We start from the raw sequence: 57,671 nt of genomic DNA, 5'->3' as shown, positions 1-57,671 counted from the left end.
ATACGCTTAGAAAGGCCGTCAGCTTCACCATGATGGCGGGCTACAACATTTTGTTAGCCCTTTCCGAGGCCCAGGAGCAGAATAAGACCAAGTCCAATATTTTCGGTTTAGGATTTCGGGCGGGGAAGGCAACCAGCATTGGGTGCTCGGCCAAAGGCCGCTTCTGGCTTTCTCGCAATGCACAGGATATTCCTGAATGGGTGGATTGGTGCAAGCACATCGGCAGCAAAATTCAGGATTCCAGCATTACGCTGACCGATATCCTGCGCAAAGTGGTACGGTACCAAGAACTCACCCAGCGCCCACCAGCTGTTCCCATTGCCGTGGACTGGTCTGCCAATGTTATTGCCCGGCCGGAACACATTATTGAGTTTTCCATCAATGGGCAGGATTGGGAAAATTTGTATCAGGTAGAGCTGGAGATCGTAACGCTGGATAGCACCAGTCCGATTCAGTTTAACCTTGCCAGCGGCAGTCGACATGCTACCTATGAGATGCGGTTTACGGGTTCCGGCGTTGAGTATGTGCCCGTTCAAGGCGCAGCAAGGGTCCGAATCAAGACCGAGGAAAAAACCCTTACGGAGTGGTTTGAAGACGAACCGCCGACTATTCTCTTTCATGACCGCTCTCTCATTCGGGATGGGATGTTTGCCCAGCTTTCGGATGTGCAGGATGCGTTCAGCGCTTCGCGGATCGTGTCGTGGCCTTGGCCGGGGGTCGACCTTACAAAAGAGTCCCAAGGCAGGCAGCGTACTCCCCATACGGTTCAACATCATACCATTCAGCGCCTGAAGCAAGCAAACTATGACATCATCTTTGACGACGATGACAAGGGGGAAGCAGCGGACATTGTGACTATCAAAAGCGATCATGGTCAAATCAACATTGAGCTGTATCACTGCAAATTTTCAGGGGGTGCCCGACCCGGTAGCCGGATCAAAGACCTCTATGAGGTTTGCGGGCAAGCCCAAAAAAGTGCTCGCTGGGCGGCTGGTAAAGGCAAAATTTTTGAACACCTGCGACTACGCGAGCAGGGCCGCAAATCCCATGGCGCCTCAGAGACAAGGTTCGAGCGGGGGGACTTAGCCATTCTTAAACAGCTTGAAAATCGAATGCGAAGTGAAGCCGTGAGCTATTCAGTTTTCATCGTTCACCCCGGAGTATGGACGCCGGGGGCTACGCCTCAACAGCTGGATATATTAGCCGTAACCGAAATGTATTTGAAGGAGACGCACAATATCCCGCTTACCGTAATTGGTAGCTGATGGAGCTGCTTATACTTTTTAGTACTGTTGCCACTGCACCGTTCTGACGTTAACTAGATGACTTCTCCTTTGTGATAAAATTTTTCCGTCCTGATTGCCCCTTAAGCCAGCCAAGCCAAACCTTTCCGGTTGGACTTTTTGCTTCTAGGAGAAGGCATAGCCGGCCCGTGGTAGCCGCACAAGGGAGCTGGCCAGCAACCACCCTCGCAGAGAGTTGAACCTGCCTGGTCCCCAGTGCTGGCGGCTATGCGACCTTGTCTGCCGAGTATTAGTGGGACCCGTTTCATTCCGCTCCCGAATCATTTCGTTGCTTTCCCCGCAGGCCACTAACCACCTGCTTTGGAACCTTGGTGGGCGGAACCTGCCTTTCTTACCAAAGAGCAAATAACACCCGTTGAACGTCCATTTATTAAACGTTATAAAGCGATGAACTGAGGGGTGGTACTGGTGAGACGTTCGGCCTTAACTTTACCAGTACGCCACCCTTAGTGGAGTCAGCCAGCCGGACTATTTCTGGCTGGATTCGGATGACCTATCGTCAAAAGCCAGGACTAGGCACCCCGAACGCATCGGATACCTGCCCGCCTTTTCACTGCCCACTAAGTCCTCCGGGGCTGGGCGTGGCCCCGCGTGCAGACGACCCCTGGCAGTACCAAGCCCACGAGGCCCTAACGAGCAGGAGCGAGCGGGGTAACGGCTACGACCAGGCTCTGGCCGAATCCTTCCGGCGGTGGTAGAGCGAGGATGGGAGAAGGTGGCGCCCCCCTATGCCGAAGAACGATATCTTTGGGCAGAACGTAACTTCTTTTTGTATGACAACCAAGACCACTAAGTCCGAAACCACCCCGGCTGCTGCTCAGCAGACGGACATCACCCGGGAGACCCTCCACCGCCGCGTCAAGAAGGCCCAAGAGCGTCGCCGCAATAAGCGCAAGCACGTGAACCCCTAGTTCCGGCCCGCTTTCGCCGCCAAAAAAGCCCCTTCTACTCGCTTAGAAGGGGCTTTTCTAGTACCTCCTCTGGCCCATGCCCTCTCTGCCGACGCACCCCTTGAAGAAGGTCCCATCCGAGGGGATAGAAGGGGCCTTGGTTAAAAGGCTACTCCAAAAGTCCTCTTTGGCCCATCCACCGACCAGGAGGCGCCCGTCGTTCGCAGGGAGTCCCCGGAAAAAGTGGGGCTGTCTTCTACCAACCCGGAATGGACCAGCCGAATCGAGTCCTCGCGCCAGGACCGGGTGCGGTACGATGGTCATCCCATCACAGCCGAGGAGTATTCCATCATCCGTCCACGGGATGCCCATCACCTTCCGCTGGTTTCTGGACAGATCAGACCCCGCCATAGCGACGAGACGTGGCGGAATACCTTCGGATTCTCCCGCTAACCCGTAAAGAGTCTGGGTGAACGACGGGAACCTGGATGGCCCTTTGTAACGGTGGTCTCGGTTAACCCGAAAAGCCTCGGTACCGGTGGACAGCCTGCCGGGCGGGGGCGCCACGTGATGCCTTCTCTTGGGAGCGGCCTATGTGACCAACCTAGGACGGAAGTATCTGGCTAACTTATCATAAGCGAAGGGTAACGGACCTTATTGCTCCTGTACCTATCTTCTTTTACGCAAGCCTGGAAGTCGGCTTCTTACTCTATCGCCAGGCGCTTCGTCGCCACGTACCCCTTTGGTCCCTCTACACGCACTAGATACAAGCCGGCCGGCTGCTGACCCAGCTCTACCATTCGCTTCCCATGGGTGCTGATGACGGGTAGGGGTTTCGTCCTACGACCAGTCGCGTCGATCAGCACCAGTTGCAGGCCTTGGTGTGGGGCCGTCTCATCCAGTCGCACCGTCACAGTGAAGCGGGCTGGGTTAGGGAAAAGTACCAACTCAACCGGGCGGCGACTTGATAGGGTAGGAAGGATGGTGCCGGTGTTGCGCAACACAGCCACGGTGGAGCTGACGTAATTGACGGTGGCAATATCCAGCCCTCCGTCCCCGTCCACGTCATTTAGGGATACATCGTGGGCACTAAGACCCCCACTGGCAAAATGCGTGAATCCGGCTGAGAAGGAACCCGGGGTAGCGGCTGAGTTCAGTAAGACCCCAACAGTAGAACTAATCGAATCAGCTACATAGCTGCCGGTAACAATATCAACTTGCCGGTCCCCATTCATATCACCCAGCTCGACGCTATAGGCTGTTTGTGAACCGGTGCTGTAGGTCGTTGCCATGGCGGGAAACACACCAGGAGCCGTAGCCGAGTTCAGCAATATCCCAACTTGTGCGTTGTTGCCCCCAGCTACTACAATGTCAGGCCTTCCATCTGCGTTTAAATCACCGACGGCTAGGTCCTGGGGGTAAGTTCCTCCGCTACCATAGTGCACTACTGGGGCAAATGCTCCAGCAGAAGCAGCCCGGTTGAGTAGTACACCCACTTGACCGATACCGCCCCCACAGACGACCAGGTCCAACCACCCGTCGCCATTGACGTCACCCAGAGCAACGCCTACTGCATTGTTGCCTCCAGTGGCATAGGTCGTGGCTGTCGCTGGGAATGTACCCGGAGCGACAGCAGAATTCAGGAGCACCCCCACGGTACCCCCACTGAGGTTAAGCCCAACAATGTCCAGGTGCCCGTCCCTATTAACGTCACCCACCGCCAGGCTGCGGGGATATCCCTGGGTATAAAGAAGGGTCGGTGGCAGGAAGGTACCCGGGGCAGTTCGGGAGTTTAGCATTACGCCAATACCCGCATTCCATTGCAGGGCCGCTAAAATGTCGGGAAGCCCGTCTTCGTTCACGTCGGCCACGGTGACGCGGATTGGGAACGAACCTATGGCATATGATTGCGCCGGAGCAAAGGTGCCGCCCGGCTGTGATAGCAGCACATTTATTGCGTTAGCGTAGGAGCAGGTCACCACCAAATCCGGGCGAGCGTCCCCGTTCACATCAGCTAGGGCAACCCCCTGCGGATTAGCGCCGACAGCATAGAGCATCGGCGCACCAAAACTTTGCGCATGAACGGCCGAGATCTGCCCGCCTAATACGAGCACGACCAGCGCCAGCAGCCTGTATGGGCTGTATGGGCTGTATGGGCTGTTAGCCAAAAGATGATGGAATAAACTCAAGGCTGAAACAGATAACGAGGCAACAGAAAACAGGAAATCACCAGAAGGTACGCAAGCTACAAAAAGCGGGTCGCCGAAAAGCATTTGCAAGGCACATCTGGGTGCATGGGTAGAGGTAGCAGTGTAATGCAAGCATCTGAAGTCCGATAGGGTATATCAGGAATAAAGGCGCGAAAAAACGGCATTTTCCCACCTCTTCTGGAAGGACTGACAAGTGAGCTTTATCCGTCTTTATCGCTGCCTTTAGTTAGGGTCTGCTCCGTAAACTTTATCGGAACGTATTCACTCGGTTGTCACCGCTCTTTAAGGAGCGATTGATAAACGTTATATGCCGGCCGGAACGCGTCTGATTTATCGGGATTGGATCCACCACTAAATTTTGTATTGTTGGGCCATGAAAACTTGCTGCGCGCTCGCTATCCTCCTCTTCCTGAGCTTTTCTAGCGTTGGACAAACGAAGTCTGGTCTGGTGCTGGCCACGCCTTTTAAAGGGGCAAATACCGTTTTGGTACAAACGCCCGATAGTGCGGCCACGGCCCTGCACAAACTAGGGCAGGTATTAGCGCAGGAAGGGTACACGGTTGAGAAGCTAGATAGAGAGGTTCTGACCCTGGTCTGCTCGCCGAAAACTTTAGTGAGTCTCGGCCATCCGGTTTTAGTGATCAAAGCGACGGCCGTAGCCGGGGCCAATAGCCAGTTGGCCTTGACCGGGGATTATACCATTACCGCAGGGAAGACGGTGTTTGATTTGCATGCGCAGTATAACGGAACAACCACCCCGGATAAGAAGACCTCTTTTGGCGAGCTGGACAGCATCGCCAATGCTTACCCCAACGGCCAGGTAGCATACACGAAACGTTAGGGTAAGCGATGCTGCTCTGTAGTAGGAGGTGGTCGAGTACACGGTTAGGAAGTAGGCCATTTCAAAAACATTCAGATCATTAGAATACATGCCTACTTAGAATTTGCAGGACGCCATACGAGCGGTTTACCTGCCCGTCGGGGCAGTCATTTGACTGCCTTTCAGCGTTAAGCGGCGCCCTTGGTGCGCTCATCTAGCCACTGCCAGGCTAAGGTGGGCGAGTAAAAGACGTGAAGCTCAAATTGCTCGCGCAGATGCCCCATCAGTTGCTGGTTGGCATACGGCATGGGCATCCCCTGCTCGAGCAAGAAGGCGATGCCGCGTAGGTGCGGGCATTGGGCTTGGATGCTGGGAATCCATTCATGCACCACCCAGGAGCAGGCTTCTCCCCACTCCCCGCTGGTCCCCCGTGTGTCATGAAACAGGCCTCGGGGTTGCCACTGTAAATTTAGCTGTAGGCCCACCTGGGCAGCGCGCACCAGCTCATCGCTCGTCACATGGCCCTGCCAGCGCACATACAGCACCTGGGGGCCAGTAAAAAAGGTGTATTCCGCCGCCACGGCCCCAAAGCAATCATAAGTCGTATGCACGTGCTGGGCCCGCTGGTAGCGCGAGGCTAAGCGGGCAGGCAGGGGCGCAAAGAGTTCCACGGGAGTCATGCTGATGGCTTTACAACAAGATACAGGATAAATCGAGCTCCCTAAGAGGAAACGCCTGCCGCGTCCGGAACGGGCACCGGGCGGCTCAACACCCTGCGCGCGGGCGCTCCTAACACCTGTTGAACGTGCGTTTCATAAACCTTATAAGACCCTATCGGCTAGAAACGCAAGCGTGCTATTGAGTAGCAACGGAGGTACGATAGCAAGCGGATCACACCTCCGTTGCTAGTAGATAGATGGTAATAAATCTTTCTAATTATTATCTATATCTATTGAGTGGAAAAGTGAGTGAAATAATGGCGTAACCAAGTAATGACCGCGCCTCTGCCTGGCCCAGTGTTGTTTCATGTCGGTACTACCCATATCCCAAGTGCCTGGCAGGTTCATTTAGAGGCAGGTTATCCCATTTCATTGAACTCATAGCCCCTTTCATCACATTCCGATTTCAGGTCGGATAGGCGTCCGAGACCTTTGTGCCACCCAGCCACTGGAGCTGGCTTTTGGCTCACTTCGCTCGCCCCGACTATGAAAATCATCTTTGCCTGCTTACTTTTCCTGGTGTTCTCCGGCTCAACCCACTGGGGTTTGGCGCAAGGCGTCGCCACGCTCACGGGCACGGTGTTCGACGCCCAGCGGGCGGCCGTGCCGTTTGTCAATGTGGTGGTCGTGCAGCCCAAGGATTCTGCTTTTGTCGGCGGCACCGTCAGCGACCTGCAGGGGGCCTTCCGGCTGGATGCTCCGCCGGCGGGTCAGTATCAACTGCACATCAGCGGCTTGGGCTACAACAAGTGGGTGTCGCCCGTTTTCGAGCTAAGCACTGCGGCTCCTTCCCGGGATTTTGGTTCCGTCGTGCTGGCTGCCAGAGCTCAGTTACTGAGCGAAGTGACGGTACAGGCGCAGAAGCCGCTGGTGACCCAACTGGCCGACCGCACGGTGGTGAACGTGGAGGGCACCGCCCTGGCAGCCGGCAACACCGTCTTCGACGTGCTCTCCCGGGCGCCGGGCGTGTTCGTGGACCAGGACGGCAACGTGCAGCTCAACGGCAAGGCCGGGGTGCAGGTGCTGCTCGACGGCAAGCGGGTGTACCTCACGGGCAAGGAGCTGCAAAGCCTGCTGCAGAGCATGCCGGCCGATAACCTGCGCACCCTCGAGCTTATGGCCAACCCCTCGGCCCGCTTCGACGCCGAAGGCACGGCCGGCGTCATCAACCTGACCTTCAAGAAAAAACTGCAGGCGGGCCTGAACGGCAGCGTGTACGCCGGTACGCAGTACAACGGCCAGGCCGGCTACACTACCGGGGCCACGCTCAACGGGAAGCGCGGTGCCTGGAGCTCGGTGGGCAGCCTGGACCTGGCCCGGCGGCCCAACCTGCGCACCAGCACCCTGAGCCGCACTTTCGCCGGGGCCGGCCCCGGCGTGCGCTTCGAGCAGGAGGGCGAGCAGACCGGCACGCGCACCACCCCCGCCCTGCGGCTGGGCACCGACTACGAATTCAATTCCCAGCATAGCATGGGGGTGACGGCCAACCTGGTGTCGGCTACCGAGGACAATACCTTCACCTCGGTTACACAGCTGGGGAACGGCGCGGGCAGCAGTGCCCAGCGGGTGGAAGGCTACAATGTTATCGCCAACCGCCTGGCCAGCGGCAATTTCAACCTGCACTACCTGGGCAAGCTGGACACGCTGGGCACCACGCTCACGGCCGACGCCGACTACGTTACCCTGCGCGAGAGCACCCGCAGCGACTTTGAGAACCGCTACCTGCCGGGCAATGGCGCCGGGCAAGCCACGCGCTCGAGCCTGCGCACCAACAACCCCGTGCGCTACGACATCTACGCGGCCCAGGCCGACTACACCAAGCCCCTGACTGCAAAGACCAAACTGGAGCTGGGCGCCAAGCTCAGCCAGGTGCGCTCCGACAACGAGCTGGCGGTGGTGAACAGCGTCGGCGAGCAGCGCCTGCCCGATGCCACGCGCAGCAACCATTTCGTGTACCGCGAAGCCATTCGGGCCGGCTACGCCACCCTGAGCACGGGCTTCGGGCCCAAGTGGCAGGTGCAGGCCGGCCTGCGGGCCGAGTACACCCGCAGTACCGGCAGCTCGCTGACGCTGGACTCCACCACAGCCCGGCGCTACCTCGACTTTTTCCCCAGCGTGTTTGTGCAGCAGAACGTGAGCCAGGATTATCAGGTCAGCTACCAGCACAGCCGGCGCATCAGCCGCCCACGCTACGAGGACCTGAACCCCTTCGTGTTTTTCCTGGACCCCTACACCCTGGCCGTGGGCAACTCCCAGCTGCGCCCCCAGTACACCAACACCTGGCAGGTCTCGCAGACCTACAAATCCACTTATACCCTCGCCCTGGGCGTGGCCCGCACGCGCGACTACATCGCCGAAATCCCTACCCAGCGCCCGCAGGACATGCTGACCATTATGCAGCAGCGCAACGTGCAGCGGTTCGACCAGCTGAATGCTACGCTCTCGGCGCCCGTACGCCTGGGCAGCAAGTGGCAGATGAACAATACGCTCAGCATGGCCTACCAGCACTTCCAAACCGAGTTGCTGGGCCAGGCCGTGAGCAACCGCCGGCTGCACTACTTCCTGCAGTCCAGCCAGCAGGTGCAGCTGCCGGGCCAGCTCAAGCTTGAGGTCAGCGGCATTTACCTGGGTCCGCAGGCCTACGGCATCTACCAGGTGCGGCCGCTGTGGTGGGTTGATGCCGGGGTGAAACGCTCCTTTCTCCTCGAGCAGCTGGACGTGAGTTTAAACGTGACGGACCTATTCCGATCCCGCCAGTTGCGCGGGGCTTTTCAGGCCGAGGGCAGCCGCACGGCGTTTGACTTGTACCGGGGCAACCAGAGCGTGGCCCTGCAGCTGCGCTATTCCTTCCGGCGGGGCTCGGCTTTCAAGGCTAAAAACCGTACGACTACGCTAGACGAATTCAACCGGGCCAGCGACTAAACACTTCTCCTTCCACCTTATTAGAACCTGGCTTATGCTACGACGAGTGATAAATGCAGCCCTAGCGGCGGTAGCGTGGTTTTACACCGTCGTGTTCATCAAGCTGGGCACCATCTGGTTTTTTAACATCAGGGGTATGGTGGAGCTACCCTTCCTCTTCCTGCAGCTGCTCACGCTTTTCTGGGTAAACGAGGAAATTGCGGCCTGGACAGCGGCCCCGCGCCTAATGCCCCTACCCAACTGGGCCAAGGCGCTGCTGGAAGGTGCCGCGGTGGCCCTGACGGGTGTGGTGCTGTGCGTGCTCTTCATCTTCATTCCCCAGTACCTGCTCATTCCTACCGTCCTGTTTCGGGGGCCCGACATGCGGCTGGCCATGGTGTTCAGCGCAGTTGCGGCGCTTTTCATTTACTACTTTGTGGAGCGCGAACGGGTGCGCCAGCGGCTGCAGCAGGAGTTTTTGCGTGCCGAGCAGCTGCAGAAAGAAAGCTTTCGCGCCCAGCTCGAAGCCCTGAAAAGCCAGGTCAACCCTCACTTTCTATTCAACAGCCTGAACGTGCTCGGCTCGCTGATTTACAAAAACCAGGACCAGGCGGTCGAGTTTCTGCACAGGCTGTCGGGCGTGTACCGGGCCGTGCTAGCCCACAGCGTCCGGCCTACCGTGGCCTTGCACGACGAGCTGGAACTGGCCGACACCTACCTCTATCTGATGAAAACCCGCTTCGGCGACACCCTGGAGTATACCGTGGATGTGCCCGCCGCGCAGCAGGCCTGCCAGGTGCCCTCGGCCGTGCTGCAGCTGCTGCTCGAAAACGCCATCAAACATAATGGCGCCACCAACCGCCGCCCCCTGCGCGTGCGCATCTTCGTGACCGGCGACTACCTGGTGGTGGAAAACAACCGCCAGCCCCGCCTGGAGCAGGAGCCCAGCACCCGACTGGGCCTGCAAAACATCGTCAACCGCTACCAGCACCTGACTTCTACGCCCGTTGAGGTTGTGCCCACGCCCGATACCTTTACCGTGCGGCTCCCCTTGCTGCCCGTCGCCCCTGCCGTATGAACGTTCTGATTATCGAAGACGAGCAGCTGGCGGCCGAGGCGCTGGCCAGCCTGATCACCCGCCTGCGCCCGCAGGCTACCATCGTGGCGGCCATTGGCTCAGTGGAAGAAGCCGTGCAGTGGCTGACGCTGCATCAAATCCCGGACCTGATTTTCTGCGACATCCACCTGTCCGACGGCAACAGCTTCGGCATTTTCCAGCAGGTGGAGGTTAAGTGCCCGGTTATCTTCACCACCGCCTACAACGAGTATGCTATCGAGGCATTCAAGGTCAACAGCGTTGATTACCTGCTCAAGCCCATCCGGCCCGAAGACGTGGCCAAAGCCCTCAAAAAGCACGAAGAGCTGCAGCGCCACCACCTGCCCCAAGGCCTTTTGGGCAATCTGCAGCACCTGGTACAGGCCACGGCCACGGTGCGCACCCGGTTTATGGTGAAGCAGGGCCAGGGATTGAAATCGGTGTCGGCCGACGAAGTGGCCTACTTTTTCGCCGAAGAAGGCGTGGTGTTTCTAGTCACCAAATCCGGCGCCCGGTTCATTGTCAACTTCACCCTCGATCAGCTGGAAGAACAGCTTGATGGCCGCCAGTTCTTTCGCACCAGCCGCCACTTCATGGTGCACATCGCCGCCGTGCAGGAAGTGCGCCCCTACTTCAAGGGCCGCTTGTCGTTGGTGCTCACCCCGCCCAGCGCCCAGGAGCAGCTGGTGAGCAGCAGCCGGGCCGCTGCCTTTAAAGCATGGTTGGGTCTGTAGCAACCAGGTGAACGAAGGGGGAGTGCCACGCCTTGCCTACGGAACCTGTAACTTACTCCCATGATGAAGAAAATGCTGTTACTCGTGCTGTTGACAGGCTCCTTTTGGGGATGCCGGGAAAGGCCTTTAGCGGTGGTAGATCAGGAGTTTGATGCCACAGTGCTGCAGCCCACGTATTCGAGCAACAGGCCTAGGCTCTTGTTTGATGAGGGCCACAACAACCTGCACACCACGCGGGGCACCTACCAGCCCTTCGTTACCCTGCTGACCAACGATGGGGCTGTCGTCACGGCAACGGCTCAACCCATTACCGAGTCCTCAGTAGCGGTACGGCTTACCGACCGACTTGCTACTCCCGTACGGGCTGACATGGAAAGATTCGCGGAATCTCACTACTCGGTTGTCACCACTCTTTAAGAAGCGTTTAAGAAATGTGACAGGGAGCTGATTCTGATGTGAAGCACCTATGGCAAGCAGGGGCATCGGGCCGCGCCGGTGTCGAGCGGCCTGCCTATCATTTCGCATCAGGGGGCGGACCACCCAGCCCCGCTACCCCTGTACCCAAAGAGCTTCCTCTTGCGCCCGCCCCACCTAAAAGTAGTGGCCGGGCTGGGTTCGCGGTTTATTCTCGTCCTTTGCGCTTGGCTTCCCGTTATAGCTCCGGTTGAACCCTCCTTGCTGGGGGCTGCTGTTAGCTGGGTAGCGGCTGATTCCGTTGTTGGACGGCCTAGGATAATTGGTATTGATGCTCGGAGACTCAAAACATTACTTTTCCAACGCCATCGGGTCGGTGCTGTACGTCCCCGGTTCTTTTGTCTACCTGCACTGGTCGGGGGCGCCCTTGCGTAGTGAGGAGTTGCGTGCGCTTTACGTGCACGCCCGTAACCTGATGCTGCGCTATAAGCTGCGCCGGATCCTGGCTGATAACAGGGCGATGCCCGGCGCGTTCGACCCCGTGGACCGCGACTGGCTGCTGTCCCACTGGTTTCCCCACTCGACGGAGGGAGTACCACGGGTGCGCTACGCCGCCCTGCCCAGCCCGGACCCACAGCGCCGCCTGCATACCGACGAGGTAGTGCTGGTCCTGCGTCGCTACGCGGACGTGGCTCTGTTTGACGACATCACCCAGGCGACTGCCTGGCTGGAAGCCGAGTAGGCGGCGCACCGCGTTCTTTCCCCGGGCCACCGCTTGCCTCCTTAACTTGTTTGCATGGATTTCCCTTTCCTCCGCTGGCTGCACTCCCGCTTCGACCTAGCCCACGACATGGCCGATCCAGCCGAGATGGTGGCCGACGTGGAGGCGGGCATTGCATTTAAAGGCACGAATCTATGGGTGCTGTTTTTCGCCATTCTGGTGGCTTCCGTGGGGCTGAACGTCAACTCTTCGGCGGTGATTATCGGCGCCATGCTCATCTCCCCGCTGATGGGGCCGATTGTGGGCGTGGGCTTCGGGGCGGCGACGATCAACGTGGACCTGGTCCGCCGGGGGCTGAAGAACCTGGGCATCGCCGCCGGGCTCAGCGTACTGGTGTCGGCCCTATATTTCTACCTCACGCCCCTGACCGGGGCCGGGTCCGAGCTGCTGGCCCGCACTACGCCCACCACCTGGGACGTGGCCATCGCCTTGTTTGGCGGAGCAGCTGGGGCCATCGGCTTCACCCGGCGTGAGGTGAGCAACGTGGTGCCGGGCGTGTCCATCGCCACGGCCCTAATGCCGCCCCTGTGCACGGCCGGCTACGGGCTGGCCACGGCCCACTGGTCGTTTCTGGCGGGGGCCCTGTACCTGTTTTGTATTAATGCGGCCTTCATCAGCCTGGCCATGTTCCTGGTGGCGCGCATCCTGCCGCTTCCGCACCACGCGTTTGTAAACCGCCGGCAGGCCCGGCGCACCAAGCTGCTGTTCTGGGCGGTGGCCCTGCTCACGGCCGTGCCCAGCGTGTATCTGGCCGCCGGCATCGTGCAGCGCACCACCTTCGAGCACAACGCCCAGCGCTTTGTGGACGAGGAGCTGAACCTGCCGGGCACTTATGTCATCACGCGGCGCATTGAGGCCGAAAAGCGCAGCATCAACGTGCTGCTCACGGGCCGGATTCTCACGGCTGCCCAGCTGCGGGCCGTGCGGGCCCGGCTGGCGGAGTACCAGCTGCGCCGCGCCCGGCTCACCGTGCGCCAGGGGCTGGCCCAGCTGGACTCGGCCGATGCCCGCGCCCTGCGCACCAGCCTGCTGGAGGACATGCGCAGTCATAATGAGCAGACCCTGGCCGGCTATGATGCCCGCCTAGCGCAGCTGCAACAGGTACTTAGTCAGCAGTCCGCCAGCATCGCCCGCCTGCCGGCGCCCGAAGTGCTGCTGCGCGAGGTGCAGGCCGAGCACCCCGCCGTGCGGCAGTTAGCCCTCAGTCAGCTGGTGCATGCCGCAGCGGACTCCCTGCGGGCGGATACCACCTTGGTCGTTTCGGTGCGAGCCACTCCGGCCCTGCCTGCCGCCGAAGTGCAGCGCCTGACCCGGTGGTTAACGGTACGGGCCGGCAATCGCCAGCCCGTGCGCCTGCTCCTGACAGAAACCAACTAAACTAATCAGCCCCAGGACTGATGGCTAGCCTTCGAAGTGGACTAGGTAGTTTTCCGCTCAGCCATACCCCGCTTCTGCGCCGGCCGCATGGCGACGTACCAACTATCCGCCCGGAATCCGCGTCTAGCGAAACGTAACTCAACCGTACTCTTGGATGGAATTATACAATACCCTGGCCCTGCTGCTCGTGGTCGCCGCCGTTTTTGGCTATCTCAACCACCGTCTGCTGAAGCTGCCGGGCACCATCGGGTTGATGATTCTAGGCCTGGCCTCCTCACTGCTGGCCATTGGGCTGGGCAAGCTGGGCGTCGGCTGGGTGCTGACGGCCACGAACCTGGTGCGCAGCCTGGACTTCCACTCCGTGCTCATGCAGGTGATGCTGAGCTTCCTGCTGTTTGCCGGCTCCCTGCACGTGGATGTGCGCGCCCTGGGCCGGGAAGGGCTGGCCGTGGGGGTCATGGCCACGGCCGGCACCCTGCTCTCCACCGCCCTGGTCGGCACGGCAGTGTATTATCTGCTGCCCCTGTTCGGGCTGCCCACCGACTTGATCTATTGCCTGCTGTTCGGGGCCCTTATCTCACCCACCGACCCGATTGCCGTGCTGGGCATTCTCAAGGCCGCCCGCATCGACAAGCGCCTGGAAATGCGCATCGTGGGCGAGTCCCTGTTCAATGACGGTATTGCCGTAGTGGTGTTCGTGAGCTTGTTCCAGATTGCCCGCTTTGGCGCCGCGCAGGCCACGCCCGCCGTCATCGGGCACCTGTTCCTGCAGGAAGCTGTAGGGGGCATAATCCTGGGAGCCGTGCTGGGCTACGTCACCTTCTGGGCCCTGCGCAGCATCGACAACTACCAGGTGGAAGTGCTCATTACCCTGGCCCTGGTGATGGGCGGCACGGCCCTAGCGGCAGCCCTGCACACCTCGGGGCCGCTGGCCATCGTGGTGGCCGGCCTGATCGTGGGGGACAAGGGCCGGGCGCTGGGCATGTCGGACCTGACCCGGGAATACCTGGACAAGTTCTGGGAAATCCTGGATGAGATCCTCAATGCGGTGCTGTTCCTGCTCATTGGTCTGGAGATGCTCATCCTGGACATCAGCCGCACCACCCTGCTAGTGGGTGGCGTCACTATTCTGGTGGTGCTCCTGGCCCGGTGGGCCTCAGTAGGCCTGCCCCTGGTGCTACTGCGGCGCTACTATCCCTTTGACCGGCAGACCCTGCGGGTATTGACCTGGGGTGGGCTGCGGGGCGGCATATCTGTGGCCCTGGCCCTGTCGCTGCCCGATTCCATGCCCCGCGACCTGCTGGTGGGCATTACCTACGTGGTGGTGGTCTTCAGCATCATCGTGCAGGGTCTCAGCATCGGGCCCCTGGTCAAAAGGCTGGGCCTGAGCACCGCGGCGACCGAAGCTAGCGCCGACCATTAGCTTTGTGCTCCCATCCCCCTCATTGCATGTCAAATTCTCCTACCCGCTACGCCCGCGTCCTGGCTTGGCTTGACCAGCGCATCATCCGTCCTTTCTACACCGACCGGGTGCGGCGGCTCATCCTGCAGAGCTTCCCTTTCTGGATTGCCTCCATCCTGACGGGGATGGTGGCCGTGGGCTACGAGAAAGTGTTTGTCTGGGCCGAGCAGGTCAGCTTTTCGTGGCTGGCGCGCACGCCGGGGCTGGCCTTTGGGCTCACGCCGCTGGCCTTTGGCGCCTCGTGGCTGCTGGTGCAGCAGTGGGCGCCGGCGGCGCGCGGCAGCGGCATTCCCCAAGTGATGGCGGGCATCGAACTGTCAAACCCCGGGCAGCACCACCGCACGGCGTATCTGCTGAGCTTGCGCGTGGCCATCGTGAAAGTGCTGAGCAGCGTGGTGCTGCTGCTGGGCGGCGGCGTGATTGGCCGCGAGGGGCCCACCATTCAGATTTCAGCGGCCATTTTCCGGGCCATCAATAAACTGCAACCCGCCGGGTGGCCACAGCTCTCGCGCCAGATTGCCCTGGTCACGGGCGGCGCCGCGGGGCTGGCGGCGGCCTTCAACACCCCCTTGGGGGGCATTGTGTTCGTGGTAGAGGAGCTCACGCAGATGCACATGGCCCGCTTCCGCATGGCCGTGTTTACGGCCGTGATCATTGCCGGGCTCACGGCGCAGACGTTTCTGGGGCCTTATCTGTACCTGGGCTTCCCCAAAATCATCCCGGTATCCGGCTGGGGGCAGCTATTGGTGCTCTTAGTGGCACTGGGGTGCGGGCTGGCCGGGGCCGTGTTTGCCAAAACCCTCCTCTGGCTGGGGCGCTATCGGCAGCGTTTTACTTCCCTGGCCGCGCAGGCAGGCTGGGTGCTCGGCTGCGGGCTGCTGCTAGGCGGGCTGGCTTACTGGGTGGGCAGTGAGGGCGTGGGTACAGGCAAGCCCATTATCAACCGGCTGCTGTTTCAGAATGAGGGTAATACGCCCTGGTATCTGTTTCCGGTGCGTTTCGCGGGGATGGTGCTCAGCTACAGCAGCGGCGGCGCAGGTGGGGTGTTTGCTACCTCACTCAGCGCCGGGGCCATCTTGGGCGATGGCATCTGTCAGGTGTTCCATGTGGCCGTGGCCGACCGCAACCTGCTGATTCTGGTGGCCATGGTCAGCTTCCTGACCGGCGTCGTCCGCTCTCCCTTCACGGCCGCCATTCTGGTGCTGGAAATGACGGACCGGCACTCGGCCATTTTTCAGCTGCTGATTAGCGGCCTGCTGGCTCAGGGTGTCGCTTCGCTTGTGGACCCGCACTCGCTCTATGAGCACCTGAAGGCCGGCTTCATCCGCGAAACCGGGGATCTGAACCGGATACCCAAGCCGGCACCCGGGTTATCGGCGGACGAGAAACAACCCGGATAAGCCTGTTTCCAGCTTCCCCACCCGGATGACCGATATTCCATGCGCCATGGGGCGGTAAAAAGAAAATGGGCGCCCGGTTTTCAGCATATGGAGTCCGGTCCAGGCGCGCCCAGCAGCTGGAAGCAGGCCGGCTATTTAACGTCAGGCATTGCCCTGCGGTTATCGGTCCGACAAATTTCGGGGTAGATGCTATGGCCCTTCAAGTGGCGGGGCGTTCAACTCAGTCGGTTCGCATTGATGAAGGACGGGGCTGGGCTTTCGATTCGCGAAAAGATGTTGGTTTGAACGGCAGGGGCTTCTCAGCCAAAGCCTATACGATAGTCTTCAGATAAACATAAGGCAACTTCTCATACCCTATTTACAACTGGCTAATATGGTATGGGTCTGCGTCGCAATCTTATCGAAATCTATCCGCTCAACCTTCCCCTCTATTAAACGTCCGTTTCATAAATGTTATAAGCCGCAGAATCGCTTGGCCTACCCTTGCCGGGGAGGCACCATCGGTGCCAATTGCTGCGGTAGTCTACGTGGGAGATACCTGATAGTCCGTGGTTGGGCGGTGCAACGACTGCGCGGCAGCTTTTTTCGCCCTGCTCATCAGCACCAGGTAGGAACCGGCGGAAATAAAGAAGCCGACAAACCAGGCATAGTTATACAGGCCCACCAGCCAGGGCCAGGTTAGGCCCCGGGAGGTGAAACCAACGGCCACCAAAAAGCCAGGAATATTGGGGGCAATGCCCGACACCAGCGCCAGGAGTGCCCACCTGTTAAAGCCATTCTGATAGGCATAGCGGCCAGTGTACTGATACAGGTCGGGCAGGTGGAGCTGTTGCTTGCGAATAAAGTAGTAATCGGCAATCATGATGCCGCCGATAGGGCCTAGCAGGGCCGAGTAGCCCACCAACCACGTGAAGATATAGCCCGAAGGATCCGCAATAAGCTTCCAGGGAAAGATCAGGATGCCGATGATGCCCGTAATGTAGCCGCCGGTTTTGAAGCTGATGTGGGCCGGCGAAAGGTTGGCGAAGTCGTTGGCCGGGCTGACAATGTTGGCCGCGATGTTGGTGGCCAGCGTCGACAGGGCCACGGCCACCATGGCAACACTCACCAGCAGCTTGCTGTCAAAGCGGCCCGCCAGCACGACGGGGTCCCAGATGGTTTGCCCGTATACCAGAAAGGTGGCCGAGGTCACTACGACGCCGATAAATGCAAACAGGGTCATGGGCACCGGCAGCCCCAGGGCCTGCCCAATTACTTGGGCGCGCTGGCTTTTGGCGTAGCGCGTAAAGTCCGGAATGTTTAGCGACAAGGTGGCCCAAAAGCCGACCATGCCCGTCAGGGAGGGAAAGAAGAACGCCCAGAATTCGGCAGAAGAGGCAAACTTGGCAGGCCGTGCCAGAATGGGGCCTAAGCCATGGCCCGCGCGGATGGCCCAGAACAACAGCGCCAGGGCCGCAAATGGCAGGAAGAACGCTTTAAACACCAGCAGCTTCCGGATGCTGTCTACGCCTAGATAGACCACGTAGATATTGAGCAGCCAGAACAGCAGAAACAGGAGGGCCGGCCCGGTTTCCAGCGACCACGAAGCCGGAAATACGGCGGGCAGCGTGGCGATGCCGGGCACCCAGAGCTTCACCATCTGGTAAAGCGCAAATCCGCCAATCCAGGTTTGGATGCCGAACCAGCCGCAGGCAATAATGGCGCGCATCAGGGCCGGAATATTGGCCCCCCGGACCCCAAAGCTCACCCGTGCAAATACCGGAAACGGAATGCCGTAAGTGGCCCCGGCTCGCCCGTTCAGCACCATCGGCACCAGCACAATGCTGTTGCCCAGAAAGATGGTCAGAATGGCCTGCCACCAGTTCATGCCCCCCTCAATCAGGGAGCTGGCCAGCATGTAGGTAGGTATGCACAGACTCATGCTGATCCAGAGCGCGGCGTAATTCCAGGTGTTCCAGGTACGGTCCGCTAAGGCAACGGGGGCCAGGTCTTCACTGGTCAACCCCGCCGCTGGCGGCTGGGCAGCGGGCAACTGGGGCGCATCCATGGGCAAGAGATTTTTAATGAAACGAGTGCATAAACAGCTGCTGATCTGATAGATATGCTTCTGCTCTTGCAGTGACGCATAAAGCTAGCTCTTTAGCTCTGTACTAACCGGGGATGGCTGTCCGAGCTGCCGCGCTTTGCCGGGCAGGGTTTTGTGCTTTTCCTTGCCAAGCGCCGCTGTGGGCTCGGGCACCCAGTGGTGTAGGCCACCCGCCCGCTCGTCGTTGAAGCTCGTCGGGATGGAGTTGGCCAGGGTGCGCTCCTTCCAGGTGAGGTGCTCCGTGCCATCGTCGGTGCGCTCCATTGTGATGCATTGCTCCACGGGGCACACCAGGGAGCAGAGGTTGCAGCCCACGCAGTTCTCCTCAATTATTTCCGGCACCCGGGTTCCCTCACGCAGGGCAATGGCCTGGTGGGCTCCGTCTTCGCAGGCCGTATAGCAAAGCTGACAGCCGATACACTTGTCTTCGTGAATGGTGGCCGTCACCTTGTACTTCAGGTTCAGGTCTTCCCAGTGCTTCACGTTCGGCAGGGCCTTGCCCACCATATCATGAATCGTGGCAAAGCCCTTTTCTGTCATGTACTGCTCCAGCCCCGCCGTCATTTCGCGGATGATGCCAAATCCAAAGTGCATGGCCGCCGTGCACACCTGCACCGAGGAGGCCCCGAGCAGGATGTGCTCTACGGCATCGCGCCAGTTTTCAATCCCCCCGATGCCGGAGATGGGCAGCGCCACGTGCGGGTCCTGGGCGCAGTTTTTCACCATGTTCAGGGCAATGGGCTTCACGGCCGGGCCGCAGTAGCCACCATTGGTGCCCTGGCCGTCCACAATGGGGTAAGGCGCAAACAAGTCCAGATCGACGCCTACAATGCTCTGGATGGTGTTGATCAGTGAAATGGCGTCGGCCCCGCCGAGGCGGGCGGCCCGGGCGGGCTCCGTGATGTCAGAGATGTTGGGCGTGAGCTTCACAATCACCGGAATCTGGGCTACTTCCATCACCCATTCCACGATCAGGCGCAGCACGTCGGGCTCCTGCCCGACCGCCGAGCCCATGCCCCGCTCGCACATGCCGTGGGGGCAGCCGAAGTTCAGCTCGATGCCATCGGCGCCGGCATTCGTGACGTCGCGCACAATCTGGTGCCACTCCTCCCGGCTTTGCACCATGAGGGAGGCAATGACAGCGTGCTGGGGGAAGTGCTTTTTCACTTCCTCCATCTCGCGCAGGTTGTCGACCAGGGGGCGGTCCGAAATCAGCTCGATGTTGTTGAAGCCAATCAGCCGCTTGTCGCGGTAATTGACTCCCCCGTAGCGGCTCGATACGTTCACGACGGGCACGCCCAGCGTTTTCCAGACCGCGCCGCCCCAGCCGGCATCAAAGGCTTTCATCACCTGATAGCCGGAGTTGGTAGGCGGCGCAGAGGCCAGCCAGAACGGGTTCGGCGACTTTATTCCAGCAAAGTTTATCGAGAGGTCTGGCATCAGAAAGTCAATTGAGGAAACAGGCCTAGGCCGGCTTGCAGGTGATATACTGAGTGTATTTGACCGGCTAAGTGACAGTTACTACTGACCTAGCAAGTAGGCATGAATGCCGCGGGCAGCTGCTTTGGCTTCGGCGGCAGCATTCACCACTTCGGCTCCGCCGTTGCGCGCATCGCCGGAGGTAAAATATTGGGGGTTGGTGGTTTGCCCGGATGCCGCGTTGGCCACAATGCGGCCATTTTTATCGAGCTCCAGGCTCGGTATGTGGCGCAAAAAGGAAACCTGCTTGGCCTGGCCCGTGGCTTTGATGACCATATCACAAGGCTCCACGAACTCCGTACCCGGCACCACCTGCACCTGCCCATTGAGGGTTTGGGTGCGCACGAACCTGATGCCTTCCACCTTGCCGTTGCCCACAATCTCAATTGGGGCCACGTTGAACAGGCCTTTCACGCCCACGCTCTTGGCCAGGTCGTATTCAAACTCGTAGGCCCCCATCTCATCTTTGCCGCGCCGGTAGGCCAGGATTACGTCTTCGGCACCCAAGCGCGCTGACTCCGAAGCGGCATCCATGGCCGTGTTGCCGCCACCCAGCACAATCACCTTGCGGCCCACAGCTACGCGGTGGTGGTGCTGGCGGAGCTGCTCAATGAATTCCACCGCGCCCACGCAATTCTGGCGGTCCTCGCCGGGCAGCCGCAGGGCGTTGGTGCCGCCCAGGCCGATGCCCAGGAAAATGGCGTCGTAGGTTTCTTCCAGGGCCTCCAGTTCCTGGCGGGTAGCAATGGGTGAATGGTAATGCACGTGGAAGCCAAACTGGGCCTGTAGATAGTCTATTTCGGCCAGTACCTCCTCGTTCGTGATTTTGTAAGGAGCCACCCCGTACACCGTCAGGCCCGATGGCTGGGCTTTGGCTTCGAACACATCCACCTCATAGCCCAGGGCCCGCAGCTCACAGGCGCAGGAAATTCCTGCCGGCCCCGCCCCGATGATGGCCACCTTCCGACCGTTGGGCTGGCCCGGCTTAAACAGATGCTGGTCGCTTTCAATAACCTGGCGGGTAGCAAAGCTTTGCAAACGACCGATTTCTATCGGCTTCACATCCTGCAGGTTGTACACGCACGCACCTTCGCAGAGCACCTCCGTAGGGCACACTTTCCCGCAGGCATTCCCAAAATAGTTGGCCTCGTAGATGGTTTTGGCGGCGCCCGTCACGTTGCCGGTATTGATCTGCCGGATAAACTGCGGAATATCAATGCCCGTAGGACACGCCTTGATGCAGGGCGCATCAAAGCAGAACAGGCACCGCGAGCTTTCGTACAGCGCCTCCGTGTTGTTCATCCGGGGCTTGAGCTGGGCGAAATTGGCGTGAAAGTCCTGCTCAGAGGCAGGAATGGGAAACTCAGCCATACAATCGAATGGTTAGGATGCTCTACCTGATTAGGAGTGGCCTAGCGCTTGGCGTCTACAGCTCTACCAGCTTCTCGTAGGTTTCGGGGCGCCGGTCGCGGTAGAACTGCCAGGTGGCGCGCACCTCCTCAATCAGGTCCAGATCAAACTCGGCCACGAGCAGCTCGTCTTTATCCTCGGAGGCCTGCGCGAATATTTGCCCCCTTGGGTCCACGAAATAGGACGTTCCGTAGAACTTGCCCAGGTTCCAGGGCTTCTCCTCCCCTACCCGATTGATGCAGCCCATGAAGTAGCCATTGGCGGCAGCATGGGCCGGCTGCTCCAGCTTCCAGAGATATTGCGAGAGGCCCGCCACCGTTGCGGAAGGGTTATACACGATTTCGGCCCCGTTGAGGCCTAGCACGCGGGCACCATCCGGGAAATGCCGGTCGTAGCAGATGTACACGCCTACTTTGGCGTACTTGGTCTGGAACACCGGGTAGCCCAGGTTGCCGGGCTTGAAGAAGAACTTCTCCCAAAAACCCGAAGTGTGTGGAATATGGTTTTTGCGGTACTTGCCTAGGTAGGTACCGTCGGCGTCAATCACGGCCGCGGTGTTGTAGAGGAAGCCCGCCGACTCTCGCTCGTACACCGGCACAATCATCACCATATTGTACTTTTTAGCGTACTCGGCCATACGCTCCGTCGTAGGCCCCGGCACCGATTCGGCCGACGCATACCACGCTTTGTCCTGGCCCGGGCAGAAGTAGGGTGTGTTGAAAATCTCCTGCAGACACAGAATCTGCACGCCCTGGCGCCCCGCTTCCTCAATCAGCGGAATGTGCTTTTGCACCATGGCTTCCTTGATTTCCTCAATGGAGCCCTGGCCTTCGGTCATGGGCAAACTCATCTGGATAAGACCGGATTTTACGATTCGGGGCATGAGCATAGGGTTCAGAGGTTGAGGTATAGGAAAGTGGCCTAGGCCAGTACTGTAGCGGGGAGGTGGCCTAGAGCCGTTAGAAAACGGTGACGCCGCGCTTGATAAACTGGCCGTAGCCTTTGCCCACCAGGGCCTGCCCGTCGTGCACGGCCACCTGGCCCCGCAGCAGCACGGTTTCAATCTTGCCAGTGAGTTCCCAGCCTTCGTAGGCCGAGTAGTCGACGTTCATGTGGTGGGTTTCCGCGGAAATGGAGTGCTTACGCTTCGGGTCGAGGATGACCAGGTCAGCATCGGCGCCAATGCTGATGGTGCCTTTGCGGGGAAACATGCCGAAGATTTTGGCGGCGTTGGTAGCTGTCACTTCCACAAACTTCTGGAGGCTGATGCGGCCCTTGCTCACGCCTTCGGAAAACAGCAGTTCCATGCGGTGCTCAATGGCCGGGTGTCCGTTCGGAATCTTGGAGAAGTCGTGGCGGCCCAGCTGCTTCTGTTCCCACATAAATGGGCAATGATCCGTGCCAACCACCTGCACCAGGCCCTGGTTGATGCCTGCCCAGAGCGTTTCCTGGTCCTTTTTCTCCCGTAGCGGCGGCGACATCACCCACTTGGCCCCCTCAAACTCCTCCTGATACAGCGAAGCATCCAGCACCAGGTATTGAATGCAGGTTTCCACAAACACCCGCTGGTTGCGTCGGGTAGCTTCGCGCACCTGGTTCAGAGCCCCTTCGCAGGTCAGGTGCACGATGTAGGCATTGACGCCCGTGTAGTTGGCAATATCCGTGAAGCGGCCTGAGGCTTCGGCTTCCGTTACTTCGGGCTGGGAGAGGTAATGATACAGGGGGGAAAGTTTGCCTTGGGTGCGGTGCTGGGCTACCAGCGTATCAATCATGTCGCCGTTGGTGGCGTGCACGGTGACCAATGCCCCATGCTTTTTCACTTCCTGCATGAGGCCTACCATTTGGGCATCGTCAATCATAAGCGCGCCCTTATAGGCCATAAACGCCTTGAAGGAGGTGATGCCTTCGGCCACTATGTCCGCAATTTCCGCCCGCGTGTGCTCATTGAAGTCCGTGACGGCCATGTGGAAAGAGTAGTCGCCGACGGCAGTACCGGTGGCGCGGCCCTGCCACTCCGTGAGGGCTTCGCGCAGGGAGTGGCCCTGCTTCTGGAGCACGAAGTCAATCACGGTGGTAGTGCCACCGTGCAGGGCGGCGCGGGTGCCCGTTTCGTGGGTGTCGCTGCTGAAGGTGCCCATGAAAGGCATATCTAGGTGCACGTGCGGATCGATGCCGCCGGGCAATACCAGCTTGCCGGTGGCATCTAGTACCTGATCGGCTTGCACGGGCAGATTCCGGCCGATAGAGACGATGGTTTCGCCGTCGATCAGCACATCGCACACCGCGTCGGAATCAGCCGTGACGACGCGGCCATTTTTAATCAGCAAAGACGACATCCGGGGAAAGAGAAAGGGAGGTGGGATTGGAGAAGAAAAATATAGGAGTTTTTCTTTACAAATTCAAAACCAAGGGGTTGCTGGCTTTTTGCCTGCCACAAACAAAGCCTCGCCTCCCGCTACCGCGGGAGCTAATCAGGGGAAACAGCAGGAAAGAGACTGGCCTAGCGGAGCTAACCTTAGTGCACGTGCTCGTCGGCGATGCGGATGGCTTGCGAGATGATGTCCAGTCCTTCGTCCACCTCTTCTTTGGTGATGTTAAGAGGTGGCGCGATGAAGATATAATTCCAGCGCACGAAGGTGTACATGCCCAGCTCCCGGATTTTGGCCGCTACCTGGTTCATCACGTCCATTTGGTGGGGCGCGGCATTCCAGGGCGCCATGGGCTCCTTGGTGGTGCGGTTTTTCACCAGCTCAATGCAGCCCAGCAGGCCCGTGTTGCGGAAGTCGCCGATGGAGGGGTGGCGGGTCGCCATTTCGGCCACGCGAGCATCGATGTAACGACCCATCTCGGCGGCATTTTCTAGTAGGTTGTCGTCTTCGTAGATATCGAGCACGGCTAACGCGGCGGCGCAGGAAACCGGGTGGGCCGAGTAGGTGAGGCCTAGCGGCAGGGGCTTGTCATCAAAGGAGTGCGCAATCTGCTCATCCACCATCACGGCGCCCAGGGGCAGGTAGCCCGCCGTGATGCCCTTGGCCATGGCCATCATGTCCACCTTTACGCCGTGGTGGTCAGACCCAAACCATTTGCCGGTACGCCCGAAACCGCTCATCACTTCATCGGCAATAAGCAGAATGCCGTATTTGTCGCAGATGGCGCGCACCCGCTGCCAGTAGGTGGGCGGGTATTTAATGCAGCCCGAGGTGCCTGATTCGCCTTCCATCAGAATGGCGGCTACATTACCCGGGCCTTCATACTGAATGACCCGCTCCATGTGGGCGGCGGCCCGCTCCGCACACTCTTCCGGGGTGGTGCTGTACCACGGGCAGCGGTAGAAATAAGGGTTTTCTACGTGCACCACGCCGGGCATGGCCTGGCTGTCAACGGCCAGTTTGCGTGGGTCGCCGCCGGCACTGATGGCCCCGTAGGAAGCCCCGTGGAAGGACAGATAGAGGGAGACGATTTTGTGGCGGCCGGTGTACACGCGGGCCAGCTTAATGGCATTCTCAATGGACTCGGCGCCGCCCAGCGTGAAAAAGGCTTTGGTCAGGTTGGGCGGGGTGATTTCGGCCAGCTTTTTTCCCAGGTCGCCGCGGGCCTTCGTTATCATGCCGGGGTACACGTAGCTCAGCTCCTGCATCTGGGCAGCCACCGCCTCCGTCACCTTCTGATTGCCGTGGCCGATATTCACGTTCATCAGCTGGGAAGAGAAGTCTAAGTAGCGTTTCCCGTCCCGGTCGTACACATACACCCCCTCGGCCCGCTCGGCATTGATGGGGTTCAGGCCCGCCTGCTTCGACCAGGAGAAAAGCGTGTAATCGAGGTTGTCCTGAAGGATTTTCTGCTTATCGGAGGTGAGCGTTTCCATGGTCGAGAAGGGAGTTGAAAGAGACGAATTACAAAGGCAGAAACTCGGGCTTAGCTCATCCAGTTGGTCCGCGACTCGGGGTTCCACTTGGTGGTGACCTTCTTGAGCTGGGTCCAGAACTCGATGGAGCTTTTGCCGGTGATGTCGCAGGCCCCAAACTTCGACTCATTCCAGCCCCCGAAGGAGAAGGGCTCGCGCGGCACGGGCACCCCGATGTTGACGCCAATCATACCGGCCGAAGCATTGTCCATGACGTAGCGGGCCAACCCCCCACTCTGGGTGAACACTGAGGCCGCATTGCCATAGTTGGAGGCGTTTTCAATATCCAGGGCTTCGTCGAGGGTGTTGGCCCGAATGATGGCCAGCACGGGTCCGAACACTTCTTCGCGGGCAATGGCCATATCAGGCGTGACGTGGTCGATGACGGTGGGGCCGACGTAGTAGCCCTCCTCCTGCCCGGGCACCACGGCATTCCGGCCATCGAGCAGCACTTTGGCACCGGCTGCTTCCGCCTCCGTGATGTAGCGCTCAATGCGCTCCTTGGCCTGGCTGCTAATAACAGACCCCAGGTTCTTGCCCGGCACAATCCTGCGGGCCTCTTCTACCAGCCGGGCGATGATGGGCTCCACGGCTCCCACGGCCACCATGGCCGAGCCCGCCATGCAGCGCTGCCCCGCGCACCCCGACATAGACGCGGCCACGTTGGAGGCCGTCATGTCCACGTGGGCATCCGGCAGCACGAGTAGGTGGTTTTTGGCTCCGCCCAGCGCCACGCAGCGCTTCAGGTTGGCCGTGGCGCGCTGGTAAACCACTTTAGCAATCTTGGTAGAGCCCACAAACGACACCGCCTTAATGCCGGGGTGGTCGCAAATGGCTTCTACAATTTCCTTGTCGCCGTGCACAATGTTGAGTACCCCGTCGGGCAAGCCGGCTTCCTTCAGTAGCTCGGCTATGCGGCCCGCGCTGATCGGCACCTGCTCCGAAGGCTTTAGGATCATACAGTTGCCCAGGGCAATGGCGTTGGGGATGGTCCAGTGCGGGACCATGTTGGGGAAGTTGAAGGGAGCAATGGAGGCCACCACGCCCAAGGGCTTGCGGTCCACGCGGCACTCCACGCCCGCGCTGACCTCCAGCAGCTCCCCGGCCACCAGCTGAGGCAGGGAGCAGGCAAACTCCGTCAGCTCAATGGCTTTTTCCACCTCGGCCCGCGCCTCGTCCGACGTTTTTCCGTTCTCTTCGCGGACCAGGGCCGTCAGCTCCGCCAGGTTCTTCTCCAGCAGGGTTTTGTAGCGGTAAAAGATTTGCACCCGCTCCTTGATCGGTATAGCCGACCAAGCCGGAAATGCCGCCTGCGCGGCCTCTACGGCTTGGTCCAAAGCTACCCGCCCGCTCAGGGGCACGGTCGAAATCACCGCCCCATTGACGGGGCTCATTACGTCCAGGGTGCGCGAGCTGGCGTCCACTACAAATTGTCCGGCGATGTAATTGCGTACCGCAGGGTACTTCAGCACTTCGACTTCCATAAGGGCAGGGGTTTAATCTCCTGCAAGTAAAGTGTTTGCAGCACAAATCCAACTAAAGAATCTATCCCCCGGCCTTAATCCCCCTCGGTAGTGAAAAGCAGCTTTTTCCTCGCTGGCAAGTTCTGCCCTCTTGTCGATTTTTCTTCGCTGAGCAAGTACTGGCCCGGTCAGGAGCAGGCGCGCTGGCAGACCCGGCTGTTGAAGCGGTAGGGGCAAAACGAGGCCGCCGGCCCGGTTGCGAAGGTTGAACAGCTCCTACCCGCTATACCCTGACTTTTTCCGGCGGCCTTTGCCCCCGTTTCCCTAAACGTTCTTGTCCTTTTATTTCCATCTTTGACCCTTGGCAAGCTGTTGCCTAAACCCACAAATCATTGCTTTCAAATGGGGATTTGGATTGCCCGTGTTCACGCCGTTCCTCGGGAAGGGAACTCCGATTTTGCTGGGGCCAAGGGCCTTGTGGTCAACGTGCTGGCCCGCACCCCCTCTGCGGCCGCCTATCGGCATCAAGTGGAGCAAGCCGTGAACGAGTACGGCCTAGACGTGGTGGAACTCGAGGACCTCGAAGAATTTTCCTTTGAAGCACCGACCCCCGAAGAATTTGAGCGGCTGTCGGCTCTGGCTCGACAAGTGGACGAATTCGGAGGGGTAGAATTCGATGTATTTTATACTTATGACGAGTAAGAGGTGCGCAAGTGGTGTTCCCATTACCCTCCTTTCTCTGAACTGCTAGCCGCGGCCCGCTACTAGGTGTCGGCAAGCACTTGCAGCACCTGTCACAGTGCCCCATTCTTCTCTTTCATGAAGCCTACAGCCAGCTGCAGCAAGACAATGCGCCCCACCCGGGGAAAACCCACTTTCTGCCACCAGCACCCATTCACGGCCAGGAAAGCTACATGGCAATGGACATAGCTGGGGAACACCAGGAAATCCTAGTGCCGTTCTGCCAGTATGATACGGCAGGTAATCCATTGGTCTTAGATTTTCCTTGGCGGCGTACGTAGTGGAAGTTGGCGAAACTGTTGGAAACGTTGCCTACTACCAAAGCCAGGGAAGTTCGATAAGTTGCCTTAGGTTCATCAACGCCCGAACATAAGGCGACTTATCGGACCACAAAGGTTGCAAGCTCCTGTGTCGGGGTGACCCTACCCGCTCATTTTCCTGAACCGCATCACCCAGGCACTGGTAAGCCCTGCTATCCCACCTGACGGGCTAGCTTGGGTTCCATCAACGGGTTCCATTAACGAAGTACAGAAAACCTATGGGGGATATGCGTTTCGGGAACTCATTCAACGAGCATCGTAAAGCAAAACGAGGGTTGACCCAGACAGGCCCGCGCCGTGGTTAAACACGACCTGGCCCTGGAAACCAGCGTCCCCTTGCCCCCGGACGCGCGTCGTACGGCTCATGCCCGCTCCGCTACCAGCCGGTACAGGTCTTGGGCATTTTCAAAAGCGGCGCCCATGGTATTGTTGAAGTAGGCATACACGTCTTTCCCCTCCTGGAGGTAGTCGTGTATCTGCTCGGCTTGGTCGTGCAGAAAGTCGCGCTCGTAGGACGCTCGGTAGTTTCCCTGCGGGCCGTGGAAGCGCATATAGACAAAGTCCGCCCCCTCGTTGAGCCGGGCGTTTCGGGCGGGACCTTTGTCGTGCAGCACCAGGCTGGCGCCGTGGTGGTCCAGCATATCAAACGTATCGTCGGCATACCAGCTTGGGTGACGAAACTCCACCGCTTGGCGCCACTCGTGGGCGGGGTCTGCTGCGGCAAGCGCAGTCAATAGGGCACTGACCGCGTGTAGCTGACGAATGGTGTTGCTGGGCGGGAACTGCATGAGCAGGCATCCCTTTTTGGTACCCAACGCCCGGGCGGCATCGATAAAGCGGACAAGGCCAGAGAGGTCCTCGGCCAGCGTCTTGGTGTGCGTAATATCGCGCCAAAGCTTGAGGGTAAAGTCAAACGCCGGGCCGGTTTCCGCGGCCCAGGCCGCAAACGTTTTGGGCTGGGGGATGCGGTAGAAGGTGCTGTTAATCTCCACCGAGTTAAAAAGGGTGGCATAGTAGGTGAGGCGGCTCGTCGCATGGTAGGCCGCTGGAAAGGTGGCCTTCGGGCCGGGCACGACGATGCCGCTGGTGCCAGTGCGCAGGGTGCCAAGGAGGTCAGGCATGGGAAGGAGCTAAACGGGCGTTTCGGGGTATAACGTGCCACGCTGCCACGGCGTTTTACCCTAGGCGACCAGGACAAAGAGAAAGTCGATTCCCTGCTGCAAATCCTTTCTAGACTGCCAGTGGCTGCCTAATGCAGTATGGCGTGCACAACGTGGGCAATGCAATCCCGCCGGCTTGGAGCTTGCGCGCCGGGTTGGCGTTGGGTGGGGGTACCCAAGCGCGGGCCGAAAAGTTGGTAAAACTTCGCTCTGGTTGATTTTCATCACGCGCACGTTGTGGGGCCGCAGCTCGGCCCGCCAGCACTCGGTCAGGCCCATGCTTTCATGACAGCAAATACAGTCAAATAGAATAAACTATTCAATCCAACGTCACTGTTTAATTGCTTATGAAAACCAAGAATTTTTTACTGCTCATTACTAGCGCGTCGCTTGGTTGCCCCGTCACGTTGCTGGCCCAGGTCAGTCCCGCCTATGAGGTGGCCACTTGGCGCGGCTTCAAGGCAGCGGCCGTCACCTACACCCTGGATGACAACACCGCCAATCAACTGCCAGTTGCCATCCCGCTGTTCGACCAGTACAATTTCAAAACAACCCTGTTCACAGTCACCAACTGGGGACCGAACTGGGGGGGACTGCGCGCGGCCTCTGCCAACGGACACGAGGTCACCAGCCACACTGTTACCCACCCCAGCCTGGGCGGACTCACTGTGGCCCAGCAGTTGGCAGAGTTACAGCAGTCGCAGGCCACCATCAGGGCCAACGTGCCCACGGCCAAATGCGAGACGGTAGCGTATCCATTCTGCGTGACGGGGAATGTGCCGACCATTCAGAGCTACTACATTGCCGGCCGGATTTGCAATGACCAAATAATGCCCGCCACGCCCAGCGATTTCTACAACTTGACCGCAATCAGCACGGGCAACGCGAGCAGGGTGCAAACCACCGCCAACTTCAATGCCAAGGTCGATGCCGCCCGCACCGCCCGGGGTTGGTGTGTGTTCTTGACCCACGGCATCAACAACGATGGCGGGTACTCGCCCACCCAATCGACGGAGTTGGCTGGGCACCTAGCGTACATGAACGCCAACAATGCCGACTTTTGGGTAGGCACGTTTGCCGACGTGGTGAAGTACATTAAGGAGCGCAACGCGGCCGTAGTGACTGAATCCACCGTGTCGGCCACGCAATTCAGCATGACGCTGACCGACAACTTGCCCGACCTAGTGTACAACGTACCCGTCACGGTGCGGCGACAGCTGCCGACTACTTGGACCGGCGCCACGGTAATGCGGGGCACCACGCCGGTACCGTCCAGCCTAGTGACCAGCGCCGGGGTGCGGTACGTGGTGTTTGAGGCCGTCCCTGACCAAGGAGCCGTGCAGGTAATGAACGCAGCGACCGTCACGGGCACCCTCGCCGGAACGGGGACAGCGCAGGCCAGCATCTGGCCAAACCCCTACAGCGCGGAAATGACCGTAGCGCTGCCCGGCCCGTTTGAGGCAGCCGTTTACTCGGTGAATGGCAAGCTGGTGTGGACCGGCCGCGGCAGCGGCAGCCTAAAAATAGGCGCAGGCCTGGCCGCCGGTTCGTACCTACTTAAAGTCATCCAGCAAGGGCGGGTGGTTGAAACCCGAACAATTGAAAAGCAGTAGCGGCCAGAGCTTCTTCACAGATTGGGTGCTCCTGCTGACACATGGCAAAAGCTACTGAGAGTTCCCATGTGCGTTCGTGCTGCTCAAAAAGCTTCTGTTCGTTTAACGAAACGGCGATTTAAATTATCGGCACCCTACGCAAGTTGCTATCAAAACATGAAAAAGCCCCGCGTTCCTCAATTGAGGGTCGCGGGGCTTTTTTAATATATTACGCTAAACCAGCAAGCCCTACTTCACACTTGCAGCGGGCTTGTGTAATTCATTGCGTATTTCTATATGCTATGTCCCGACCCTCAGATTGGGAAGCGACATAGCATATAGAAATACACAATCAACGATACCGCAGCATTGTCACTTAAATAAATCTTTAACCTCTTTCTGTTAACTCAAGTAAGATATTAGTTGTATGAACCGAACACAAAAAAGCCACCCAGCAATGAAGCTAAGTGACTAATTATCAATGTGGCCCCGTTTGGATTCGAACCAAAGACCGGCTGCTTAGAAGGCAGCTGCTCTATCCAGCTGAGCTACGGGGTCAAAAACAAATAGCCGCCCGCCCCAAAGGTGGGCTGACGGCTATTCGAAGGGTCGGGGTGGCAGGATTCGAACCTGCGGCCTCCTGCTCCCAAAGCAGGCGCGATACCGGGCTACGCTACACCCCGAAAAAAATTCAGAACCCTGGATTCAGAATCCTGAATTAGACATAATGCGGAGAGAGGGGGATTCGAACCCCCGGTAGCCTTTAGAGCTACGGCAGTTTAGCAAACTACTGGTTTCAGCCACTCACCCATCTCTCCAGATATGAGTCTCTTTCGGTTAAAGAGTGCACAAATATACGACTAGGTTACAGAAACCAATACTTTGGTTAAAAATATCTACCTCAGATATTCCTTCTGCGGCCACAATCAGGCTGTTATATTTGCCGCAATGGTGCAGCTTACCTCCTTATATATATGAATTGGGCTTATCCGTTGGGGTGGCCAGAGGTGGTGGTCATTGGTTTAGCAGTAGTACTCTACACTGGATTTGTGCTGCGTACCCGCCGGTTAGCCACACCTTTTGGGCAGCGCGGTTGGCGCCTGGCCTGGAAACTGCCGCTACGCTTTGCTTACTTTGGTTTGCTGCTGGTAGCACTACTGGGGCCAGCATACGGGCTTACCAAGCAGACGGTGCGCACGGCAGGCAAGGATGTGTGGCTGCTGGTGGACTTGTCCCGCTCCATGGATGCGCCCGATGTGGCCCCCTCTCGTTTGCAAAAGGCCCGTGCAGAGCTTGCTCGCCTGGTTAGCCGCTTTCAGGCCGACCGCATCGGGTTGATTGTGTTTGCCAATACGGCTTATGTGCAATGCCCCCTCACCTACGACCAAGAGGCGCTACAGCTCTTCCTCTCTACACTTCAGACCAATCTGGTACCGGGCGGCAGTACCGATTTAGCTCCGGCCCTGCAGCTCGCTCTGCGACGCTTCACAGCCAACCCACAGGTGCAAGGTATGCCGCCACGTGCCCTCACGCTAGTTTTAGTGAGCGACGGCGAGGATTTTGGCGAAAACCTTGAGCCGATCTTACGGGAACTGTCCCGTACTGGGGTGCGCCTTTTTACCGTGGGCGTGGGAACTGTGGAAGGCAGCCGTATACCCAAGGCTGGTGGTGGCTTTGTACGGGATGCCAAAGGCCGGGATGCCGTGACCCAACTGCAACCGGCCGTTCTCCGCCGGCTGGCTACTCTGGCCGATGGCCAATATTTTGAGCTGAGCGACCAACGCAATGAGTTTCCTCAATTGGTAAATGCCCTCAACCGCGTGGAAGGGAAGGCCCTGCAGGTACGTACGGTTTCCGTGGCTGATAACCGGTATCGGTACCCATTGCTGCTGGCTCTGGCTTTGATGATGTTGGATGTACTGGTAACTGTGAGAGTAATTCGCCCATGAGAGTCTCACTGATTTTTCTACTGGTGCTCCTGGGTGGCTGGCGCAGCCTTACCTGGGTACACGACCGCAACGAAGCGGTACACACTGGTATGCAGGCCTACGCACGTCGGGAGTTTGGTCGAGCAGCTCAGGCATTTCGGCAGGCACTGGCAGTAGAAAAAACATCACGCCCCCCTGAGGGCATCCTGCTAAACCTGGCTCACACCAGCACTCTGGCCGGGCAACTCCCTGCAGCCAGGGCTTACTATAGCAGGCTTTTGAACAGCCCCACCCCTACCGTGCGCAGTGTAGCCCATCAGCAGTTGGCTATAATACATGCGCAACGTGGGGAGTATGCCCAGGCAGTGCGCCTATTGCGGCTTGCTCTGGTGGCAAACCCCGCTAACGCGGCGGCCCGCTACAATTATGAGATGGTCAGCCGATTCCTGAAGCGCCAACCGGACCCCACAATTCCTCCTCCGGCCCCGGACAAATCGGAAGCGCCTAAACCCAAGCCTTCATCCGAAAAAAAATCAGATGAGCAACAGCCTAGCCAGCAACCAAAGCCTAAACCTGGCCAGGACCGGCCAGGAGAGGCCAATGATGCGGATCAACCCGAAAACCCCAATCAGCCGCCGCAGCCCCGACTCAATGCACAAGGCCAGCCAAATGCCCAGCAGCCAGGTAACCCAGCCGGAAACAGTGCTAAGGGCGGCATGAAACCGGGTGCTGGCCCGGAAAAGGAAATGGCTCAGGGGCAACAACCCGGCAATACACGCGGGCTAAGTAATGCTACCGAACCGGGTACTAATGCCGGCGCTGGCACAGAAAACGCTGCCGCAGACGCTACTCAACTACAGACCCAGCGGGCCCGGCTGCAGCAGATGCAGCTGAGCCCTGCCCAGGCGCGACAGATTCTGGATGCTTTGCGCGCTTCAGAGCAGCAGTATATTCAGCAGTTACCCCGCAAAGCGCCTCCCACAGAATCGTCGAGTAAGCCGGCCTGGTAGTGTCTGTGGCCTGTCAGTAGAGGATTAACCCCTGCGCCGGCATAGCCAAAACATAGGTGCGTTGGCTAAGCCGGCGCAGAAGCGTACTTTTATCCGCCGGAACGGCCCTAAGCTGGTTGCTCTGGCATTCCCTCACCCCCACCCAATCCTCAATATGCAAATCAAAGAAGTGGTAATCGTTGCGGCAGTGCGCACGCCTATTGGCTCTTTTGGCGGCAGCCTGGCTTCCCTTTCAGCTACTGATCTGGGCGCCATTGCCCTAAAAGGTGCGCTTGAAAAAGCTGGTGTCGATCCGAAGGAAGTGCAACAGGTCATTATGGGCAACGTTATTTCGGCCAACCTGGGTCAGGCTCCGGCCCGCCAGGCAGCTAAAAAAGCCGGTCTGCCCGATACGGTGGAGTGCACTACGGTGAACAAGGTATGTGCTTCCGGTACAAAGGCCATCATGTTCGCTTCTCAGGCCATTATGCTGGGTCAGGCGGATGTGATTCTGGCCGGTGGCATGGAAAGTATGTCGAATGTGCCTTACTACCTGGATAAAGCCCGTTTTGGCGCTAAGTATGGCCACGGCCAGATGATTGATGGCCTGGTGCGCGACGGTCTGTGGGACCCTTACCACGACTACGCCATGGGTAATGCGGCGGATAACACGGCCAAGGAAATGAACATCACCCGTGAAGAGCAGGATGCTTTTGCGCAGGAATCCTACACCCGCAGCGCCAACGCCGCCAAAGCCGGCAAAAAGAAGGATGAGATTATCCCGGTAACGGTGACTGTGCGCGGCAAGTCTACAGTAGTGGAAGACGACGAGGAATATACCAAAGCCGACTTCAGCAAGTTTGCCACGCTGAAGCCCGCCTTTACCAAAGAAGGCTCCGTAACGGCCGCCAACGCCTCTACCCTGAATGATGGCGCTGCCGCCGTGCTGCTAATGAGCCGCGAAAAAGCAGAGCAACTTGGTGTGAAGCCACTGGCCATCGTCCGGGGCTTTGCCGATGCAGAGCAGGCGCCAGAGTGGTTTACCACCACGCCTTCTCTGGCTATTCCTAAGGCGCTGAAAAATGCCGGCCTGGAAGCCAAGGACGTGGATTTCTACGAAATCAATGAGGCTTTTTCGGTGGTTTCCCTGGCTAACAACAAGCTGCTGAACCTAGAAGGCTCTAAGGTGAACGTGTACGGCGGCGCAGTATCACTGGGACACCCGCTGGGAGCTTCCGGGGCCCGTATTGTGACTACCCTGCTGAACGTGCTGCAGAATGAAGGCGGCAAAATAGGCGTAACCGGTATCTGCAACGGTGGTGGTGGTGCCAGCAGCATTGTTATAGAGAAGATTTAAGTCCTCAATTTAATTGCCTGAACTGATAACACGATGTTTCGTGTTTTAGCTTCCAATGTGGAAAGCCCTGCCGCAAATGCGGCAGGGCTTTTGTTTTCTTCTGTAATCTGACAGGAACTGCGGCCTGCTTAGGGCTCACTTTGCCTGAAAATACTTTTCTATTTCCTCCGTTCTTGCGGCTATGAAACTACTTGCCTTTGCATTCCTGCTACTGCTCTCCACTGCAGCCCAAGCTCAGAAGCTCCGACGCATTATTACCTATCAGGATTCTTCCCGACAGCGCATTCGGGAAGTATACTCCGCTACTGTAGGAGCCGATACGGTGATGGAAGGGCCATACAAGCGCTTTTACCGCTCTGGCAGGCTGGAAGCACAAACCCGCTTTACGGCCGGTAAGCGCGACAGTGCCTACGTGGAGTTTTTTGAAACTGGTAAACCCCGGTTGGAAGTCACGTACCAGCAGGGTCAGCGGCAGGGTCCTTTCAAAACCTATTATAAGACCGGGCAGCTGGCTCAGGCAGGCAGCTATGAAAACGACCAACCCTCCGGCACGCTCACCTATTATCATCCCAATGGAGAAATCAAGCTCAAAACCACGCTTTCCAAAGGTCAGCCCAGCGGTGTGGTGCAGGAGCTGTACCCTTCGGGGAAGCCTCGGTCTGAAATCAGCTATGTAAATGGGCAAGCCAGCGGGCCGGTGAAAACCTACCACCCTAACGGGCAGCTACAAAGCGAAGCTACTTACCGCGGTGGCCTGCTCACGGGCTCTTACAAAACCTATTATGACAACGGCCAGGTGGAAACCGAGGTGCTGACCGATAAAACGGGCCGGGGCTCCTACAAAAGTTTCTATCCCTCGGGCAAGCTGCGCACGGAGGGCACTTATGTGGCGGCCGCCCAGGCCAACAGGGCAGTGAAAAACCCGCTGGGCGACGACATGACTAAGAATACCGCCGCTCTTTCCACGCCTACTTCTAACCTGGATGGCCCAGCCAAAGCCTATTATGAAAGTGGCGCGGTGAAAAGCAAAATGAACTACCGCAACGGAGTACTCACGGGCATTACTCAAAACTTTTACCCTTCCGGCAAGCTGGAACAGGAAATTGACTACGCCAATCAGGCCCGGGACCGTAAGCTGACTATGTACCAGGGAGATGGCACTGTACGGGAAGAGCAACAATTCAAAAACGGGCAGCCCTCAGGTATTTGGCGCACTTTCTACCCTGGCACCAAGCAGGTAAAGACGCAAAGCAGCTATGCCAATGGCCGCCTGAGTGGGGAGCAGCTTTCATATCACCCTAATGGTGCTTTACAGAGCCGTGTCACTAACGAAAACGGCCATGCCACGGGCCTGAAGCAGGAATATTATGCCTCCGGAAAGCTCAAGGCTGAAGCTACTTATGTTAAAGGATTGCGCTTGGGAGCTTACAAGCAATTACGCGAGGATGGCACGCTGGAAGTAACCGGCTCTTTCCGCAATGATCGGGAAACCGGAACCTGGACGTACTACGGGCCAGATGGAAAAGCCGTGAAGGAAAAGAAAACCTTTCGGAACGGACAGCCCGTTGCGCCGGGCTCGAAGTAAGTCTTCACTCCCATTCTGTAGGTAAAAAGCGGGCCTTCCGATGAGGGCCCGCTTTTTTTATGGGGCAGGCAACCCCTTAGATGGTTGGCTCATCTAAGAGTGAACCTTGGGGCAAGCACCTTACGGCAAAACCAAGCATTAAGCTCCAAGCTTAACTCTTACAAGAAACAAAGGTGAGCCTTGCCAGTTGCCAATAAGAAGCTTAGCAGCCTTTACACAAATTCAAATTACTGCTTTTCAATTGATTAACTCAAGCAAAGAGTAAAATTGGAAAATATTCAATACAGTACCTTGCGTTACAAAGTACTGTATATTACATTTGTTTCATTACTTCGATTACTAGCCGAGGCCGATGAGTTTCCAAACGGGAAACCAGCCGCGGGCTAGCTCAGCAGCCACTGGCTGTGGCCGTAATTCCCTGCTGCGGCCCTCTTTTTATCCTTCTGAGTTTTAGAACCCTTTACGGGGCTCCAGCGGTACCGCGGCCGACTGGGACGGCTCCTTATTGCCTGTTTCTTTCTACTTCTCACTCCTCATTTGTATGAAAACACAACTTCTCCCTAGCCGGGCACTGCGGTGCCTGGGGCTGCTGCTTATGCTCCTTCCTATGGGGCTGCGTGCTCAGAATACGACTGGTTCCGTTTCGGGCAAGTTGTTAGATCAGGCTACCAAACAGGCACTACCATTTGTGAATGTGGTACTGCTTCGAGCCCAGGACTCTACCCTGGTAACCGGGGCTCAAACCTCAGAAGACGGAGCTTTTATGCTGGATAAGGTAGCCCTGGGCCGCTATATGCTGCGGGCTACAGTTATCGGGTATCAGCCTATTAAACGTACCCTGGTGCTGGCCGCCGAGGCACCTGTGGTGCAACTAGGTACGCTGGCGCTACACCCTACTGTTACCCAGCTAAAGGGCGTAACCGTGACCGGCCAGAAAGAGACCGTGCAGAACGACCTGGGCAAGCGGGTTATTAATGTAGAAAAAGACCTGAGCAGCGTGGGCGGCACCGCCGTAAATGTTTTGCAAAATGTGCCCTCAGTGGCCGTAGATGCTAATGGTACCGTGAGCTTGCGTGGCTCTTCTAACCTCACCATCCTGATTGACGGTAAACCTGCCGGTACCAGCAATGGCGGCACTGGCTCCAAGCTGGATCAGATACCGGCTTCACGCATTTCGCAGGTGGAAATCATCACCAATCCCTCAGCCAAATATGATGCCTCCGGGGCAGGCGTGATTAACATTATCACAAAGAAAGAGCGTAAAAATGGCCTTAATGGGCAAATAGGACTGGTAGTGGGTAACGGTGACAAGTACTCGCCTACTTTCAGCCTGAACCGGCGCCAGGGCGCCGCCAACTGGAACCTGAGCTACAATGGCCGCGACCAGCGCTATACTGACCAGTCGCGCGGAACCCAGAAGGCTTTGCTACCCACGGGCGAAACTGTGTATACTACCCAACAAGGCAAAGGCATTGAGCGGCGCATTAACCACTCGCTAAACCTGGGTCTGGAGTATGACTTGAATGAAGAGAACAACCTAAGCTTTAGCCTGTCGCCCTCTCTGGAAGGTGAGAAAAACCTGAACACTCAGACGCTGACTACTACCATTGATGAGCAGCAGAAACCTGACCAGCTTGGCCAGCAGGAAGTAGATGTAGATGTGTTTGTGTGGAACGCGGATGCTTCCTACCGCCGTACCTGGAAAGCACTCAAAGGTCGGGAGCTGACATCCAACGCCGGGTGGGTGAAGATAACGGCCGATGTACCCTTCACGCAGCGGTTGAGCAATGCCCCTTCGCAGCGTCAGGAATTTGCCGTAGATGCTACCATAGCATACGGTACCCTGGACTATGTGCTGCCCCTGGCAGATGGCAAAAGCAAGCTGGAAACCGGCCTCAAAGTGCAGACTACCTGGAACAATGGTACAGCAGACCAGCTGACAGCCCCCACCGACCGGCCCAACGACTTCCAGTTAAACCCGGAACGGGCCATTCAGTACGATTTTCGGGAAGTGCTGCCGGCGGCTTATCTTACCTTTCAGCGCCCACTGGGCACAGGATATAGCGTGCAGGGCGGCCTGCGGGCAGAGTACACTAATCTTTCAGGCAGCGTACAGGGCGGCCAGGGACAGGTGAAGCTGGATTATCTCAGCTTGTTCCCGTCGGCCACACTGAGCCGGGAATTAGGCAAGGAGCCCGGCCAGAACCGCCTGCAACTGAGCTATGCGCGCCGCATTGATCGGCCTAACTTCATGCAGCAATTGCCTTTCCAGCTTTACCAGGATGCCCGCAACTACCGCCTGGGCAACCCTGCACTGCGCGCCGAGTTCAGCCATAATATAGAGCTCGGCCATCAGCTGAACCTGAATGGGGGCACCTCCATTACCGCTACGTTATTTGGGCGCTTCACCCAGGACGTGGTGCAACGGATACGCACTATAGATACCGCTGCTACCCGCCTGAATCAGGCCGGAGTTGTTACTGCTGAAACCTACCGCAACGTAGGCCACACCACTAACCTGGGGGCTGAAATGACCTGGAACCAGCCGCTGGCTAAATGGTGGCGTGTGGGCCTTACCGGCTCCCTCTACCGCTGCCAGATTGCCAGCAATGCAGCCGCTGACAAGCAGCGCAGCGCCATAGCGGGCACCCTGCGCTTAAACAACAGCTTTACTCCCCGCCCTACCCTGGATGTGCAGCTCACGGGCTCCTTACGGTCTGCCACTCTCACGGCCCAGGGCCGGCAGCTGGCTTCCGGAGGCCTGGACCTTGCTGTGCGCCAGCGCCTGTTTCAGGACCGCGCTGCTCTAACCTTGCGCGTATCCGATTTATTTAACACGCAGGTTAGTCGGTCTGAAATAACTACGGAAACCCTACAAACCACTACACGCTACAAAAACGAAACCCGCGTGGGCTGGCTGGGCTTTACCTGGTACATAGGCGCTACCAAGCCGCCTAAAAAGATTGAGAGCCAGCCTCAAGGTGGTGGTGGCTTCGGCGGCTAACCATTCCAGCTTTAAATTGCTCCTAATGCCCCGGCTGACTTTATAGCAGCCAGGGCATTTTGCTTGTAGGTGGTTTTTCAAGTCTTTGAGCCCCATATTATGGAGTTAACCTGCTTCATCATAATTAAGATGCGGTTGAAGGGCGTAGGACAAGACTCGCTTTTTGTACAACTCCTTCTCAATAAAGGGCCGGGAATAAACGTTTCAACTATTCCTACTTCCCCGGGTACCGCTGGGTGCAAACCCCGGAAACGGACAGAAGAATTTGAAGAAATATTTTTCTGTTTTCAGGCAACCCTCCCCCTGGGTCGTTCATCTAGTAGTAAAGAAAGCCAAACAGCTTTAGCAGACTAAAACCCTGTTCCCTCTTTCCTTTCGCAGCTTTTTCTTTTTCGTTCCACCCCTTTATTCCCACAGGAACGGTTACAAAACACAATCAGAAAAAAAATATCAAAGGTACCTTGCAACACATAGTACTAAATAGTATCTTTGATCTGTACTTCAAGCCCACCCCTGCTTCTGACCTCGGTTAGGGCATCATCTGGGCACCGGCCTTCGGGCTGGTTTAAGTTCGGTCCGTAACCAGGTGCTCTCACCCCATACTGGCCAGCAAGTTTTACAATCACAGGGCTGCGGAGCCCGCCCCAGCGGAACCGCGGCTGCTTCGGCACTCTTCAGCCCTACTCCGCACTTCCAATCTTTTCCTTTCTGAGCTATGAAAACTTCCTTTTTGAACCGCATTTCTTTGGGTGTCATCCTCGCGCTTACTGGCCTTCAGGTATCAGCCCTCACTTTTTACAATGGCAAGGTAACGGGCGTTATCCGAGACGCTGAAACCAACGAGCCTATTCCAAGTGCCACAGTAGCAATTCTGCGTGCTGAAGACAATGCCCTCATCCGCACGGTTAGCACTAATGCCGATGGCTCTTTTGCCGTAGACAAAGTGCCTTTTGGCAAGTATCGGGTAACTACTACGGTACTGGGTTTCCGCCAGCACAAGCCTGCCTTCGTGGTGAATGGCCTCACTACCCGCATTGCCATGGGCAACGTAGCCCTGCAACCCGTTTATGCCAGCCAGTTCCGGAAAGATGCTAATGTGAAAGCCGAGGCAGTAGCCGTAAAGGCTCCCGCCACCACCCGTCAGGGTTCGTAAGCTTCTCTTTCCGGCCCCTGCCTCTTTATAGGCAACTCTGCCGCCCGCCCTGGTGTTTCCTTCGCGAAGCCCCACGGCGGGCGGCCGGCGTTTGCTGGTTCCCACTCAGGCCTTATCCGCGCCGGAATAGTGGTTAGCGGTTAAAAGAATACTAGGTTTAACGCATGACCGCAGCCCTGGCTTTTCTGCTTTTCCTGCTTACGGGTACTGTGGTTCCACGTAACCGGCATTTCAGCCAGACACCCGATGGAATACCCCTGTATGTGGTATCCAACGGCTTTCATACAGAAGTAATGGTACCCCTGCGGGAACCCCGCACCCAGCGCGACTGGCTCCTGACTTTGCAGGACACGGCACTAAGCAGGCGTTTCAGCCACTACCAGTATATCAGCTTTGGGTGGGGTAATGAGGGCTTTTACCGCGCTTCGTATGGTGGCCGGTTTCCTGGCCCTAATATTATACTGCGGGCGCTCCTGCCAGCTCCGGCATTGGTGCATGTATCTTTTTACCCTAGTGCACCACCGGCTGCCCGGCGCGTTGTAGGGCTTCATTTGTCAGAAGAGCAATACCGCCGGCTGTGTTCCCAACTGTTGACAGCATTTCAGTTAGCAGGTCCCACACAGCCCATACGCAGCACTGCTCCCGGCTATACTACCCACGATATTTTCTTTCAGGGCACGGGCCGGTACCATGCTTTTCGCACCTGTAACGACTGGACTAACCGTTCCCTTGCCACGGCGGGAGTACGGACTGCCTGGAAAGCACCCTTTGCCTTTTCAGTATTGTTTCAGGTCCGGCGGGCCCGGTAATCCGTTCCTGAAGAACGGCCAAAAAGCACCAAGTGACTAAATATATTAGTTGGTTTTAACATTCATAAAATATAACTATGCCAACAGAAATTCTATTTACCCAGTATTCCAGGCAATAAATAATAACTTGCCATAAATCAATGTAAACATTTGATTTTCAATTGTTTTTAAATAAATATATTTTAAATCATATGTCTATATGTCATCTATATATTTCAAAATTAACTGTCACTTTTCTTATGCCTTCTGCGTTAGAGGGGTATGCTAGATGTACAGCGCGAATTACTTCCTGATAGTTATTTACTGATTGTGGCTCCGGAAACCACAGAAGCGCCCGAGCATAAGCTGGCGCGGGGCTTGCACCGGGCCAGCCGTAGTGGCCGCCGCCTCATTTGGGTAGATTGCAGCTTACTGAAAGAAATTCCGACCGAAGCTATTGACCTCCTGCTGGCCTATGACTACCACTTGCGCCACCAAGGACGTGAGCTGGTACTTTGCCACCTGCCGGAATCAGCCCTCTCCTACTTTAGCGGTATGGCAGCAAATGAGCGGCCTGCATTAGCCGCCAACCTGCTAGATGCCCACGGAATATATTTTACTGGTTCAGTTCTCAGCTAAGCCGGCCATTCAGCAGCAGGTCGAAGCTTTGCCCAGGCGGTTATTCGCCCGGGCTTTTTTATGCCCTTCTACCAAAGCGTGTCTATCTGCAGGGGTAGTGCATTCTGCGGCCTACGAGCAATACCGGGTCATAACCTACTAATTGCGGCATTTAGCGAGTACCTTCGCGGGCAAATTTCCGCACCCTGAGTTGAGACAATGAGCGTTCAGAAACCCAGCATTCCCAAAGGCACCCGTGATTTTGGCCCGGCTGTAGTAGCCCGCCGCAACTATATTTTCGGCGTTATCCGGCGCGTGTTCGAGAAATTCGGCTACGCCCCGCTGGAAACACCTACCATGGAAAACCTGTCGGTGCTGACGGGAAAGTACGGCGACGAAGGCGACCAGCTGCTATTCAAAATTCTAAACTCCGGCGACTTTGCTAAAGATGTAACGCCGGAGGATCTGGCGAGCGGCTCGAAGAAAATTCTGCCCAAAGTGGCCGAAAAAGGACTCCGCTACGACCTCACGGTTCCCTTCGCCCGCTACGTGGTGATGAACCGCGGCACGCTGACATTCCCCTTCAAGCGCTACCAGATTCAGCCCGTGTGGCGCGCCGACCGCCCCCAGCGGGGCCGCTACCGCGAGTTTTACCAGTGTGATGCTGATGTGGTAGGTACCGATTCCTTGCTCTGCGAGGCGGAAATTGTGCTGATGATGAGCGAGGTGCTGAACACCTTAGGCCTCACCGAGCACACTATTAAAATAAACCACCGCCGGGTACTGGGCGCCTTTTACCAGGCTCTGGGCAGCGAAGGCACCGAAACTGACCTTTTTGTAGCCATCGACAAGCTGGACAAGATTGGGCAGGAAGGGGTAACCACTGAGTTGCTGGAGCGTGGTTTTTCTGCCGGCGCTATTAACACGCTGTTTCAGCTACTGACGGTGGAAGGCGGTTTTGCAGAGAAGCTGGAACGCCTGCAGGTCGCCTTTACCCAGGCTGGCGTGCCCACTGAGGCCGATGACCAGTACAAGGGGTTGCAGGAGCTGCGTCAGGTACAGGAACTGCTGCAAGGGTTTGGCTTTACGCAGTTCCAGCATCTGGAATTCGACCCCACGCTGGCCCGTGGCCTCAGCTATTATACGGGCTGCATCTTCGAAATCAAGATCAACAACGTGAACATGGGCAGCGTGAGTGGCGGCGGCCGCTACGATAACCTAACGGGCTCTTTCGGCCTGCCGGGAGTATCGGGCGTGGGCTTCTCCTTTGGCGTGGACCGACTTTATGACTGCCTGGACGAGCTGAATTTGTTTCCCGAAGGCGCGGCGGCCATCACCCGCTGTCTGGTAGCCAATTTTGATGCAGACTCTATGACTCAGATGCTGCCGGTACTGCGCCAGTTGCGGGAGGCCAACGTCCCCAGCGAGCTGTACCCAGAAAGCACCAAGCTAGCCAAGCAGTTTAAGTATGCTGATGCCAAAGGCATTCCCTACGTGCTACTGCAGGGCTCAGAGGAGCGGGCAGCCAATCAGTTCAAGCTGAAAGACCTGCGCACCGGCCAGGAGCAGCAGTTGTCTCTGGCAGAGCTTATTCCATTGCTGACGTCCCAAAATCAGTAATACCCTACTTCTTTCACCTAATTTCATCCGGCTGACTTCCCACCCTGGCCAACCGGTTATTCTGCGCCTTCCTTTCCCGCCCATGTCTGCCGATTTTTCGCTTACTCCCTCCCATCATTTCACCCTGCAGGAACTGGCTCAGCTGGTAGCCAGCGGCCGCCGCGTGGTGCTCAGCGACGAAGCCCGTCAGCGCATAGAAGCCTGCCATACGTACCTGCAGGAGCGCCTGGCACATTCCGATGCTCCGGTTTATGGTATAAACACCGGCTTTGGCGCCCTCTGCGACAAAAGCATTCCGCCCGCCGACCGGGAGCAACTGCAGGTGAATTTGATGATGTCGCACGCCTGCGGCACGGGTGAGGAAGTGCCCGCCGAGCTGGTAAAGCTTATGCTGCTTTTAAAGGCGCAAAGCCTAAGCTACGGCCACAGCGGCGTGCAAGTAGCCACCGTGCAGCGGCTACTCGATTTTTATAACCGCGACATTCTACCGGTGGTGTACCAGCAGGGCTCGTTGGGCGCCAGCGGCGACCTGGCACCGCTGGCGCATTTGTGCCTGCCGTTGCTGGGTTTGGGGGAAGTGAATTACCAGGGCTACCGCCTGAAAGCCGCCGATGCGCTGCATCTGTTTAGTTGGGAACCGGTGCGGCTGGGCGCTAAAGAAGGGCTGGCCCTGCTGAACGGCACCCAGTTTATGCTGGCTTATGGGGTGCACAGCTTCATGCGCGCCCAACGCCTGGCGCAAGCGGCCGATGTGATTGGGGCATTATCTTTAGAAGCCTTTGACGGTCGGCCAGAGCCTTTTGATGCGCGGTTGCACCAGATTCGGCCGCACGCCGGGCAGTTGAAAGTAGCAGAGCGTATTCGTGGGCTGCTGGCCGGTAGCGAACTGCAGCAGCAGCCAAAAAAGGCCGTGCAGGACCCATATTCCTTCCGCTGTCAGCCTCAGGTACACGGCGCCACCCGCGATGCGCTGGCCTACGTGTCGCAGGTGATGGAAACAGAGTGCAATGCCGTAACCGACAACCCCAACATTTTCCCTGAAACCGACGCCATTCTTTCCGGCGGCAATTTCCACGGGCAGCCACTGGCCCTGGCTCTCGATTTTATGGCTATTGCCGTAGCCGAGCTGGGCAGTATCTCAGAGCGACGCACCTACCAGCTGATTTCCGGGCAGCGTGGCCTGCCACCATTCCTGGTGGCCGAGCCTGGCCTGAACTCCGGCTTCATGATTCCGCAGTACACGGCCGCCAGCATTGTAAGCCAGAGCAAGCAGCTGTGTACCCCCGCCTCCATCGACAGCATTGTAAGCAGTAACGGGCAGGAAGACCACGTAAGCATGGGCGCCAATGCGGCTACTAAAGGCCTGCGCGTGATTCAGAATACCGAGCAGGTATTAGGCATTGAGCTGCTGAATGCGGCCCAGGCACTGGCTTTCCGTCGCCCGGCCCGCACCTCGCTGCAGCTGGAGCAACTGGTAGAGGCATTTCGCCAGCGTGTGCCCTTCAATGGCCACGACCGGGTGCTATATCCCGACCTGCATGCGGCCGCGGCCTTCGTGCGCACCTACGAGTGGCCATAGTCATTTGGGCTTCGTCGCTTACCTTCAGCTTTTAAGAGCGGGGCCATACTGGCTACGCACTGGCCGCGTTATGCCCAAAGTGAAGCCTCTTACCTGGTTTTTGTTTCTGCTGGTCACCTTGCTGATGCGGGTAGGGCTGCCAGCGTATGCACAAGCCCCCTGCACGGACACGCCCAATTCCGGCGCCTGCTTTCGAGTATTTGATGCTGATACCCGACAGGTGGTTACAGGCCTGTGTGCGGGCCAGCGCATCCGGCTGCGTGACTGCAGCGGCCGCCCCCTTGACCCCAAAAAAACGTACTACCGTCTCTCCACCGCCACTGTCTGCAGCTTTGCGGAAGGTGATACCGTGACTACACTCACGGTGCCGGCTACTCCCGGCAGCATCGTTATTACCCAGAATACGCCTAATCTGCTGGTTCCCGGAACGGGCGTCATCTACTCTCGCACACTGCAGGTTTACGCTACCCCTGTGCCGGTTTTTTCGGTGGCCGCCTGTGCTCCTGGCTTCGTTCAGGTTTCTATTACCGACCGTACCTACGACCGGTTTACCGTGCAGTTGGGCAATAGTAACCCACAGCCCACTACGGCAGGAACCACTACCTATGCTGTGTCGGCTGGCACTACGGCTGTTACGGTACAGGGCAGCTACACGGCGGCGACTTTGTGTAGTGCCACCAGCACCCTGAAGTTTACGCCGCGGGCGACGCCGCAGGCCCCGGAGCTTCAGCAGCTGACTGTGCAGGGAAATGCCATAGAGTTTCAATGGGGTAAGCTGCTGAGTGACTATCAGTATGTGCTGGAAGTAGCTGATGCGGCCAGCCCTGGTGGCTACCGGCAGGTAGCCAGTGTAGCCCCTACAAGCAACCGTTTTACCCTTCCCGCCGCCTCGCTGCCCGGCTGCTACCGCCTGCGCCTCACCGATGCCTGCCAGTCTACCGGCACCAGGTATGTTTCTGCCACAGGCTGTACCGTGCAGCTTTCCGCTACTTCGGCCGATGGCCGCAATGAGCTGCGTTGGACTACTGGCACTACTGCCACTGGCTTTGAGCTTACTCGCAATGGCACCCTACTGGCCCGGACCGGCGCCGGGACCAGCGGCTCCTATATCGATGACAAAGTAGTGTGTGGCGTAGAATACACTTACCGGGTGGCCGCTATCAATAATACCACGACCTCTAACTCCAATGCTCAAATTCTTAAAACAGCTTCTACACAAATACCGTCCGCACCCACCATTCTGACGTCCTTTGATTTGCGCAATCGGGTAGAGCTTACGGCCAATGTACCTGCCTCTCCCGGTAGCTCCGTGGCCTATACACGCCAGCAAGCTGGTACCAGCACCTTTATTGGGGCCGCCTCCGGGCCGCTACTACGGGATTCTTTAGCCCTTTTATTGGTAGATTCTCCCCCCTGCTACACGGCGCAATACCTGGATCCTTGTGGCAACAAATCCGTTGCCAGCGAACCGGCATGTCCCTTGATTCTGGAGGCAACACCTGCCAAAGACAATACCGATGCCGTGCAGTTACGCTGGTCTGCCCCGAATGGCATTACTGGGGTTCACCAACTGCAACTACTGGGGCCAGCCGGGCAGGTATTACGTAGCCAACCTGTCAGCGGGCAAACCTTTACGGATCTAACTCCCCCTGCCGACCGCCAGGTATTACGCTACCGCCTGGAAGCCACTGCCCCCTCCGGCGCCCGTATCTATTCTAATATAGCCACCGTGGCGCGGCCTTTGCGCGTAACACTGCCTACCGCTTTTACCCCAAATGGTGATGGTTTAAATGATGTATTGGAGGTAAAAGGCCGGTTTCTGACAACCTACCGCCTGGTTATCCGGGACCGAAACGGACAGGAAGTATTTCAAAGCACCAGCCCCACACAGCGCTGGGATGGGCGCATTAACGGGGCTACCCCGGTACCGGGGGTGTACGTATATCGGTTTGAGGCTGCAGATGAATTGGGCCAGCCTTTTGTGCAGACAGGTTCCGTTACTATTCTGCGCTAAGACTTGGCTTCCGACAATCAACTCCGGTTCTCGCGCTTCCTTCTGCCAGCCAGGTACCAATAGCTACTTTTGCACGTTAGCACAGGCAACCGGGTCCGCCCGCATGGCATCTGCCATAAACACAACCACACAACTAAACAAGACGCATATGTTTGATATGATGGGGATGATGGGGAAGGTAAAAGAGGCCTTCATTTCCAGCTAATAGACACATATTTTACGGGCATTCAAAAGCTCTGTATCAATTTTAGCAAGACAATTTGATACATGAAGTCTTGTGCCACCACTACTGCGGATATCTCAAGGGAGAACCCATATTGCACTATTCCGATTTACGCTATTTGAAGTCAGTTACTCGATTGCTACCTTGGAAAGCTAATTCCTGCTTATCCATCCTTTGTGACCAATTCTACCAGTAACTTCTACTTCCTTCGGGACGACTTCCCAGCTCTCTATACCCTCGGCAAGGAAGCAGAATTTCTCCTTTACCAAGACCCTGCTGCCGCTTTATTTAAGCTGCGCTTATATGGGGAAAAGTTAGTTGACCGTCTGTTCTCGGAGCACCAGTTGGCTCCGCTGGTGGAGAACACCCAACACCGTAGGCTAGAGGAACTGAAACGACAGGGCATTCTTCCCCGACAGGTGGAGGATATTCTGCACTTAATAAAGCGTAAGGGAAACGTAGCTGCACACCAAAATACGGGTACCGCTGAAGATGCTGCTTTGCTGCTGGAATCTGCCTACCATCTTGGTAAATGGTTACAGGATGCCTACGGAGAGAACTTGCTGCCTGAGGGCATTTTGCCGTTTACATTACCTCAGCTACGGGATACGCAGCAGGAATTGGCTCAATTAGAAGCCGAAAAACAGGCATTGCAAGCCCGGGTACTGGAATTACAGGCGAGTCTTGATGCTCGGCCCGTATTATCCGCTCCTGAGCTGGCTCAATTACAGGAGAAAGCACAAAAGGCCGCAGACAACCTAAACTTAAGTGAGGCGGAAACGCGGGCCATTATCGATGAGCAACTTCGTAGCGTTGGCTGGGAAGCAGATACTCTTACACTTCGTTATAACAAAGGTACTCGCCCTGAAAAAGGCCGCAATTTGGCCATTGCCGAATGGCAGACTACTTCAGGACCGGCAGACTACGCTTTGTTTGTTGGAATGACCTTGGTGGGCGTTGTGGAAGCCAAACGTATCAACAAGGATGTATCAGCAGCTCTGCAACAGGCTAAGCGGTATGCGAAAGATATTAACCTAACCACCGGCGTTGAGCTCTTAAAGTCAGCTCCATGGGGAGTTTACCAAGCACCATTTCTCTTTGCTACCAACGGTAGGCCCTACCATTATCAACTACCTGAAAAGTCAGGAATTTGGTTTTTGGATGGAAGGCAGTCTATCAACCACTCCCGAGCACTGAAGGGTTGGTATTCTCCACAAGCACTGGTTGAGCTACATAAACAGGACATTGCGGCTGCGGAGGAAGCGTTAAAAAACGACAGCTTTGATTATTTGCGCTCTGCCCACGGATTGGGCCTAAGAGACTATCAGGTTACTGCTATTCAGCGGGTAGAAGCAGTAATTGAAGCGAATGAGCCCGAGCGCCGAGCCCTGTTAGCCATGGCAACGGGCACCGGAAAGACGCGCACGATTCTCGGACTGGTTTACCGCCTGTTGAAGAGTAAGCGCTACCGCCGTATCCTCTTTCTGGTTGACCGCAAATTGCTCGGTATACAAGCCACCGATTCCTTCAACGAAGTGAAGATGGAAGGGAACCTCACGCTGGGCGAAATTTACGACTTGAAAGAGTTGAAGGATAAGCTACCTGAAGCTGAAACCCGCCTTCATGTAGCTACAGTGCAATCCTTAGTAAAGCGGATTTATTCACCAGAAGCGGATACCCCAGCACTTCCGATAGATGCCTACGACTGTATCATCATCGATGAAGCTCACCGGGGCTACACCCTTGACCGGGAAATGTCCGAACCACAAATTACGTACAAGGACCAATTAGACTTCTTAAGTACCTATAAGCTGGTACTGGACTATTTCGATGCCTTCCGGATTGGATTAACAGCCACTCCGGCCCTACATACGGTGAAGATATTTGGCTCCCCGGTGTTTCGCTATACCTATCGTCAAGCGGTTATCGATGGTTACCTCATCGACCACGAGCCCCCTATACTGCTGAAGACGAAGCTCAATCAGGAAGGTATTGTCTGGGAAGCCGGTAGCACTCCGCAGGCATACAACCCGGAAACGCAGAACATTGAAGAATTAGACCGGCTGGAGGATGAGCTTAAGATTGAGGTAGATGGCTTCAATAAACTGGTGCTTACTGAGAGCTTCAATCGCACCATAGCCAAAATGCTGGTGAAGGAGTTGCTGCCTGAGGGACCAGAAAAGACGTTGATTTTTGCGGCCAGCGACCAGCATGCCGATTTACTGGTGCTCATCTTGAAAGAAGAATTCAAGAACGCCGACATTGACGTTGATGATGATGCGATTATCAAAATTACGGGCACTGCCGACCAGCCGCAGCAACTAGTTAAAAAATTCAAGAACGAGCAATACCCTACCATCGTCGTAACGGTGGACCTGTTGACCACGGGTGTAGATATTCCCCGTATCTGTAATCTGGTCTTCATGCGCCGGGTTCGTTCCCGAATCCTCTACGAACAGATGTTGGGGCGGGCAACACGCTTGGCGGATGATATTGGCAAAGAAACCTTCCGCATTTATGACGCAGTGCGTCTATATGAGGCGTTAGAGCCGGTTACCACGATGAAACCGGTCGTAGTTGACCCAAGTCAGACTATTACAGAGCTGATAGAGGAGCTGGATAAGATTGAGCAGGAAGAAGCCCGGCAGCAGCAGGTAGAACAAATCCTTGCCAAGCTGCAACGGAAGCGAAATAAGCTGACCCCAACTCAGATTGAGAAATTTTCACACGGCACGAATGGGCAGACACTAACGCAGTTTATCAACCATCTGCGTACGTTGCCTTCTGTAGAAGCAGCGGCCTTATTAAAGCACTATCAGCCTTCGCTGGGCTGGCTTTCAGAGGCAAAAGCCGCGCTGAAGCCCCTTCTCTACAGTACACACCAAGATGTGGCCTTAGAGCCGGAACGCGGCTACGGTGGAGATTCAGCCAACCCTATTCAGCGCCCGGAAGATTACCTACAGTCCTTTGCAGAGTTCGTGCAGAACAATCAAAACACTATTGCGGCGCTGAACATTGTCTGCACCAATCCCAAAGACCTCACCCGCCCCATGCTCCGGGAGCTGAAGCTGCATCTTGACCAGCAAGGCTTTACTGATACACAACTCCGGGTAGCATGGAAAGCCGTGAAAAAACAGGAATTGGGAGCCGACATCATTGCCTATATTCGTAGCCTAGCCCTTGGTGAAGCAACGCGCCCACTGACCGTGCGGGTGCAGGAAGCGGTGGATTTTGTCCGGAATTCTAATAGCTGGAATGCCCACCAACGGAAATTTCTCGACCGGGTACAAACCCAGCTTATCAAGGAAACAGTGCTAACCCGCGACGACCTCAACCAAGAGCCCTTCAAAGGCGACGGTGGCTATAACCGCTTCAATAAACTCTTCGACAACCAACTGGACAACGTGCTGCAAACAATACAGGAACGCTTGTACGTCGCCTAACCCTTTCCTTTTCCGATTTGCTTACCGGAGCAAGGTTCCTGCCTTGCTTCGTCTTTTATCAATAGTATGAACAACCAAGAAATTGTCTCGAAACTGTGGAGCCTGTGTAATGTGCTTCGCGACGATGGCATTACCTATCACCAGTACGTAACCGAGCTAACCTACCTGCTTTTCCTCAAAATGCTGAAGGAAACGGGTAACGAGGAATCGATTCCAGCAGAGTACCGGTGGGACGAGCTGACCAGCAAAGAAGGATTGGCGCTGAAGAACTTCTACCGTTCGTTGCTGCTGCATTTGGGCACGGAAGTGCAGGGTAACGTAGCGCAGATTTACCACAACGCGCAGACGCATATTGACGAGCCAAAGAACCTGCGCAAAATCATCAAGAGCATTGATGAGTTGGACTGGTATTCGGCGCGGGAAGAAGGCTTGGGTAACCTCTATGAGGGCTTGTTGGAGAAGAACGCCAATGAGAAGAAGTCTGGTGCCGGGCAGTATTTCACCCCGCGTCCGCTGATTGATGCCATGGTGGAGCTGATGAATCCGCAGCCCGGTGAGCGGTGTAATGACCCGGCGTGTGGCACCTTCGGTTTTATGATTGCGGCGGATGCCCACGTAAAAGCGCAGACCGATAACTACTATACCCTGACGGAAAAGCAGGCGGAATTCCAGCGCAAGCAGGCTTTCTCCGGCTGTGAGCTGGTAGCCGATACGCACCGGCTAGCTATGATGAACGCCCTGCTGCACGGCATGGACAGCGAAATTCTACTAGGTGATACGCTCACGCAGCTTGGGGAAAAGCTGAAGGGATACGACGTAGTTTTAGCTAACCCTCCGTTTGGTACCAAGAAAGGTGGTGAGCGCCCAACCCGGTCTGACTTCACCTACCCTACCAGCAACAAGCAGCTCAATTTTTTACAACATATCTACCGTTCGCTCAAACCGGGCGGTAGAGCAGCAGTAGTACTACCGGATAATATTCTTTTCCAAGACAATGATGGGCAAAAGGTGCGAGCTGACCTGATGGATAAGTGCAACCTGCACACCATCCTACGCCTACCCACCGGTATTTTCTACGCTGCCGGGGTAAAAACCAACGTGCTGTTCTTTGAGCGCGGCTCGACCGATAAGGGGAACACGAAGCAGGTGTGGTACTACGACCTACGCACCAACATGGAGAATTTCGGGAAGCGGACACCCTTCACCCGCGCCCATTTCAATGACTTCGTGCGGGCATATCATGCGGATGACCGTGCTGCTCACACCGATGACCGGTGGATGTGCTTCACCCGCGCCGAAATTCAGCAAAAAGGTGATACGTTGGATTTGGGTCTGATTGCGGATGCTAACATATCTAACACTGTTGGCTTGCTCGACCCAAAGGAACTAGCTACTGAAGCTATTGATGAGCTGGAAGTAGTGGTAGATGAATTGAAAGAACTGTTGCGCCTGCTCGAAATCAATGAAAAGTAATTTGCCTGCTGGGTGGGAATCCTCCACATTGGCTACCGTTGCCTCAATAGTTAGAGGCATAGCTTTTCCAGCCAAGGATAAAGCATATAACCCATCCCCTGACCATATAGCTTGTCTCCGTACAGCTAATGTACAGAAGAAGGTAAGGTGGGATGACCTATGGTTCATTCCCAAAAGTTACGTGCGCGATGAAAAACAGGTAGTATGTACTGGCGACATCCTTATTTCGCTTGCCAACAGCTACGAGCTGGTTGGAAAAGTAAGTCAGGTTCAAGACATACCGACGCCATCTACTCTCGGCGCATTTATTTCGCTGATTCGGGCGAAAGGCGAAATAGATAAAAGCTACCTCTACTACTACCTCAACTCAAATGAGGTTCAGTCTGCAATTCGTAAGCTCGCATCCACTACGGTCAATATCTCCAACGTATCTGTTGGCAAAATCTCTGACCTAAAGGTTTTACTTCCTCCCCTCGCCGAACAACACCGCATCGTCGCGCAACTCGAAGCCACGATGCAGAAGCTCGAAGCCAGCCAAGAGCGGCTAGAGAAGCTACCGGTGCTCCTTAAGAAATTTCGACAAGCGGTGCTGGCGGCGGCAGTATCGGGGAAGCTCACCGAAGCATGGCGGGCTGAGCAGCCGCAGGTTGAAACTGGAGCTAAATTGCTCAACCGTATACAAAAAGAGAGGCGCGAGTGGGCGATTCAAGAAGCTCGAAAGGGCAACTTAGAAGCCAGCCGATTTTATAAAAAGGCAGAAGCCCAATCAGCTACTACTACTGAGGATGGGTTGCCTGAAGGATGGGCTAAAGCATCATTGCTGAAAGTATGTCAGCTGGTTGTTGACTGCCATAATAAGACTGCGCCATACATCTCTGAAGGAATACCATTGGTGCGAACAACTAATATCAAGAATGGTCGTCTGCTCCTTGATTCGGTGAAGTATGTTTCACCGGAGACCTACAAGTTCTGGTCTCGGCGTTGTCCTCCACAACCCGGCGATATCCTTTTTACACGGGAAGCGCCAATGGGTGAGTCGGCTATAATACCGCCAGACACGACTCTCTGTATGGGGCAGAGAATGATGCTACTGCGGTTTTTTAAAGGGTTAAGCGAAGTCCAGTTCTTTGGCTACGTCATACAGTCCCCTTCTTTCTTGAGTCAATTAGGGGAGAATGCAGTTGGAACAGGCGTACTGCACCTCAGAGTAGGTGATGTTGAAGCACTCCAAGTACCGGTCCCACCACTGGCTGAGCAACAGGAAATAGCACGCCAAGTTAACCACTATTTTGAGCTAGCAGACCAACTGGAAGCCCGCTTCGAACAGGCGGCTGCGCTCGTGGAGCAGTTGCCGCAGGCATTGCTCGCAAAGGCATTCAGCGGACAGCTCGTACTGCAAGACCCCAACGATGAGCCTGCCAGCGCTCTATTGGAAAGGTTAGAAGCTGAGACTACTACCTCTCCAAATGGCAAGCGCAGGAACCCAAAAGTGGCTTCTGGGGCACCTCTGTTTGAGTAAATTAGAGGCAAGAAAATCTCACAAATTATTCTCTACCAATGATTGAAGAACGTCAATTTTTAGAAGGTGATGTTGTACGCCTGAAGTCCGGTGGTCCGAAAATGACCATTTCAAGTGTTGGCGCAGGCCCTTCCGCAAATGCGTTGTGCATATGGTTTGATGGACACAATGTCCTGCAGAAAGTAAGCTTTAAAGTTTCAAATCTGATTTCGGACGATAAGCCATCTTAATGGCGAACAGCGGGAATCCCAAACGTCTTGCCACCCAGACAACTCCATAAGGAAAGTCTAGGTGGCAACTCTTTTCATAAATAGCTCGCTTGCGCTTCACTGTTAGCCTTCATATGTACTTACATAAGGGGTAATCAACTTGTGAGCGCAGACATTATTATTTCTTTTATGGCACGTCCACTAGTACAGTCAAAAGCTGACGTTCTTAAGAATTTTGAGTCTTTTATTCGGCTTCGGGACAGCAGAAAACCTAATGAAGTAAAGCAGTATCAAGCCTATTTGAAAAGCGCCAAAGTATTAGTGGTAGAAAAGGTGAATGGACAACGTGAATATGCTCCTAGCCGGTTTATTGGCTACAGAAACAACTCTATAAAGGAACACGAAGCCGACGTAGATAAAGACGGCAGAACCTCCAATGGAAAATTAGAGCGGCTTTTTGGCAGAATCTACTATGATGAAAATGAGTCACAGCGCTTCGCAATTTTTTGCAAAAAACATGGGGTTGACAAGGATATTGACGGGCTTTCAACACCCGTAAAATTTATCTTTGCTGGATACCCCCCATCTACAGAAGCAAGCTCCATAAAACCAAGAATTAGCTCTTCAGCAGGCTCTCCAGATGATGCTGAAACTTTAAACAGCATGAAACCACTGGTGGGCCCTAAAACTCCCCTGAATCAGATACTCTATGGCCCACCGGGCACTGGCAAGACCTATCACACTGTTGCGCGTGCTATTGCCATTTTAGAAGGAGTCAGTGACGAAGAATTAGCTGAACAATACCCTATTGAAAAACGCGCTGCTCTACGGCAGAAATTTGAAGAATACCAGCGTGCCTCCCGTATTGGATTTGTAACGTTTCACCAAGCCTTCACTTATGAAGATTTTGTGGAAGGCATCAAGCCTCTTCCTCCTACGAAAGGAGCTGAGGAAGCAGATATAGAGGAATCTGATACCGATAATGATGGCAATATAAACCAAGTCGGTGCTGTGCAATATGCTGTGCGCAAAGGGATTTTCCGACAAATGTGTGAAACTGCTGCCAGTGCTGTCCCCAGTGATGAAGCAGTATCTCTTACTCGACCCTCATTTCAGGAATTATATACAGGTTTCCTTAACCTGCTTCAAGAACGCATAAGGAGTACCAAAGGACCGGTAATATTTCACACTAAGGAGCGCTACGGTGTACAACTCACTGCGGTCAACACGAAGACTGGGCGATTGACGTTTCAGTATGGAAAAGGCAAGGAAATAGATTTCGCCTCGCAGCTAAATAATGATGGAACTTACAGTCACGTCGATAAGAGCAAAACGGAGAAACTTTACCACTTGTACTCTTCCATTGACCAGATAAAACACCTTAAAAGGGACATTATTGACAAAGTTGGCGGTTCAGCTAAGTCACTGCAATGGGTCGTTTTTAACGAATTGAAAAAGTTTGAAGTGGCTCTCCTAACCCAGCAGCGCGACGAACAGCAAACAAAGCCGAGCCCACGCTTTGTACTCATCATCGATGAAATTAATCGCGGAAATGTGGCCAACATCTTTGGTGAATTGATTACGCTGTTAGAGGATGATAAGCGTGCGGGTTGCCCAGAAGCCCTGTCAATAACCCTCCCCTACTCGCAAGAAGAATTTTCTGTTCCTGCGAATCTTTACCTACTGGGCACGATGAACACGGCTGACCGCAGCGTAGAGTCATTAGATACTGCTCTGCGCCGCCGCTTCAGCTTCACGGAAATGCTGCCGAATCCGGAAATACTACCTGAGGATGTTGAGGGAGTAAACCTGCGTGAAATGCTTACCGCTATCAATGCCCGGTTAGAGCAATTACTCGACCACGACCATTGTATAGGCCATGCTCTGCTCATGCGTGTGACCACACTTGACAGTTTACGGGAAGCGTTTAAACGCAATATTCTACCATTACTTCAAGAGTACTTCTTTGGCGACTGGGGTAAAATTGGCTTGGTACTCGGCAGTGCCTTCATTCAACCGGTGAACAAGAAAACGAACCCCGGCGGCTACAAGCTACTATCGTTTGACAAGTACAACGTAGGAGAGCTAAACGAAAAACCAGTGTATAAGCTGGCCAACGTACTGAAGCTGGAAGCCAAGGCATTTCAAGACATCTACGCATAGTCGCTGTCTTATGCCCAAAATTATGCGGGTGCTGGAGCATAGCACTCTTCGCATCGGTGCGGAACAACAGGGCTTAACTTTCGAAAAGCGGCATTGGAAACAGCTCTTCCAGTACCACGACGAACACGCTGCGCATCGTTATTACGACATGCGGCATGATGGTGTGCGCTTCCGAAGCTACGTAGGCGTCATTCAAGCTGGTGACATCACCATCGAGATTCTACCCAAGGTAGATGACGTTGAAGAAGCGTCCGACAGCACCATGATGAAGTGGCGGGACATTCTGCTACGCATGCTCCACGAGTCGGGCACGCTGAAGCTAGACTCCCTCAGTAATGCCTTTCTACACGAGAAGGAGAACAGCCTATTAGATATTTACCTCGAACTCTTCCTCAATGAGGTTGAGAAATTATTACATCGTGGGCTGGTAAAGCGCTACCGGTATACGGAGGGACAACAAGCTGCCTTACGCGGGGCACTACAGTTTGGCAAGCAGATATCTCTAAATCTGATACACCAAGAGCGGTTCTATACCCGCCATCAGACATACGACCATCAGCATCTGCATAACCAGCTCATTCGTCAAGCTCTGCTCCTGCTGCCCCGGTTGACAAATTCTTCCACACTGCGCGGACGTACAGCTCGCGCACTCCTTCAGTGGGCAGATGCACCGACTATCAAGGTTACGGCTGCTACGTTCGCTAGATTGACCTATGACCGCAAAACCGAAGACTACCGACCTGCGCTCATTATAGCTCGCTTGCTGCTACTGCATCATCGCCCGGACTTACGCGGCGGTAACAATGATATGGTAGCATTGCTGTTTAACATGAACCAGCTCTGGGAAAAATATTTACTCCGCACTCTATACCGCCTGTCTTCTCCCTACGATTGTACTGTAGTAAAGCCCTCTTATCGCATACTATGGGTAGCAGAAAACGAAACCACCAGTAAAATGCAGCCCGATATTCTCATTACAGTTCCGGGTAAGGGAAATATCGTCCTCGATGCTAAGTGGAAGCGACCTAAAGGGCGTCCATCCGAAGCAGACTTAAGGCAATTGTACACATATGCGCAATACTACGATGCTGCACATGCTGTCTTGCTATACCCACACACAGACGATGAATCCGCTGTTTCTGGCAAATTTCAACAACCTGAGCATCTTCCAGCATGCAATCCCGAGGACCTCATTTTGTGTAGCACAGTCTTCGTGCAAATTGGTAACGGAAATTCATTAGGCGCCGTTGGGGATTGCGACTCCCTTGGGTATCTGCGCTGTACACTCGAATCCGAGTTTAAGAATTGGCTTGGCTACGGCAGCCATTTATGAATTCTCTGACTAATTGAAGATAATCCTCATTATACAGGATTGCTAGCAAAGCGCTTAACACCACCCTGTAGTCATATAAAGTCTTTGATACTCATTAATCGCGTTACACCGGCGCTGTTCATATCGCTATAAACCTCTGTAAAATTTTCACAAAAAAATTTACGCGTATCAAAACCGTGAAATTTTCACAACCATATTTTGCGAGGGATTACGCAGCTATACGGAACTGATTTTTATAAAAATTTATAAAATTTCAGTTGGCAAACCCTCAGATTGACAATTTTTTTAAACAGGGTCCCTACATTGATTTACCCCTCCCCCATAGGAGGGGCGCAGGGGGATATTGAATATTTATCTTCCAAACTCTACTAAATCAGTAAGTATACTATTGCGTGGATACATTTCCTCGT

At 56.1% G+C, this 57,671-nt stretch carries 41 protein-coding genes and 3 tRNA genes (1 of these 44 only partly in view); 31 read left to right on the top strand and 13 right to left on the bottom strand.

The window, feature by feature from the left end:
* From Q4G72_RS09800 to Q4G72_RS09790, 3 genes are all read left to right on the top strand, one after another.
* Positions 1–1,265, top strand: the 3' portion of a protein-coding gene (locus Q4G72_RS09800; RefSeq protein ID WP_303311235.1) for a DEAD/DEAH box helicase. Its footprint begins 2,032 nt before the window's first position; 1,265 of the gene's 3,297 nt are visible here — the last part of the coding sequence; its start codon lies off the left edge, out of view; its stop codon occupies positions 1,263–1,265.
* A gap of 527 nt (positions 1,266–1,792) precedes the next feature.
* A complete protein-coding gene (locus Q4G72_RS09795) occupies positions 1,793–2,002 on the top strand; it encodes a hypothetical protein (RefSeq protein WP_303311234.1) in 210 nt (69 codons plus the stop codon).
* A 75-nt stretch (positions 2,003–2,077) separates the two neighbouring features.
* Positions 2,078–2,215, top strand: a complete 138-nt coding sequence (locus Q4G72_RS09790) for a hypothetical protein (protein ID WP_303311233.1) — start codon at positions 2,078–2,080, stop codon at positions 2,213–2,215.
* Between the two features lie 683 nt (positions 2,216–2,898).
* Here Q4G72_RS09790 and Q4G72_RS09785 read toward each other — a convergent pair.
* On the bottom strand, positions 2,899–4,203 hold the full coding sequence (locus tag Q4G72_RS09785; protein WP_303311232.1) for a T9SS type A sorting domain-containing protein: 1,305 nt from the start codon (positions 4,201–4,203) through the stop codon (positions 2,899–2,901).
* Between the two features lie 574 nt (positions 4,204–4,777).
* On the opposite strand from Q4G72_RS09785, the gene Q4G72_RS09780 reads away from it, so the two are divergent.
* Complete coding sequence (locus tag Q4G72_RS09780) at positions 4,778–5,245, top strand: hypothetical protein (protein WP_303311231.1); 468 nt, start codon at positions 4,778–4,780, stop codon at positions 5,243–5,245.
* Between the two features lie 167 nt (positions 5,246–5,412).
* Here the strand turns inward: Q4G72_RS09780 and Q4G72_RS09775 are convergent, their stop codons facing one another.
* Positions 5,413–5,904, bottom strand: a complete 492-nt coding sequence (locus Q4G72_RS09775; RefSeq protein WP_303311230.1) for a hypothetical protein — start codon at positions 5,902–5,904, stop codon at positions 5,413–5,415.
* 525 nt (positions 5,905–6,429) lie between these two features.
* On the opposite strand from Q4G72_RS09775, the gene Q4G72_RS09770 reads away from it, so the two are divergent.
* The 8 genes from Q4G72_RS09770 (at position 6,430) to Q4G72_RS09735 (ending at position 16,108) form a co-directional block, all read left to right on the top strand.
* Positions 6,430–8,865, top strand: a complete 2,436-nt coding sequence (locus Q4G72_RS09770) for a TonB-dependent receptor domain-containing protein (protein ID WP_303311229.1) — start codon at positions 6,430–6,432, stop codon at positions 8,863–8,865.
* A 34-nt stretch (positions 8,866–8,899) separates the two neighbouring features.
* On the top strand, positions 8,900–9,922 hold the full coding sequence (locus Q4G72_RS09765) for a sensor histidine kinase (RefSeq protein ID WP_303311228.1): 1,023 nt from the start codon (positions 8,900–8,902) through the stop codon (positions 9,920–9,922).
* On the top strand, positions 9,919–10,674 hold the full coding sequence (locus Q4G72_RS09760) for a LytR/AlgR family response regulator transcription factor (protein ID WP_303311227.1): 756 nt from the start codon (positions 9,919–9,921) through the stop codon (positions 10,672–10,674). Before Q4G72_RS09765 ends, Q4G72_RS09760 begins: the two co-directional genes overlap by 4 nt.
* A 60-nt stretch (positions 10,675–10,734) precedes the next feature.
* Entirely contained in the window at positions 10,735–11,091 is a 357-nt protein-coding gene (locus Q4G72_RS09755; RefSeq protein ID WP_303311226.1) for a hypothetical protein, read from the top strand.
* A 517-nt stretch (positions 11,092–11,608) separates the two neighbouring features.
* Positions 11,609–11,830, top strand: a complete 222-nt coding sequence (locus Q4G72_RS09750) for a hypothetical protein (RefSeq protein ID WP_303311225.1) — start codon at positions 11,609–11,611, stop codon at positions 11,828–11,830.
* Positions 11,831–11,884: 54 nt separating this feature from the next.
* The gene (locus tag Q4G72_RS09745) at positions 11,885–13,246 is read left to right on the top strand and encodes a DUF389 domain-containing protein (protein WP_303311224.1); all 1,362 of its coding nucleotides are present in this window, start codon (positions 11,885–11,887) and stop codon (positions 13,244–13,246) included.
* Between the two features lie 154 nt (positions 13,247–13,400).
* A complete protein-coding gene (locus Q4G72_RS09740; protein ID WP_303311223.1) occupies positions 13,401–14,669 on the top strand; it encodes a cation:proton antiporter in 1,269 nt (422 codons plus the stop codon).
* A 26-nt stretch (positions 14,670–14,695) separates the two neighbouring features.
* Positions 14,696–16,108, top strand: a complete 1,413-nt coding sequence (locus tag Q4G72_RS09735; protein WP_303311222.1) for a chloride channel protein — start codon at positions 14,696–14,698, stop codon at positions 16,106–16,108.
* 523 nt (positions 16,109–16,631) lie between these two features.
* Here the strand turns inward: Q4G72_RS09735 and Q4G72_RS09730 are convergent.
* The 7 genes from Q4G72_RS09730 to Q4G72_RS09700 form a co-directional block, all read right to left on the bottom strand.
* Positions 16,632–18,155: an NCS1 family nucleobase:cation symporter-1 gene (locus Q4G72_RS09730; RefSeq protein ID WP_303311221.1), complete on the bottom strand. Its 1,524-nt coding sequence runs from the start codon at positions 18,153–18,155 to the stop codon at positions 16,632–16,634.
* A gap of 84 nt (positions 18,156–18,239) precedes the next feature.
* Positions 18,240–19,634, bottom strand: coding sequence for an NAD-dependent dihydropyrimidine dehydrogenase subunit PreA (preA, locus tag Q4G72_RS09725; RefSeq protein WP_303311220.1), 1,395 nt, complete (start codon positions 19,632–19,634; stop codon positions 18,240–18,242).
* 81 nt (positions 19,635–19,715) lie between these two features.
* Positions 19,716–21,044 (bottom strand): FAD-dependent oxidoreductase, encoded by a 1,329-nt coding sequence (locus Q4G72_RS09720; protein ID WP_303311219.1) that lies wholly within the window; start codon positions 21,042–21,044, stop codon positions 19,716–19,718.
* A gap of 55 nt (positions 21,045–21,099) precedes the next feature.
* The gene (locus Q4G72_RS09715; RefSeq protein ID WP_303311218.1) at positions 21,100–21,966 is read right to left on the bottom strand and encodes a nitrilase-related carbon-nitrogen hydrolase; all 867 of its coding nucleotides are present in this window, start codon (positions 21,964–21,966) and stop codon (positions 21,100–21,102) included.
* 76 nt (positions 21,967–22,042) lie between these two features.
* Positions 22,043–23,419 carry a dihydropyrimidinase gene (hydA, locus tag Q4G72_RS09710; protein ID WP_303311217.1) on the bottom strand — a complete coding sequence of 459 codons (1,377 nt, stop codon included), beginning with the start codon at positions 23,417–23,419 and terminating at the stop codon, positions 22,043–22,045.
* A gap of 179 nt (positions 23,420–23,598) precedes the next feature.
* Entirely contained in the window at positions 23,599–24,948 is a 1,350-nt protein-coding gene (locus Q4G72_RS09705) for an aminotransferase class III-fold pyridoxal phosphate-dependent enzyme (protein ID WP_303311216.1), read from the bottom strand.
* Between the two features lie 50 nt (positions 24,949–24,998).
* A complete protein-coding gene (locus Q4G72_RS09700; protein ID WP_303311215.1) occupies positions 24,999–26,471 on the bottom strand; it encodes a CoA-acylating methylmalonate-semialdehyde dehydrogenase in 1,473 nt (490 codons plus the stop codon).
* A 333-nt stretch (positions 26,472–26,804) separates the two neighbouring features.
* Between Q4G72_RS09700 and Q4G72_RS09695 the strand changes: the two genes are divergently transcribed.
* Positions 26,805–27,152, top strand: a complete 348-nt coding sequence (locus Q4G72_RS09695) for a hypothetical protein (RefSeq protein ID WP_303311214.1) — start codon at positions 26,805–26,807, stop codon at positions 27,150–27,152.
* A gap of 721 nt (positions 27,153–27,873) precedes the next feature.
* On the opposite strand, the gene Q4G72_RS09690 is transcribed toward Q4G72_RS09695, so the two are convergent.
* On the bottom strand, positions 27,874–28,632 hold the full coding sequence (locus tag Q4G72_RS09690) for a DUF72 domain-containing protein (RefSeq protein WP_303311213.1): 759 nt from the start codon (positions 28,630–28,632) through the stop codon (positions 27,874–27,876).
* A 386-nt stretch (positions 28,633–29,018) separates the two neighbouring features.
* Between Q4G72_RS09690 and Q4G72_RS09685 the strand changes: the two genes are divergently transcribed.
* Positions 29,019–30,284: a polysaccharide deacetylase family protein gene (locus tag Q4G72_RS09685; protein WP_303311212.1), complete on the top strand. Its 1,266-nt coding sequence runs from the start codon at positions 29,019–29,021 to the stop codon at positions 30,282–30,284.
* Positions 30,285–30,747: 463 nt separating this feature from the next.
* On the opposite strand, the gene Q4G72_RS09680 is transcribed toward Q4G72_RS09685, so the two are convergent.
* The 3 genes from Q4G72_RS09680 to Q4G72_RS09670 form a co-directional block, all read right to left on the bottom strand.
* Positions 30,748–30,821: transfer RNA gene (locus Q4G72_RS09680), tRNA-Arg, on the bottom strand.
* 51 nt (positions 30,822–30,872) lie between these two features.
* A tRNA-Pro gene (locus Q4G72_RS09675) sits at positions 30,873–30,946 on the bottom strand.
* A gap of 47 nt (positions 30,947–30,993) precedes the next feature.
* Positions 30,994–31,081 (bottom strand) — tRNA-Ser (locus tag Q4G72_RS09670).
* Between the two features lie 156 nt (positions 31,082–31,237).
* On the opposite strand from Q4G72_RS09670, the gene Q4G72_RS09665 reads away from it, so the two are divergent.
* From Q4G72_RS09665 to Q4G72_RS09585, 17 genes are all read left to right on the top strand, one after another.
* Positions 31,238–32,212, top strand: a complete 975-nt coding sequence (locus Q4G72_RS09665; protein WP_303311211.1) for a vWA domain-containing protein — start codon at positions 31,238–31,240, stop codon at positions 32,210–32,212.
* Positions 32,209–33,201, top strand: a complete 993-nt coding sequence (locus Q4G72_RS09660; RefSeq protein ID WP_303311210.1) for a tetratricopeptide repeat protein — start codon at positions 32,209–32,211, stop codon at positions 33,199–33,201. The genes Q4G72_RS09665 and Q4G72_RS09660 overlap by 4 nt, the downstream gene beginning before the upstream one ends.
* A 154-nt stretch (positions 33,202–33,355) precedes the next feature.
* Positions 33,356–34,537, top strand: a complete 1,182-nt coding sequence (locus tag Q4G72_RS09655; protein WP_303311209.1) for an acetyl-CoA C-acyltransferase — start codon at positions 33,356–33,358, stop codon at positions 34,535–34,537.
* Between the two features lie 181 nt (positions 34,538–34,718).
* Positions 34,719–36,122 (top strand): toxin-antitoxin system YwqK family antitoxin, encoded by a 1,404-nt coding sequence (locus Q4G72_RS09650; protein WP_303311208.1) that lies wholly within the window; start codon positions 34,719–34,721, stop codon positions 36,120–36,122.
* Positions 36,123–36,663: 541 nt separating this feature from the next.
* Positions 36,664–39,126, top strand: coding sequence for a TonB-dependent receptor (locus Q4G72_RS09645; RefSeq protein WP_303311207.1), 2,463 nt, complete (start codon positions 36,664–36,666; stop codon positions 39,124–39,126).
* A gap of 715 nt (positions 39,127–39,841) precedes the next feature.
* Entirely contained in the window at positions 39,842–40,279 is a 438-nt protein-coding gene (locus Q4G72_RS09640; protein WP_303311206.1) for a carboxypeptidase regulatory-like domain-containing protein, read from the top strand.
* 164 nt (positions 40,280–40,443) lie between these two features.
* Positions 40,444–41,088, top strand: a complete 645-nt coding sequence (locus Q4G72_RS09635) for a DUF2459 domain-containing protein (RefSeq protein WP_303311204.1) — start codon at positions 40,444–40,446, stop codon at positions 41,086–41,088.
* Between the two features lie 261 nt (positions 41,089–41,349).
* Positions 41,350–41,706 carry a hypothetical protein gene (locus Q4G72_RS09630; RefSeq protein ID WP_303311203.1) on the top strand — a complete coding sequence of 119 codons (357 nt, stop codon included), beginning with the start codon at positions 41,350–41,352 and terminating at the stop codon, positions 41,704–41,706.
* Positions 41,707–41,904: 198 nt separating this feature from the next.
* On the top strand, positions 41,905–43,305 hold the full coding sequence (gene hisS / locus Q4G72_RS09625) for a histidine--tRNA ligase (protein WP_303311202.1): 1,401 nt from the start codon (positions 41,905–41,907) through the stop codon (positions 43,303–43,305).
* An 82-nt stretch (positions 43,306–43,387) separates the two neighbouring features.
* Positions 43,388–44,884, top strand: coding sequence for a histidine ammonia-lyase (gene hutH, locus Q4G72_RS09620; RefSeq protein WP_303311201.1), 1,497 nt, complete (start codon positions 43,388–43,390; stop codon positions 44,882–44,884).
* A 70-nt stretch (positions 44,885–44,954) separates the two neighbouring features.
* On the top strand, positions 44,955–46,898 hold the full coding sequence (locus Q4G72_RS09615; RefSeq protein WP_303311200.1) for a T9SS type B sorting domain-containing protein: 1,944 nt from the start codon (positions 44,955–44,957) through the stop codon (positions 46,896–46,898).
* 399 nt (positions 46,899–47,297) lie between these two features.
* Positions 47,298–50,564: a type I restriction-modification system endonuclease gene (gene hsdR, locus Q4G72_RS09610; RefSeq protein ID WP_303311199.1), complete on the top strand. Its 3,267-nt coding sequence runs from the start codon at positions 47,298–47,300 to the stop codon at positions 50,562–50,564.
* Between the two features lie 66 nt (positions 50,565–50,630).
* A complete protein-coding gene (locus Q4G72_RS09605; RefSeq protein ID WP_303311198.1) occupies positions 50,631–52,037 on the top strand; it encodes a class I SAM-dependent DNA methyltransferase in 1,407 nt (468 codons plus the stop codon).
* Complete coding sequence (locus tag Q4G72_RS09600) at positions 52,027–53,556, top strand: restriction endonuclease subunit S (protein WP_303311197.1); 1,530 nt, start codon at positions 52,027–52,029, stop codon at positions 53,554–53,556. The genes Q4G72_RS09605 and Q4G72_RS09600 overlap by 11 nt, the downstream gene beginning before the upstream one ends.
* A gap of 38 nt (positions 53,557–53,594) precedes the next feature.
* Entirely contained in the window at positions 53,595–53,786 is a 192-nt protein-coding gene (locus Q4G72_RS09595; protein WP_303311196.1) for a YodC family protein, read from the top strand.
* Between the two features lie 141 nt (positions 53,787–53,927).
* Positions 53,928–55,928, top strand: a complete 2,001-nt coding sequence (locus tag Q4G72_RS09590) for an McrB family protein (RefSeq protein ID WP_303311195.1) — start codon at positions 53,928–53,930, stop codon at positions 55,926–55,928.
* A gap of 10 nt (positions 55,929–55,938) precedes the next feature.
* Complete coding sequence (locus Q4G72_RS09585; RefSeq protein ID WP_303311194.1) at positions 55,939–57,261, top strand: McrC family protein; 1,323 nt, start codon at positions 55,939–55,941, stop codon at positions 57,259–57,261.
* The last annotated feature ends 410 nt before the right edge of the window (positions 57,262–57,671 follow it).

Source organism: Hymenobacter sp. BT730 (assembly GCF_030542105.1).
Lineage (GTDB): Bacteria > Bacteroidota > Bacteroidia > Cytophagales > Hymenobacteraceae > Hymenobacter.
Note: the sequence above shows the minus strand (reverse complement) of the source record. Positions and strands in the feature narration are given on the sequence as shown.

Coding starts and splice junctions, on each gene's coding strand:
- Q4G72_RS09795 (WP_303311234.1), top strand. CDS start 1,793: ATGACCTATCGTCAAAAGCCAGGACTAGGCACCCCGAACGCATCGGAT.
- Q4G72_RS09790 (WP_303311233.1), top strand. CDS start 2,078: ATGACAACCAAGACCACTAAGTCCGAAACCACCCCGGCTGCTGCTCAG.
- Q4G72_RS09780 (WP_303311231.1), top strand. CDS start 4,778: ATGAAAACTTGCTGCGCGCTCGCTATCCTCCTCTTCCTGAGCTTTTCT.
- Q4G72_RS09775 (WP_303311230.1), bottom strand. CDS start 5,904: ATGACTCCCGTGGAACTCTTTGCGCCCCTGCCTGCCCGCTTAGCCTCG.
- Q4G72_RS09770 (WP_303311229.1), top strand. CDS start 6,430: ATGAAAATCATCTTTGCCTGCTTACTTTTCCTGGTGTTCTCCGGCTCA.
- Q4G72_RS09765 (WP_303311228.1), top strand. CDS start 8,900: ATGCTACGACGAGTGATAAATGCAGCCCTAGCGGCGGTAGCGTGGTTT.
- Q4G72_RS09760 (WP_303311227.1), top strand. CDS start 9,919: ATGAACGTTCTGATTATCGAAGACGAGCAGCTGGCGGCCGAGGCGCTG.
- Q4G72_RS09755 (WP_303311226.1), top strand. CDS start 10,735: ATGATGAAGAAAATGCTGTTACTCGTGCTGTTGACAGGCTCCTTTTGG.
- Q4G72_RS09750 (WP_303311225.1), top strand. CDS start 11,609: ATGCCCGGCGCGTTCGACCCCGTGGACCGCGACTGGCTGCTGTCCCAC.
- Q4G72_RS09745 (WP_303311224.1), top strand. CDS start 11,885: ATGGATTTCCCTTTCCTCCGCTGGCTGCACTCCCGCTTCGACCTAGCC.
- Q4G72_RS09740 (WP_303311223.1), top strand. CDS start 13,401: ATGGAATTATACAATACCCTGGCCCTGCTGCTCGTGGTCGCCGCCGTT.
- Q4G72_RS09735 (WP_303311222.1), top strand. CDS start 14,696: ATGTCAAATTCTCCTACCCGCTACGCCCGCGTCCTGGCTTGGCTTGAC.
- Q4G72_RS09730 (WP_303311221.1), bottom strand. CDS start 18,155: ATGGATGCGCCCCAGTTGCCCGCTGCCCAGCCGCCAGCGGCGGGGTTG.
- preA (WP_303311220.1), bottom strand. CDS start 19,634: ATGCCAGACCTCTCGATAAACTTTGCTGGAATAAAGTCGCCGAACCCG.
- Q4G72_RS09720 (WP_303311219.1), bottom strand. CDS start 21,044: ATGGCTGAGTTTCCCATTCCTGCCTCTGAGCAGGACTTTCACGCCAAT.
- Q4G72_RS09715 (WP_303311218.1), bottom strand. CDS start 21,966: ATGCCCCGAATCGTAAAATCCGGTCTTATCCAGATGAGTTTGCCCATG.
- hydA (WP_303311217.1), bottom strand. CDS start 23,419: ATGTCGTCTTTGCTGATTAAAAATGGCCGCGTCGTCACGGCTGATTCC.
- Q4G72_RS09705 (WP_303311216.1), bottom strand. CDS start 24,948: ATGGAAACGCTCACCTCCGATAAGCAGAAAATCCTTCAGGACAACCTC.
- Q4G72_RS09700 (WP_303311215.1), bottom strand. CDS start 26,471: ATGGAAGTCGAAGTGCTGAAGTACCCTGCGGTACGCAATTACATCGCC.
- Q4G72_RS09690 (WP_303311213.1), bottom strand. CDS start 28,632: ATGCCTGACCTCCTTGGCACCCTGCGCACTGGCACCAGCGGCATCGTC.
- Q4G72_RS09685 (WP_303311212.1), top strand. CDS start 29,019: ATGAAAACCAAGAATTTTTTACTGCTCATTACTAGCGCGTCGCTTGGT.
- Q4G72_RS09665 (WP_303311211.1), top strand. CDS start 31,238: ATGAATTGGGCTTATCCGTTGGGGTGGCCAGAGGTGGTGGTCATTGGT.
- Q4G72_RS09660 (WP_303311210.1), top strand. CDS start 32,209: ATGAGAGTCTCACTGATTTTTCTACTGGTGCTCCTGGGTGGCTGGCGC.
- Q4G72_RS09655 (WP_303311209.1), top strand. CDS start 33,356: ATGCAAATCAAAGAAGTGGTAATCGTTGCGGCAGTGCGCACGCCTATT.
- Q4G72_RS09650 (WP_303311208.1), top strand. CDS start 34,719: ATGAAACTACTTGCCTTTGCATTCCTGCTACTGCTCTCCACTGCAGCC.
- Q4G72_RS09645 (WP_303311207.1), top strand. CDS start 36,664: ATGAAAACACAACTTCTCCCTAGCCGGGCACTGCGGTGCCTGGGGCTG.
- Q4G72_RS09640 (WP_303311206.1), top strand. CDS start 39,842: ATGAAAACTTCCTTTTTGAACCGCATTTCTTTGGGTGTCATCCTCGCG.
- Q4G72_RS09635 (WP_303311204.1), top strand. CDS start 40,444: ATGACCGCAGCCCTGGCTTTTCTGCTTTTCCTGCTTACGGGTACTGTG.
- Q4G72_RS09630 (WP_303311203.1), top strand. CDS start 41,350: ATGCTAGATGTACAGCGCGAATTACTTCCTGATAGTTATTTACTGATT.
- hisS (WP_303311202.1), top strand. CDS start 41,905: ATGAGCGTTCAGAAACCCAGCATTCCCAAAGGCACCCGTGATTTTGGC.
- hutH (WP_303311201.1), top strand. CDS start 43,388: ATGTCTGCCGATTTTTCGCTTACTCCCTCCCATCATTTCACCCTGCAG.
- Q4G72_RS09615 (WP_303311200.1), top strand. CDS start 44,955: ATGCCCAAAGTGAAGCCTCTTACCTGGTTTTTGTTTCTGCTGGTCACC.
- Q4G72_RS09605 (WP_303311198.1), top strand. CDS start 50,631: ATGAACAACCAAGAAATTGTCTCGAAACTGTGGAGCCTGTGTAATGTG.
- Q4G72_RS09600 (WP_303311197.1), top strand. CDS start 52,027: ATGAAAAGTAATTTGCCTGCTGGGTGGGAATCCTCCACATTGGCTACC.
- Q4G72_RS09595 (WP_303311196.1), top strand. CDS start 53,595: ATGATTGAAGAACGTCAATTTTTAGAAGGTGATGTTGTACGCCTGAAG.
- Q4G72_RS09585 (WP_303311194.1), top strand. CDS start 55,939: ATGCCCAAAATTATGCGGGTGCTGGAGCATAGCACTCTTCGCATCGGT.